This is a genomic window from Neobacillus sp. BP17 (genome assembly GCF_059579525.1).
The window spans coordinates 753,700-811,370 of sequence record NZ_CM184198.1 but is presented as its reverse complement, the minus strand read 5'-3'; the positions used below and the strand labels follow the sequence as shown (position 1 = coordinate 811,370).

The 57,671-nt window shown below is 37.4% G+C and carries 50 protein-coding genes and 2 pseudogenes (1 of these 52 running past the window's edge); 25 read left to right on the top strand and 27 right to left on the bottom strand.

What is annotated here, in order from left to right:
• Nucleotides 1-115 precede the first annotated feature (115 nt).
• Nucleotides 116-685 carry a GNAT family N-acetyltransferase gene (locus AC4QJR_RS03855; protein WP_496525353.1) on the top strand — a complete coding sequence of 190 codons (570 nt, stop codon included), beginning with the start codon at nt 116-118 and terminating at the stop codon, nt 683-685.
• 202 nt (nt 686-887) lie between these two features.
• Nucleotides 888-1,040 (top strand): annotated as a pseudogene (locus tag AC4QJR_RS03850) (IS3 family transposase); the annotation flags it as partial.
• Nucleotides 1,041-1,155: 115 nt separating this feature from the next.
• On the opposite strand, the gene AC4QJR_RS03845 reads toward AC4QJR_RS03850, so the two are convergent.
• Nucleotides 1,156-2,241 (bottom strand): zinc-dependent alcohol dehydrogenase, encoded by a 1,086-nt coding sequence (locus tag AC4QJR_RS03845; protein ID WP_496525352.1) that lies wholly within the window; start codon nt 2,239-2,241, stop codon nt 1,156-1,158.
• Nucleotides 2,242-2,258: 17 nt separating this feature from the next.
• Nucleotides 2,259-3,251, bottom strand: a complete 993-nt coding sequence (locus AC4QJR_RS03840; RefSeq protein ID WP_496525351.1) for an ABC transporter substrate-binding protein — start codon at nt 3,249-3,251, stop codon at nt 2,259-2,261.
• 190 nt (nt 3,252-3,441) lie between these two features.
• Between AC4QJR_RS03840 and AC4QJR_RS03835 the strand changes: the two genes are divergently transcribed.
• The 7 genes from AC4QJR_RS03835 to AC4QJR_RS03805 all read left to right on the top strand — a co-directional run bounded on the left by AC4QJR_RS03835 (nt 3,442) and on the right by AC4QJR_RS03805 (nt 10,884).
• On the top strand, nt 3,442-4,194 hold the full coding sequence (locus AC4QJR_RS03835) for an IclR family transcriptional regulator (RefSeq protein ID WP_496525350.1): 753 nt from the start codon (nt 3,442-3,444) through the stop codon (nt 4,192-4,194).
• 423 nt (nt 4,195-4,617) lie between these two features.
• Nucleotides 4,618-5,643, top strand: coding sequence for an ABC transporter substrate-binding protein (locus AC4QJR_RS03830; protein WP_496525349.1), 1,026 nt, complete (start codon nt 4,618-4,620; stop codon nt 5,641-5,643).
• A 44-nt stretch (nt 5,644-5,687) separates the two neighbouring features.
• Nucleotides 5,688-6,503: an ABC transporter ATP-binding protein gene (locus AC4QJR_RS03825; RefSeq protein ID WP_098575956.1), complete on the top strand. Its 816-nt coding sequence runs from the start codon at nt 5,688-5,690 to the stop codon at nt 6,501-6,503.
• Nucleotides 6,504-7,310 (top strand): ABC transporter permease, encoded by an 807-nt coding sequence (locus AC4QJR_RS03820; protein ID WP_496525348.1) that lies wholly within the window; start codon nt 6,504-6,506, stop codon nt 7,308-7,310.
• A 395-nt stretch (nt 7,311-7,705) separates the two neighbouring features.
• Nucleotides 7,706-9,190 carry an aldehyde dehydrogenase gene (locus AC4QJR_RS03815; protein ID WP_098575958.1) on the top strand — a complete coding sequence of 495 codons (1,485 nt, stop codon included), beginning with the start codon at nt 7,706-7,708 and terminating at the stop codon, nt 9,188-9,190.
• An 84-nt stretch (nt 9,191-9,274) separates the two neighbouring features.
• Complete coding sequence (locus tag AC4QJR_RS03810; RefSeq protein WP_496525347.1) at nt 9,275-10,054, top strand: 2-keto-4-pentenoate hydratase; 780 nt, start codon at nt 9,275-9,277, stop codon at nt 10,052-10,054.
• Between the two features lie 41 nt (nt 10,055-10,095).
• Nucleotides 10,096-10,884, top strand: a complete 789-nt coding sequence (locus AC4QJR_RS03805; RefSeq protein WP_496525346.1) for a 2-keto-4-pentenoate hydratase — start codon at nt 10,096-10,098, stop codon at nt 10,882-10,884.
• A 131-nt stretch (nt 10,885-11,015) separates the two neighbouring features.
• Here the strand turns inward: AC4QJR_RS03805 and AC4QJR_RS03800 are convergent, their stop codons facing one another.
• From AC4QJR_RS03800 to AC4QJR_RS03770, 7 genes are all read right to left on the bottom strand, one after another.
• On the bottom strand, nt 11,016-11,837 hold the full coding sequence (locus AC4QJR_RS03800; protein WP_496525345.1) for a DODA-type extradiol aromatic ring-opening family dioxygenase: 822 nt from the start codon (nt 11,835-11,837) through the stop codon (nt 11,016-11,018).
• Nucleotides 11,838-12,137: 300 nt separating this feature from the next.
• Complete coding sequence (locus tag AC4QJR_RS03795; RefSeq protein WP_496525344.1) at nt 12,138-12,380, bottom strand: Rossmann-fold NAD(P)-binding domain-containing protein; 243 nt, start codon at nt 12,378-12,380, stop codon at nt 12,138-12,140.
• Nucleotides 12,381-12,576: 196 nt separating this feature from the next.
• Nucleotides 12,577-13,671: a zinc-dependent alcohol dehydrogenase gene (locus AC4QJR_RS03790; protein ID WP_496525343.1), complete on the bottom strand. Its 1,095-nt coding sequence runs from the start codon at nt 13,669-13,671 to the stop codon at nt 12,577-12,579.
• A gap of 148 nt (nt 13,672-13,819) precedes the next feature.
• The gene (locus AC4QJR_RS03785) at nt 13,820-15,100 is read right to left on the bottom strand and encodes a Rieske 2Fe-2S domain-containing protein (protein WP_496525342.1); all 1,281 of its coding nucleotides are present in this window, start codon (nt 15,098-15,100) and stop codon (nt 13,820-13,822) included.
• Nucleotides 15,101-15,407: 307 nt separating this feature from the next.
• Nucleotides 15,408-16,658 carry an MFS transporter gene (locus AC4QJR_RS03780; protein ID WP_496525341.1) on the bottom strand — a complete coding sequence of 417 codons (1,251 nt, stop codon included), beginning with the start codon at nt 16,656-16,658 and terminating at the stop codon, nt 15,408-15,410.
• Between the two features lie 265 nt (nt 16,659-16,923).
• Nucleotides 16,924-18,348: a hypothetical protein gene (locus tag AC4QJR_RS03775; RefSeq protein WP_496525340.1), complete on the bottom strand. Its 1,425-nt coding sequence runs from the start codon at nt 18,346-18,348 to the stop codon at nt 16,924-16,926.
• 236 nt (nt 18,349-18,584) lie between these two features.
• The gene (locus AC4QJR_RS03770) at nt 18,585-19,478 is read right to left on the bottom strand and encodes a LysR family transcriptional regulator (protein WP_496525339.1); all 894 of its coding nucleotides are present in this window, start codon (nt 19,476-19,478) and stop codon (nt 18,585-18,587) included.
• Between the two features lie 525 nt (nt 19,479-20,003).
• Between AC4QJR_RS03770 and pyc the strand changes: the two genes are divergently transcribed.
• Both pyc and AC4QJR_RS03760 read left to right on the top strand, forming a co-directional pair.
• The gene (gene pyc, locus AC4QJR_RS03765; protein ID WP_496526613.1) at nt 20,004-23,489 is read left to right on the top strand and encodes a pyruvate carboxylase; all 3,486 of its coding nucleotides are present in this window, start codon (nt 20,004-20,006) and stop codon (nt 23,487-23,489) included.
• A 58-nt stretch (nt 23,490-23,547) separates the two neighbouring features.
• Nucleotides 23,548-23,790: a ferredoxin gene (locus AC4QJR_RS03760; RefSeq protein WP_496525338.1), complete on the top strand. Its 243-nt coding sequence runs from the start codon at nt 23,548-23,550 to the stop codon at nt 23,788-23,790.
• Between the two features lie 102 nt (nt 23,791-23,892).
• On the opposite strand, the gene AC4QJR_RS03755 is transcribed toward AC4QJR_RS03760, so the two are convergent.
• The 4 genes from AC4QJR_RS03755 to AC4QJR_RS03740 all read right to left on the bottom strand — a co-directional run bounded on the left by AC4QJR_RS03755 (nt 23,893) and on the right by AC4QJR_RS03740 (nt 27,225).
• Nucleotides 23,893-24,579, bottom strand: coding sequence for a class II aldolase/adducin family protein (locus AC4QJR_RS03755; RefSeq protein ID WP_496525337.1), 687 nt, complete (start codon nt 24,577-24,579; stop codon nt 23,893-23,895).
• Between the two features lie 30 nt (nt 24,580-24,609).
• Nucleotides 24,610-25,587, bottom strand: coding sequence for a DMT family transporter (locus AC4QJR_RS03750; RefSeq protein WP_496525336.1), 978 nt, complete (start codon nt 25,585-25,587; stop codon nt 24,610-24,612).
• A 7-nt stretch (nt 25,588-25,594) separates the two neighbouring features.
• The gene (locus AC4QJR_RS03745; protein WP_375374379.1) at nt 25,595-25,831 is read right to left on the bottom strand and encodes a ketol-acid reductoisomerase; all 237 of its coding nucleotides are present in this window, start codon (nt 25,829-25,831) and stop codon (nt 25,595-25,597) included.
• A 101-nt stretch (nt 25,832-25,932) separates the two neighbouring features.
• On the bottom strand, nt 25,933-27,225 hold the full coding sequence (locus AC4QJR_RS03740; RefSeq protein ID WP_375374378.1) for a Rieske 2Fe-2S domain-containing protein: 1,293 nt from the start codon (nt 27,223-27,225) through the stop codon (nt 25,933-25,935).
• A gap of 238 nt (nt 27,226-27,463) precedes the next feature.
• Here AC4QJR_RS03740 and AC4QJR_RS03735 point away from each other — a divergent pair.
• A pseudogene (locus AC4QJR_RS03735) lies at nt 27,464-27,580 on the top strand (IS6 family transposase); the annotation flags it as partial.
• Between the two features lie 74 nt (nt 27,581-27,654).
• Here the strand turns inward: AC4QJR_RS03735 and AC4QJR_RS03730 are convergent.
• Nucleotides 27,655-28,506, bottom strand: coding sequence for a DODA-type extradiol aromatic ring-opening family dioxygenase (locus AC4QJR_RS03730; RefSeq protein WP_496525335.1), 852 nt, complete (start codon nt 28,504-28,506; stop codon nt 27,655-27,657).
• Nucleotides 28,507-28,533: 27 nt separating this feature from the next.
• Complete coding sequence (locus AC4QJR_RS03725; RefSeq protein WP_375374376.1) at nt 28,534-28,728, bottom strand: 4-oxalocrotonate tautomerase; 195 nt, start codon at nt 28,726-28,728, stop codon at nt 28,534-28,536.
• A 318-nt stretch (nt 28,729-29,046) separates the two neighbouring features.
• Between AC4QJR_RS03725 and AC4QJR_RS03720 the strand changes: the two genes are divergently transcribed.
• Nucleotides 29,047-29,829 carry an IclR family transcriptional regulator gene (locus AC4QJR_RS03720; protein WP_375374375.1) on the top strand — a complete coding sequence of 261 codons (783 nt, stop codon included), beginning with the start codon at nt 29,047-29,049 and terminating at the stop codon, nt 29,827-29,829.
• 33 nt (nt 29,830-29,862) lie between these two features.
• A complete protein-coding gene (locus AC4QJR_RS03715; protein WP_496525334.1) occupies nt 29,863-30,801 on the top strand; it encodes an amidohydrolase family protein in 939 nt (312 codons plus the stop codon).
• 78 nt (nt 30,802-30,879) lie between these two features.
• Here the strand turns inward: AC4QJR_RS03715 and AC4QJR_RS03710 are convergent, their stop codons facing one another.
• Together AC4QJR_RS03710 and AC4QJR_RS03705 are read right to left on the bottom strand one after the other, a co-directional pair.
• On the bottom strand, nt 30,880-31,155 hold the full coding sequence (locus AC4QJR_RS03710) for a hypothetical protein (protein WP_496525333.1): 276 nt from the start codon (nt 31,153-31,155) through the stop codon (nt 30,880-30,882).
• 472 nt (nt 31,156-31,627) lie between these two features.
• Entirely contained in the window at nt 31,628-32,260 is a 633-nt protein-coding gene (locus tag AC4QJR_RS03705; protein WP_496525332.1) for an MOSC domain-containing protein, read from the bottom strand.
• A gap of 570 nt (nt 32,261-32,830) precedes the next feature.
• On the opposite strand from AC4QJR_RS03705, the gene AC4QJR_RS03700 reads away from it, so the two are divergent.
• Complete coding sequence (locus AC4QJR_RS03700) at nt 32,831-32,965, top strand: BA3454 family stress response protein (protein WP_098575974.1); 135 nt, start codon at nt 32,831-32,833, stop codon at nt 32,963-32,965.
• 327 nt (nt 32,966-33,292) lie between these two features.
• Here the strand turns inward: AC4QJR_RS03700 and AC4QJR_RS03695 are convergent, their stop codons facing one another.
• Nucleotides 33,293-34,411 (bottom strand): ROK family transcriptional regulator, encoded by a 1,119-nt coding sequence (locus tag AC4QJR_RS03695; protein ID WP_496525331.1) that lies wholly within the window; start codon nt 34,409-34,411, stop codon nt 33,293-33,295.
• Nucleotides 34,412-34,632: 221 nt separating this feature from the next.
• On the opposite strand from AC4QJR_RS03695, the gene AC4QJR_RS03690 reads away from it, so the two are divergent.
• The 4 genes from AC4QJR_RS03690 to AC4QJR_RS03675 all read left to right on the top strand — a co-directional run bounded on the left by AC4QJR_RS03690 (nt 34,633) and on the right by AC4QJR_RS03675 (nt 39,044).
• Complete coding sequence (locus tag AC4QJR_RS03690; protein WP_496525330.1) at nt 34,633-35,409, top strand: SDR family oxidoreductase; 777 nt, start codon at nt 34,633-34,635, stop codon at nt 35,407-35,409.
• Between the two features lie 30 nt (nt 35,410-35,439).
• The gene (locus AC4QJR_RS03685) at nt 35,440-36,969 is read left to right on the top strand and encodes an FGGY-family carbohydrate kinase (protein WP_496525329.1); all 1,530 of its coding nucleotides are present in this window, start codon (nt 35,440-35,442) and stop codon (nt 36,967-36,969) included.
• 36 nt (nt 36,970-37,005) lie between these two features.
• On the top strand, nt 37,006-38,367 hold the full coding sequence (locus AC4QJR_RS03680) for an MFS transporter (RefSeq protein ID WP_496525328.1): 1,362 nt from the start codon (nt 37,006-37,008) through the stop codon (nt 38,365-38,367).
• Nucleotides 38,368-38,540: 173 nt separating this feature from the next.
• Nucleotides 38,541-39,044, top strand: a complete 504-nt coding sequence (locus tag AC4QJR_RS03675) for an RrF2 family transcriptional regulator (RefSeq protein WP_098575979.1) — start codon at nt 38,541-38,543, stop codon at nt 39,042-39,044.
• 216 nt (nt 39,045-39,260) lie between these two features.
• On the opposite strand, the gene AC4QJR_RS03670 is transcribed toward AC4QJR_RS03675, so the two are convergent.
• Nucleotides 39,261-39,707 (bottom strand): carboxymuconolactone decarboxylase family protein, encoded by a 447-nt coding sequence (locus AC4QJR_RS03670; RefSeq protein WP_496525327.1) that lies wholly within the window; start codon nt 39,705-39,707, stop codon nt 39,261-39,263.
• A 282-nt stretch (nt 39,708-39,989) separates the two neighbouring features.
• Here AC4QJR_RS03670 and lspA point away from each other — a divergent pair, with 282 nt between their 5' ends.
• The 3 genes from lspA to ytfJ all read left to right on the top strand — a co-directional run bounded on the left by lspA (nt 39,990) and on the right by ytfJ (nt 42,535).
• Nucleotides 39,990-40,427 carry a signal peptidase II gene (gene lspA, locus AC4QJR_RS03665; RefSeq protein WP_496525326.1) on the top strand — a complete coding sequence of 146 codons (438 nt, stop codon included), beginning with the start codon at nt 39,990-39,992 and terminating at the stop codon, nt 40,425-40,427.
• Nucleotides 40,428-41,269: 842 nt separating this feature from the next.
• A complete protein-coding gene (locus tag AC4QJR_RS03660; RefSeq protein ID WP_496526612.1) occupies nt 41,270-41,587 on the top strand; it encodes a hypothetical protein in 318 nt (105 codons plus the stop codon).
• Between the two features lie 471 nt (nt 41,588-42,058).
• A complete protein-coding gene (ytfJ, locus tag AC4QJR_RS03655) occupies nt 42,059-42,535 on the top strand; it encodes a GerW family sporulation protein (RefSeq protein ID WP_496525325.1) in 477 nt (158 codons plus the stop codon).
• A gap of 205 nt (nt 42,536-42,740) precedes the next feature.
• On the opposite strand, the gene AC4QJR_RS03650 is transcribed toward ytfJ, so the two are convergent.
• A complete protein-coding gene (locus tag AC4QJR_RS03650; protein ID WP_496525324.1) occupies nt 42,741-44,039 on the bottom strand; it encodes a DNA cytosine methyltransferase in 1,299 nt (432 codons plus the stop codon).
• A 145-nt stretch (nt 44,040-44,184) separates the two neighbouring features.
• A complete protein-coding gene (locus AC4QJR_RS03645; protein ID WP_496525323.1) occupies nt 44,185-45,498 on the bottom strand; it encodes a DNA cytosine methyltransferase in 1,314 nt (437 codons plus the stop codon).
• Nucleotides 45,499-45,905: 407 nt separating this feature from the next.
• On the opposite strand from AC4QJR_RS03645, the gene AC4QJR_RS03640 reads away from it, so the two are divergent.
• The gene (locus tag AC4QJR_RS03640; protein WP_496525322.1) at nt 45,906-46,070 is read left to right on the top strand and encodes a hypothetical protein; all 165 of its coding nucleotides are present in this window, start codon (nt 45,906-45,908) and stop codon (nt 46,068-46,070) included.
• Between the two features lie 270 nt (nt 46,071-46,340).
• Here AC4QJR_RS03640 and AC4QJR_RS03635 read toward each other — a convergent pair whose 3' ends face one another.
• Nucleotides 46,341-47,306, bottom strand: coding sequence for a hypothetical protein (locus tag AC4QJR_RS03635; protein ID WP_496525321.1), 966 nt, complete (start codon nt 47,304-47,306; stop codon nt 46,341-46,343).
• Between the two features lie 577 nt (nt 47,307-47,883).
• A complete protein-coding gene (locus AC4QJR_RS03630) occupies nt 47,884-48,681 on the bottom strand; it encodes a PDDEXK family nuclease (protein WP_496525320.1) in 798 nt (265 codons plus the stop codon).
• Nucleotides 48,682-50,053: 1,372 nt separating this feature from the next.
• Here AC4QJR_RS03630 and AC4QJR_RS03625 point away from each other — a divergent pair.
• Both AC4QJR_RS03625 and AC4QJR_RS03620 read left to right on the top strand, forming a co-directional pair.
• On the top strand, nt 50,054-51,424 hold the full coding sequence (locus AC4QJR_RS03625; protein ID WP_496525319.1) for a M28 family peptidase: 1,371 nt from the start codon (nt 50,054-50,056) through the stop codon (nt 51,422-51,424).
• A gap of 128 nt (nt 51,425-51,552) precedes the next feature.
• Nucleotides 51,553-51,810, top strand: coding sequence for a hypothetical protein (locus tag AC4QJR_RS03620; protein ID WP_496525318.1), 258 nt, complete (start codon nt 51,553-51,555; stop codon nt 51,808-51,810).
• Between the two features lie 323 nt (nt 51,811-52,133).
• Here the strand turns inward: AC4QJR_RS03620 and AC4QJR_RS03615 are convergent, their stop codons facing one another.
• The 4 genes from AC4QJR_RS03615 to AC4QJR_RS03600 all read right to left on the bottom strand — a co-directional run.
• On the bottom strand, nt 52,134-53,072 hold the full coding sequence (locus tag AC4QJR_RS03615; protein ID WP_496525317.1) for a dihydrodipicolinate synthase family protein: 939 nt from the start codon (nt 53,070-53,072) through the stop codon (nt 52,134-52,136).
• A gap of 86 nt (nt 53,073-53,158) precedes the next feature.
• On the bottom strand, nt 53,159-54,505 hold the full coding sequence (locus tag AC4QJR_RS03610) for a GntP family permease (RefSeq protein WP_496525316.1): 1,347 nt from the start codon (nt 54,503-54,505) through the stop codon (nt 53,159-53,161).
• A 142-nt stretch (nt 54,506-54,647) separates the two neighbouring features.
• On the bottom strand, nt 54,648-56,642 hold the full coding sequence (locus AC4QJR_RS03605; RefSeq protein ID WP_496525315.1) for a YjhG/YagF family D-xylonate dehydratase: 1,995 nt from the start codon (nt 56,640-56,642) through the stop codon (nt 54,648-54,650).
• A 68-nt stretch (nt 56,643-56,710) separates the two neighbouring features.
• On the bottom strand, nt 56,711-57,671 hold the 3' portion of the coding sequence (locus tag AC4QJR_RS03600; protein WP_496525314.1) for an iron-containing alcohol dehydrogenase. Its footprint extends 227 nt past the window's final position; 961 of the gene's 1,188 nt are visible here — the last part of the coding sequence; the start codon falls outside the window, past its right edge; its stop codon occupies nt 56,711-56,713.

Genomic DNA, 57,671 nt, shown 5'->3' with positions numbered 1-57,671 from the left:
AAAAGAATAGATAGGGATACATTTTGGGCAGTAAAAAAGGCATTATTTTAAATTTGTTGGACTAACCTTTATTGAAGTAGTGTTCATTGAGAAGTCCATTGTGGAGGGGATTTTCATGGAGATTGAAAAAATATATGGTGATCTACCAATCTTAGAAACTGAACGTCTTATCCTAAGAAAAGTTACTTTAGAAGATGTTGCAGATATGTATTTATACGGATCTAGTGAAAAGGTATCAAGGTATGTTACTTGGAATACTCACAACACATTATCAGATACTAAAGATTTTATTGAGTTTGTCTTGAACAAATATGAAAACAAACAGGTGGCACCGTGGGGTATCGAATATAGGGAAAATAGAAAATTAATCGGAACGATCGATTTTGTGTGGTGGCAAACACATCACAAAATTGCTGAAATCGGATATGTTCTTTCTCAAGACTATTGGGGAAAAGGCTTAACTACGGAAGCAGCAAAGGAAGTAGTAAAATTCGGTTTTGAAAAAATGGATTTAGTGCGTATTCAAGCCAGATGTTTTGTAGAAAACCTTGGTTCTCAAAGAGTAATGGAGAAAATGGGAATGAGCTTCGAGGGGATTCTAAGGAAAGGAATCTTCATAAAAGGGAAACATCGAGATTTAAAAATGTACTCTATATTAAAAGAAGAACTTCAATCAACTCCTTAAACAATCGTTTGATTAGTTTTTAAAGTGGTGCCTGACCCACTGGACTTGTACGATAGTAATTAAATTCAATTAACTCAAAATTTTTACATTGATTGTTCGGTCTCAGTAGGAAAAAGGAGAATAGGGCATTAAAATCTTTTTGGTACATACTTTACTCGTTCGGCAACTAAAGATTTTTATTCAGATGATTCAATCTAACAATTTTAATAGTGTGGAACACTTTAAGCAAGAACTAGAAAAGTATATAAAATACTATAATAACAAACGAATCAAGGCAAAATTAAAAGGCATGAGTCCAGTTCAATACCAGCTCATGCCCAACAAGCTGCTCAACGAAATATTGTGTCTAATTTAAGGAGATCACTTCAAAAGAAAGATCAAAGGCACAACTAGCTAAAAATCCACTAGTTGTGCCTTTTTGCGTGCAAGACTTCCGATTGCCCCCTGTAAGAACCGATTCCGTGTTTCATTTATGGTGTGACAGTAACCAATAAAGGTGCTGGCTCTCCTTCGCCCCCGGCAGTTTTTAAGGCTAAGTCCACCTGATCTAACCCATAATTATGGGAATTTAGTTTGCTGAGCGGAAACTTCCCTGCTGAGATGAGCTCAGTAGCCATTTGAACAGATTCATAGCTATGGCCTCTTACACCTTTCAGGGTCAGGGTTTTTTTGATAACTGTATCGATATCCACTTCCGGAATAGCTTGATATTTGTAGGCTCCAAGCAGTACAGTTCCACCTTTTTTTGCAATTTGAATAGAGTTTGTTATTGGAGCTGCCCCGCCGGATGTTACATCCAGCACAACATCTGCCATCTGGCCGTCCGTTATTTGTACAATACTAGAATATAAATCATCTGTAGTCGTATTAATAATGTAATCCATTCCTAATTCGCGGGCTAATGTTAAGCGGTGCAGGCTGGAGCTTCGCCCAATCATAATCACAGTTGCTCCTGCAGCCTTAGCCGCCAGCCCGCAGGCTAATCCCTGCTGCCCTGGTCCGTAAATGGCAACTACCTGACCTGTTCTCACTTTTCCCTCCATACTCATCCATTCAAATCCGTTAGCTAGCGGTAACGTCAGTGCTGCTTCTACAGCAGGTACATGGTCCGCCATTTTATGTAGCACGGAATTGGGATGGAGATACATATATTGGCAGAATCCTCCCCATAAAGAAGGCTTCTTCGAAACGGGAACAGTTCCATAGCGGATTCCTCCCGAACGCGGGTCGGTAAAGGTACATGAACGGTAGGAGCCAGTCCGGCAGGCTTTGCACTGACCGCATGGAATGTACTCCTCCATCGCAACGCGATCGCCCTCTTTTACTCCCCATTTCTTAGCAGCAAGTTCACCGATTTTTTCAATATAGCCCACAACATGATGACCTAAAATTTTAGGCTCCTGAAAGTGACTGTAATAAGAAACATCGGTTCCACAGATTCCCACAATTTCGATGCGGAGTATTCCTTCCTCAGCTGAGATATCCGGTATATCAAATTCATGAAGAGCTGTTTCCTTTTGACCTACTGCTACCGCTGCTAAAACTTTTTTAGCCATTTGTTTGCCTCCTTTTGTTATAATGTGTATTTTTCTAAAGTAGATTTGGCAAACAAATCTTCTATCTTTAATTGGTTCTTGATCATTCCCTGTTCATAGGAATAGGCTACAGCCGCTTCTAAGGTCTTGCGGTTATTTTCTAATCCGTATGGCCAGAAATCCTCTCCCATTAATTCTCTCGTATTCTCCCATTCGGAAGTGAACCATGGAAGTGTTACTTTTAATGCGGCCGTTTGCTTGAAACCCTCATATACCTTTTGTTTTGCCTGCTCAAAAGCCTTGTATAAATTTTGAGCAACCCATGGATGTTCTGCTAAAATTTCATCTTTTATCGCTACTACATGCATAATAGGAAAAATCCCGGTACGCTTGTAATATTCCTTTTCAACAGCTGGATAATCAGGAAAAAGACGCTGAACATTTGGCGACCCTTCAAGAAAACAAGACGGTGCACGTGGTGCGATAAAAGCATCTATTTCTCCAGATTCGAGCATTTGATTTAAAGTTTGGTTATCATCGATTTGCCTGATGTTAATATTCCAAGGTAGGTCAAGCTTAATCTTCTCGATTCGGCCTGCTGTTTCTTGTCCTCCAATATACCAATTCATGTCGGCTGGATGAACTCCGTAATCATGTTGGAGTATACCACGAATCCAAAGGCAGGCGGTTAACTGATATTCTGGAATCCCAACTCGTTTTCCTTTTAGATCTTCCGGTTTTTTTATACCAGAATTCTTATTGATATAAATGCCGGAATGGCGGAAGAATCGGGACATAAAAACGGGAATCGCCGTGAAATTAGGATAACCGCGATCCTTAGCAACTAAATAAGATGATAAGGATAATTCTGCTACATCAAATTCTTGGTGACGCATCATTCTCCAAAAGGTTTCCTCAACCGGCATATTCAGCCAATTAAGATCAATTCCTTCTACTTGAACGGAACCATTAGTTAGAGCATGGATCCGATCGTAATCCCAGCAGGCAAAGCTTAATGATAGTTTAGACATATAGCAACTTCCTCTCTCAATTACTTTATAAAAAATTATATCTTTCATAATGCCTTATGGATGCATGTGTTGGAAACAGGCTGTCCCTTTATACGGCACACTGTTTGCGGAATTATTTGAAAAAATAGTTATTTATCGTTAAAATAATAATAATAAAAATATTATGAAAATAAAAAGTGAGGGACGAAAAATGTTGTCTTCAGTACATAATGCAATCAGAATTTTACAGACGTTTTCGAAGACAGAGACGGAATTAGGAATAACTGAATTGAGTATTCGATTAGGGCTGGCAAAGAGTACAGTTTTCCGGCTTATGAAAACATTAAATGAATCAAATTTAGTCGAAAAAAATCAGGAAACCCAAAAATATCAATTAGGTATCGCTGCATTCGAGCTCGGCTTCACCGTCTATCATTCAATGGAACTACGCAGAGTTTCAGTCACTATCCTTGAAAAGCTAGCAAAGTCTATTAACCGCGTTGTACGGCTTGGTGTATATGATAATGGTGGAGTGGTATACCTTGTTAAGCGAAGTCCCGATGGGGATAATGGAACGAAATCGAAGATCGGTGACCGGATTCCTACACACTGCACTGCAATTGGTAAAATGCTGTTAGCTCACCAAAATGACAAAGAAGTTGAAAGGGTAATTGAAGATGGTTTGACTCAATATACAAATAAAACAATTGTTTCTGCAAACGAATTGAGAGAAAATTTAAACGAAATTAGAAAGAAAGATTTTGCTTTAACAATGGAAGAGTTGAGGAATGGAATCTCCTCTGTAGCAGTACCTGTAAAAAATGACTTAGGAAAAGTGGTAGGCGCGATAAGCATTACCGGTTCTAGATCATTTTTTTATTTAAATCAGATCGAGCAATACGTGCGTGAACTCAGACATTGCAGCAGCCTGATTACAGAACGAATGGGAATGGACTACTATTAATTAATAATAGAATGATAGAAATAATTACATACTTAATTTTCGAGAAATGATTAGTCTAACTAATCATTCTTTCTTTTTATATAGGGTTAATTGCAAGTTTTCATTTTTATTTTAGTAAAATGTGTAGGAGTAAATTGATGAAAAACGTTCATTATTAATATTTACAAGTTAACAATAGTGAAAATTTTTTTAGGCTCGTTCCATATACGAGAACATAGCAAATTACATGCTTATTTTTTTATGAGAATATATTTAATGTAATATTTAGAATATTATTTAAAAGATAACGTAGACATTCCGAATTTTTTTCATCCGGAGTGAAAGCGTTTCCTTGATGAGGAGGAGATAAGTGTTAGAAGGAATCGTTCAATAAAACTGTAAATATTATTTCTTGTACTAATAAAACAAATCTAGGGGGGCTAAATGATGAAAAAATCAGTAAATGGATTTTCACCAAAACTATTCGTCGTACCAATCTTGATACTAGCTTTGATACTTAGTGCTTGTGGAAAAACGGAGAATACTCAATCAAATGTAAAAGCTGGAGACGGTACAAGTAAAGATGGAAAAACGAGCATTAGCATGGCATTTCCTTCCTATAATGCTAGCTATCTGCCAGTATTCGTTGCTGAAAAGAATAAGCTGTTTGAGAAGAACAATCTTGAAGTTTCTATTACAAAGGTACAGGGCGGAGTCATTGCGCTTAGAGGACTTCAGACAAATGAGTTTCAGATTATTTCCAGTCTTCCAGAATCAGTCATAAATGGCATCGCATCTGGCGCGAATATCAAGGTAATTGGGACATTTGACGATCAATCCATGTATAGTATTTACGCAACATCAGATATCAAAAAACCGGAAGATCTTAAAGGACAAGCTGTGGCAACGAATCGGACAGGAAATGGCACAGACATTCAGCTCCGCTGGTGGTTACAGCACAATGGATTGGTGCCAGATAAGGATGTCCGTATTGTAGAAGCCGGTGAAAACTCAACTCGTCTTCAAGCATTAGTAACCGGTCAAGCGAAGTTAACCATTCTAAGTCAGCCAACAGATTTAAAAGCAGAAGCTGCCGGAATGCATAAATTATCTCTTATGAGGGATGACCTGAAAACGTATAATCACAACATGTTAATTGCCAATGGCGAGTTTTTAAAGAACAATCCGGAAGCAGCAAAAGGCTTTATGGCTGCTATTGCTGAAGCAACCGAGTATGCAAAAAAGCCAGAAAATAAAGAGGAAATGGTTCAAATCATAATGGAAAAATTAGAAATGAGTAAGGGAGACGCTGAAAAATCGGTTGATTTCGTGTTGCCTGCTTTAGCAGATAAAGGTAAAGCTAACATTGACGGGCTTGAATGGGCTGTTAAAACGGCGAAAGAAGCCGGGATGTTAACAGGTGATATAACAATCGAGCAATTATATGATGATTCTTATATTGGAGATTAAACAAGTACATTCTTAAGTAAAATCTATCTAAAGAGGTGATCGCCATGACTAAAACATTCGTAAAAACAAAGACCCCTATTTTAAAATTTGATAATCTGAACGTTATTTATAATGAAGGTCAGCCGAATCAAGTACATGCATTAAAAGATGTGTCCGGAGAAATACATGAGGGAGAATTTATTTCGATCATTGGACCGAGCGGATGTGGAAAAAGTACCCTTCTTCACACATTAGATGGGCTGCTTAAGCCTACCTCTGGTACTATTTTGATAAATGGATCAGAAGTTCATGGACCTGATGAAAATAGAGCAATGGTATTCCAGGATTTTGCCTTAATGCCATGGCAAACAGTCTATGATAATGTTGCTTTTGGATTACGGATGGCAGGAAAGAAAAACAAGGAGATTCGTGATAAAGTCTTGCATTATATCAAAATGGTTGGCTTGGAAGGTTTTGAACATAAATACCCTCATCAGCTATCCGGAGGAATGAAACAAAGGGTTGGAATCGCCCGTGGTTTTGCAGTAGAGCCAAAGGTTTTACTGATGGACGAGCCATTCTCTGCGATAGATGAACAAACACGGGAAATCATGCAGGAAGAAGTCTTGAAAATCATGTTAAATGAGAAGAAAACGGTCATTTTCATCACCCACTCGATTGATGAAGCGGTTTTTCTCTCCAGCAGAATTATCTTAATGTCCGTGCGGCCCGGACAAATAGTGGATGAAATTAAAATAGATATCCCTTATCCTAGAACGCTTGAAACGAAGGTGTTACCCGAATACCAGGAATATAAGCAGTCGATTTGGGATCATCTAAAAGGGGAAGTAAGAAGGCAATATAAGAAGGGGGAAGCATAAATGCAAGAAGTAGGAGTTACTAAAAGTCTCCCATCTACTTTGAAAAAGAGTACATGGAAGATACCTAAAGGTGTCCTCTATCCTTCTGTGACACTGCTCATTATTTTAATTATTTGGGAGTCATGCGGTCGCTTAAATCTCATAGATCCGTTTATGTTTAGCTGGCCAAGCAAAATTTTCACCGAAGCCATTGTCTTTTTCGTCTCTGCAGAGGTTTTTACACATCTTGCTGTCAGCGGGATGGAGGTTGGCATTGGATTTGCTATGGCGTTAATCGGGATTCCAATCGGATTAGCAATGGGATATTGGAAAAATCTTGAATTAGCTTTTGATCCCTTTGTAACAGCACTCTATACAACACCAATGATCGCATTGACACCATTATTTGTGTTATGGTTCGGTTTAGATACCCTTTCCAAGGTTATGATGGTGTTTGCCCTATCCATTTTCCCAATTTTGATTAACACAATGTCAGGTGTCAAAATGACGGACCCGTCTTTAATTAAGGCTGCCCGCTCCTATGGGGCAAGCAAAGGACAAATGTTTAAAGAGGTTATTTTGCCTTCAGCCTTCCCATTTATTATTACTGGAATCCGCTTAGCACTTGGGCGAGCATTAATTGCAGTAGTTGTTGCAGAAATGCTCGCAGGTAATAAGGGAATTGGGTATGCGATCAGGCATGCATCAGAGCTGTTCCAAACTGCCCAATATTTAGCCTATGTGGCAGTATTAATGGTAGTAGCTGTTTTACTAACAGAGCTTTTAAAGATATTTGAAAAGAAAATTGCTCCTTGGCGGAATTTATAGGGAGAAAAAATTATAGTTTGAGCTGTTTTAAGGTTAAAAACGGAAAAACTCACCGAAATCGGTGAGTTTTTCCCTTCCTTCTCCTTATTATTGGATGGAGTTAAGAGTTACTAAAGGATTATTTAGGTTTTATCTTTTGATTTTGATTTAATATAAATGATGTCCTGCTCTCCCGTAGATTCACCTTTTTTGACGAGTTTCTTCTATTTTAAAGAATGTAATCCCGAGGTTTTTTTTTGTGTGTTTGTTATATTATTTAAAATAGTGGAAAATTTTAAAAAAAGTGAAATCTGTTGCGTATATAGCAACAACATAGTTGTATGCGGAACAATTAGTCGATAAAATGATATTAGAAAATATTAAAGATTGCCATTTCAAAGGAGGGTTTTTTAACGATGCAAGTCGAAACGAAAACGGTAGTAGAACCTATTGTAAAACCATTTGATTGTTTAAATTATATTGACGGGAAATTTGTTGAATCTGTAGATGGAAAAACATTTAAAAACGTGAACCCTGTTACCGAAGAAGTTTACGGTACAGTTGCAGAAGGAAGCGCTGCAGATATTGATTTAGCTGTTAAAGCTGCTAAACGTGCTTTTGAAGAAGGACCTTGGGGAAAAATGAGTGTTCAAGCGCGTTCAAAAATTATCCGCAAAGTTGGGGATATTCTTGAAGCAAGACAAGAAGAAATCGCTCAATTAGAATCATTAGATACTGGTAAACATCTTAAATTCTCACGTCACGTTGATGCTCCTCGTGCAGCAGCAAACTTCCATTTCTTTGCTGACTATATGCTTTCCGTCGGGACAGAGGCATACCAGGATGAAGTTCATCATGCACTTAACTATGGTTACCGCCGCCCCATCGGAGTAGTTGGATTAATCCAGCCATGGAACCTTCCATTATTCTTATTAACTTGGAAATTAGCTCCAGCTTTAGCTGCAGGCTGTACAGTCGTTATTAAACCATCTGAATTAACTCCAATGACAGCAACAAAATTAATGGAAATTCTTAAAGAAGCTGGCGTGCCAGACGGAGTTGTAAACTTGGTTCACGGTTTTGGACCTGGCGCGGGCAGTGCAATCAACAAACACCCTGACATTGCAGGTATTGGCTTTATCGGACAAGTAAGTACAGGTGCTCGGATCATGGCGGAAGCTGCCCCAACATTGAAAAAACTCTCTTTCGAATTAGGAGGTAAAAACCCGAACATCATCTTTGCAGATGTGGATATTGATGAAGTAGTCGCAACAACTGTTAGATCAAGTTTCACAAACCAAGGGGAAGTTTGCGTTTGCGGTTCAAGAATTTATGTTGAACGCCCAATTTTTGACGAATTCGTAGAAAAATTTGCAGCAAAAACAAGAGAATTAAAAGTTGGCGATCCATTTGATCTGTCCAACGATCAAGGCGCATTAGTTGCTAAGGTACACTATGATAAAGTAATGAGTTACCTGAAAATTGCTGAAGAAGAAGGCGGTACTTTCGTTACAGGAGGTAAGCGTCCTGAAGGTTTGGATAAAGGATATTTCATCGAACCAACTATTATTACTGGTTTAGATGACAGCTCTCGATGTGTTCGTGAAGAAATCTTTGGACCAGTTGTTACCGTTATTCCATTCGACTCTGAAGAAGAAGTGATTGCGGCAGCAAACGATACTCGGATGGGCTTAAGTAACACAATCTGGACAAACGATATCCGTCGTGCCCACCGTGTAGCACAAAAAATTGAATCAGGTTTATCTTATATCAACTGCTGGTTTGTACGTGATTTAAGAACTCCATTCGGCGGAACGAAGGATAGTGGAATAGGTCGTGTTGGTGGAGTTCACAGCTGGGAATTCTACACTGAACTAACTAATATTTGTGTTAAACTATAATTCTTTTTAGGCTGTGTCAGATGTCATTGTTGATTTGAGCAGAATACGTGAGACTCTTTAAATAAATAGAAAGGATGTATTCAATTGACTAGTAAAATTGAAAAGTTTTCAGCTCAATTATTAGAAGCTGAAAGGAAACACGTTGGAATTGACCCTATAACAACAGTTGATCCAGAAATTACGGTTGATGAAGCCTACTATATTCAATTGGAAAATATCAAAAAGAAATTAAATGAAGGACAAAAAATTGTCGGCAAAAAAATCGGTCTAACCTCCGTTGCAGTTCAAAAAATGTTGGGAGTTGACGAGCCTGACTATGGACATCTATTAGATAGCATGGTGGTTGAAAATGGAGGTACGATTTTTTGCGAAAAAATGCTCCAGCCAAAAATTGAAGGTGAAATCGCCTTTGTTTTGAAAAAAGATTTAAAAGGTCCAAATGTTACTGCTCTTGATGTATTACAAGCAACAGATTATGTTGTTCCTGCCCTAGAAATTGTTGACAGTCGGGTGCAAGATTGGAAAATTAAACTGCAGGACACAGTTGCTGATAATGCTTCTTCTGGATTGTTTGTTTTAGGAGGCACGCCGACAAAAATTGAAGATATTAATCTTGAATTAATTGGTATGGTTTTATACCAAAATGGTGAAGTGGTGAATACCGGGGTAGGTGCAGCTGCACTTGGAAATCCTGCGACTTGTGTCGCATGGCTTGCCAACCGTTTAGCCGAATACGATATTACCCTAAAAGCCGGTGAAGTCATCCTGTCAGGGGCATTATCTGGCATGGTAGTTGCAAATCCTGGAGACAATTTTACAGCAAGGTTTGCTCATCTTGGACAAGTAAGTGTTAACTTTAAATAATAACTTAATAGACTAATTAAAGTGACGAAAGAGGAGAAAAAATGGCTAGTGAGATTATTAGGCAAATTGCTGATTACTTAATTGCTGCAGAAGTAGATAAACGTGAGGTTGTAAAGGTTACTTCAAAAATTAAACCAGATTTAACAGTCGAAGAGGCTTATGAAGCACAAGAATTACTTGTTCAGAAAAAATTGGATGAGGGCAAGAGAATTGTTGGGCCTAAAATGGGATTAACAAGTAAAGCAAAATGGGATCAAATGGGTGTTTCGGAACCAATTTACGGATATGTGTTCGATTATATGCTGATTGATAACGGAGGTGCACTTCCTTATTCTGAACTAATTCACCCAAAAGTAGAAGCAGAAATTGCTTTCGTAATCGGCGAGGATATTGAAGGACCTGGGATTACAAGCGCTCAGGTACTGGCAAAAACAGAGTATGTTTTACCTGCACTTGAAATTATCGACAGCCGCTATGAAAATTTTAACTTTACACATACAGATGTTATTGCCGATAATACGTCTGCTTCCAGAGTAGTATTTGGAAATACGCTTAAAAAACCTAGTGAGTTTGACTTGGAATTAGTAGGCTCAACATTATCGATTAATGGAAAAATTAGAGAACTAGGTACGGGTGCAGCCGTTTTAGGACATCCTGCCAATGCAATTGCTGTATTAGCCAATATGCTTGCAAGAAAAGGTGAAAAAATTTTGAAAGGTGACATCATTTTATCCGGAGCGATAACAAGTGCAGTACTGTTAAACGTAGGGGATTTTGTTTCTGCTAAATTTGATGGTCTCGGGGAAGTTACTTTCACTGTTACAGAATAATTTAATATATCTTAATTTCATACTTGAAAGTATAATAAAAAAACAGATGTTTCAAGAAGAACGATTCTTCAAACATCTGTTTTTTTGTAATTTTGATAGATTCTATTACTATTCATATACTTGGAAACATACTACTTTAAACTTGAAACCTTGTTTTTCGAAAACGTAATAAGGGGATTCCAGCTTCCCGATGATTGTCCGTCTGCATAATAAACTGGAGTACAATCTATGTCGATGACTCCCAAAAGCATCGCTACATGTCGGCCGCCTGATTCTACTTTAGCTATACTTGAAAATTGTGGCAGCATTTGATAGGCAGCATTATAATTTTTATTCATAATTAAATCTAAAAACTCTTTATTAAGGGCATGTTCAGAAAGAGTTGGCATATTGTGTCTTCCACGTACTAAGTTATGGGATAAAGCACCGCTTGAAACGAAAACAACCTTCTCCTTCGTATCTTCTAAAACCTTAGCGATGACTTGGCCCCATTTATAGGTTTCTTCGATATTAGCAGCTAGCGTAACAGATAGGTTGATAACAGGTATATCTTCTTTTGGGACGAGATACCGTAAAGGTACAACCGTACCATAATCCCACTCGAAATGCCCCCCGTATACCCCTTCGACTGGAATATTGGCCGCTTTTCCGGCTTCTACTAATTTTTTTCCCAAGTTTTCGTCACCAGAGTAATTATATGGAACGTCTGTAATCATATCTGGAGCTTCCTGTGCAGTCAGCAGCCCTTTATGAACTGGATTACAGTCAACATAATGTGCAAAAGTAGATGGCCAGTGACAAGAAACTAAAACAATCACATCCGGTTTGATTTGGGCAATTTCCTTTGCAACTTCTTTCAAACCTGCAACTATGTTTTGCTGAAAATCCGGTGCTTTATCCTCGTGGCAAAGACTTGGAGCGTGTGGTACAAGCATGCTTAACTCAATTGACATGAATAATTCCTCCTAGATTATTTTTTGTATATAGTTTGAATTATTTTTATATTAAAAAAATTTAACCACTATGTTAATAGTGGCGTATTCCTTTTTCTCCTACAAGGATGTTATTCTTCTATATGGAACAAAATGGAGATTTTCGTAAGTTTATTTAATTCGCATAGTCTAGTAAAGAATAAAGCCCCTTTATCACTCATTTTTGTTGGAGGCCTTACTGCAGTTTTATTTTCTTTATGCCAGTCCAATACATCAACAGGAATGAAATGTGTGTGAAAGTCATACATGGATGTTCACCTCTTACCAGACCTGGGCAACTTGGGAAATTTCTGTTGCCTCCCAAACTGGCAGCACTATAAATCCATCTTGTTCTGCTAACTCCCAATTTTCATCTCCGATCCTAAGGCCAATAACAACGTCTATTCCATGATCTCTTAGAAAAAAAGCACGTTCTTGTCCTCCGTTTTCTTGATATCCAAGAATGGCAACAGTTTTGCCTCTGTAACACTTTAGAATCATTTGTTTAAGTTCATGGTCAGTCATAATATTCCCTCTTTTAAAAAATTTAGATTTTTATGCTATTATAAATATTAAGCTATTAATTCAATTTAATTATTTTAATTAAAAGGTTTAAAAAAGTTGATAGGAGAATAATGTTTTAAAAGTTTATTTGTGGTTCTTTTCAAGCTTCAAAAAGCCCCTTTGCAAAAAGGAGCTTTATGAAGTTTTGTTTTAAATTTTACATCCACGGTGAGACGGTAACTAATAACCGGGATGAGTCAATCTCTCCTGCAGCTGTTCTTAAAGCCAGGTCGGTCTCACTTAATTTATAATTATGTGAATTCATGATACCGAGTGGAAATTTACCGGAAGATATAAGCTCTACAGCCATTTGTACCGATTTATAACTATGTCCGCGAACTCCTTTAATTGTTAACGATTTGTTATAGATGATATCAAGATCAAAATCATTGAAGCGTTGGTGTTTTAATGCTCCTAATAACACAGTACCTCTTGTTTTTACCACTTCTAATGATGAGATGACAGGGTCCGTTCCTCCACTCGTTACATCAATAACCAAATCAGCCATTTTTCCATTCGTTATTTCAGAAACCTTTTCGATCAAATCCTCTGAACTTACATTAACCGTATAATCAGCACCAAGTTCCAGAGCCAGCTTCAGACGTTCAGCACTACTATTTCGTCCAGTCATAATTACCGTTTCAGCTCCGGCTGCTTTTGCAGCTAAAGCACATGCCAGTCCTTGCTGGCCTGGACCTTGAATAACTACAACATCCCCGGGGCCGACTTGCCCGATGATTCGCATCCATTCAAATCCGTTAGATAATGGTAATGTCAATGCTGCCTCATCAGCTGGAACATGAGCTGGAATTTTGTGGATTACAGCATTGGGATGCAGGTATAAATATTGACTGAAACCTCCGTAAAGCGATGGTTCAATAGCCATTGGTGTAGCTCCATATCTTATTCCATTCGCTTTTGGATTCGTGCTTACACATAAACGATATAAACCGGTTCGACAAAATTCACATTGACCGCAAGGAATATACTCTTCCATGACAATCCGGTCGCCTTCTTTAACTCCCCAGCGCTTCGAAGCTAATTCACCAATTTTGTAAATATGACCTACTACATGGTGCCCTAAAATCATAGGTTCTTTTAAATTATTATAATAAGAAACATCCGTACCACAGACCCCTACAATTTCTACTTTTAAAATACCTGTATCTTTATCTATATCTGGTAATTGAACTTCTTTAATCTCTGTATGTTTGGTACTCGTTGCTACTGCAGATAATGCTGTTTCTCCCATGAATACCCTCCTCTAAGAATCCTTATTTAGGTCCCTTACCCCGTTTTATTTTCAATATTAAATATGTTTTTATTACCCCTGTTTAAAACCATGAAAACTATTGTAGGATTAAGATATTGTCCAAATAAATTCAAATTCCAGTAATCTATTATACAGCCTCAAAATCCTTTTCTCTTAGTTCCAAAGCTTCCTTTGCTCCTTCCTGGAATGGAACACCTTTTGGAAGTAAAACAGATGCAGAACGGATTCTATGTGTACTCGGATCAAGAGCTGGCAGCTTTTCTCCATTTTCTAAAGCCTTGACGGCTTTTAACAAACATTGGCGTGCCTTTATAATCGCTGTATCACTCGTTCCCAACTTTTCTTGGGATCGATCAACAACCGGACCCGCACTTACTTGAACGGCATGGTCTTCCATTCCTACCCCAAATATTCCCGCAAAAGATTCTCCTCGTTTTTGCATTTCTCGGTCAATCAGATAATTATTGTCTTTATTCGCTACCGGCCGGAATGTACCAGGGATCAATAACGGGTGAATTCCTGCTCCAGACTTCATCTGCTCAATTTCTTCCTCCGTAAGTTCACGGCCCGGCGTCCAGCTCCAGCTCCAAACCCAGCAATTTTCATCATCCATTGGCACCCATGCATGACCTCCACGCGGTGCTCCTCCAAATGGTGGAATCATCGTAAAGAAAGGCATTAGAAATTGGGTAATCCTCCAATAGAAGTTGTCCTCATCAGCCTTTCTTCTTGCACCGATTAATAATCCATATTCGGCTTCGGCAACTTCAAAGCGGGGCGATGTATCCTTCGTTAATAAGGTAGGACTGTTACTATTTTTCGAAACTCCCAAGCCTCCAACAGAACCGGAATGAAGAATAGATACATGACTGGAATCAATTCCGCCCTCTAATGCTTGGAAATAATTGCATTCTTCTATTTTCTTAGAAATATATCTCTGCTTATCAGAAACGAGCATCCATTCTTGTTCTGGTAATGGGGGCATCGATTCAGGATCTCCCATATAGGTCCAAATCACTCCCCCGCGTTCTTCACAAGGATATGACTTTATTGTTATTTTATCCTTAAACTTACTTTCCGGCGGTTCGGAAGGTAAGTCTACACATTTTCCGTTTGTGTCGAATTTCCAGCCATGATAGGCGCATCTTAGCCCACATTCCTCATTTCGGCCATAGAATAAAGATACTTTACGGTGTGGACAATATTCATCCACCATCCCCAGCTTTCCGTTTGTATCGCGAAATGCGATTAGTTCTTCCCCTAAAAGCTTTACTCTCACAGGTGGACAATCAGGATGTGGAAGTTCCTCCGTCATTAGTGCCGGAATCCAATAACTTCTTAGTACCTTTCCCATTTTTGTTTCAGGACCAGTTCTTGTTAATAGCTCATTATCTTTGCGAGATAGCATTTTTCATTTCCCCTTTTATTTATTTTCTAGTTTTATTTTCTTACAAAAAAATAGCGTTTTCAAATTGATTCTTTTTATTCTAAATATAGAAAACATTAATAGCTTGTTAATAAGAGCAACTGTATTTCGGTATTAATAGCCAAATCGCCTTAGAGTGATGCAACCTTGTTACAGGTCTTTTAAGAGATCAAATTCTATTTTTTCCTATTCGTAATTTTCAGAAATTAAAACAGACAGTTTAATATTTCTCGTTTATATCACTAATAAGGAAAGTAGCTTTTTAATACTCCTGCCCCTGCCTAGCAATTCAGATCAACTGTTGCTTTTCGATCAATGTATCTTCATCAGTAATTTGCTTATGGACAGCTGCCTTTTTCTCTAATTTAATAAATAAGAATACTAGTCCTCCTATGAATGGTGCAACAGCCATTGCAGCGAAACAATAAAAGTAACTGCCTGTCTTATCAATGACGGCACCTACAGCCAATGGCGAGATCATCGCACCTAGTTGCCAAATCATATTAACTAAACCGGATGCCGTTCCCAATAGTCTTTTTTCTACCGATTGGCCAATTACCGTATTCAAAACAGGGTAAAATGCATAACCTAAAATACCCATCAATGGAATTAACAAATAGACTAATGGAAGATTTTTGTTTAGTCCGAACAAGATTAACACTGGACCTAATAAAACCAAAATCCAAATCGTAAGAGCTTTTCGATTAACGTAATCTGATAAAATCCCTGTAATTGGTTTACCCAACAATGCTGCAAATCCAAAGATCGACATGAGAAAACCAGCTTGGACTAAACTAAGATGCAACGATTTATTTAAATACGAATTAGTCCACGTTGCAATTGCCGTTGTAGCCCATTGCCCGCCAAAACCTGCAATCCCTACTAACATTAGATTCTTATTTTTAAGCAGTGACAGCATATCACTGCCAGAAACTTTATTAATTTGACCTTCTTTTTTCTTTTGAGAAACCGGAGTGAATTCTTTAAGAACAAAGAATCCGATCACTAACGCGATTAACGGAAGAATACCCCCAATGTAAAACGCATATCTCCAACCAAGACCATTAGCAACGGTAGGGACATAAAGGTTTACCAAGGAAACGGCTAATGAAGTAGATGTCATAAAAAGTCCATTCGCCAGTCCGCGCTTATTTTCAGGAAACCAATCATTAATTAACACAATACCTGCTGAAAAAATAGCCCCTGCACCCATTCCGGTTAATACCCTTGTGACCATTCCCAATTCAAAATTTGGTGCAATTCCAGTAAGTAAAGTAAATATACCCAGCATTGAAAAACATGAAAGGAAGACCTTACGATAACCATATTTATCAACAAGAAAACCGCCAGGAATCTGTGTAATAACATAGCCAATGTAAAAAGCTGTCATATAGCTTCCAGCTTGAGCAGCGTTAATACCCAAGTCTTTTGAAGCCACAGGAATAATTGGAGACCAGGACATTCTACTTACATATGAAAGTAAATAGGCTAACCAAGCAATGGATAAGGCTACAAAAGCCAATTTCAACTTATTGTTCATTTTTTCTTATTCCCCCTATAAATTTTTTTAAGAATCGAATAACTTCTTAGTACCTTTCCAATTGGTGTTTCAGGGACAGTTCTCGTAAGTACAAAATTATCTTTCTTAGATAGTATTTTTTATTCCCCCTTTGTTTTTTAAACTTTTCAAGTTGTATTTTCTTACAGAAATAAAGCGTTTTCAAATTGATTCTTTTTATCAGGTATATTAAAAAGTTTAATACCTTATTAATAGTGTTAATATATTAATATATTTTATAGGATCATTACGGAAAATACATCTGCAAATATAAGGATAACGAGGAAGTTACAAATAAAAGTAACAAAGCAAATATTAAATTATGTTTAACAACATTCATTGGGCTTTCATTAATTGTTACGGCTATGATGTTTGCATTCATTGTGAATGGACTTGACGCTGATCCTGCTAAAGCACCACCAAGAATTGCTAACGCTAACCATTCGGGAGATACATTCATAACATGTAAATTTAGTGTCTCGGTTATTAAATAAACAACTAATTGAGGAATGATCCCCATCCACGTTAAAATGAAAACAATTAAACTAATAAACAATAAAAAAAATGGTCCTATTGATAAACTTATTAACCTCACACCATGATTTATCGATTGACTAACATAAGAATGATCAATAATATTGATTAATATAGAAATGGCGATAAAAATGGCTACCTGAGGGTAAACCCGCGGAACATGATCAAGCATTCGAACTTTAAGTTCTTTAAAATATTGTTTTCCTTTTTTTAATGTCAATGACCAAATAAAGGAGTATGGAATAATGGTCATAATCACCGCATCGAGGATGGAATAAGCCATCCAATGACTTAGAAACATAATTAATCCAATAAAAATGGAAAAACTGAAAAGAAAGTAAAGTAAATTTATTTTTTCTTTCTTTGTAATGAAAAGATTTCGATCGGACTCATCAACGATAAATTGTTTATGAGCCTCCCCTTTTAATCGGAAATAACAGGTTGAAATATCAACAAACATAAATAGAACGGCTAAGACAAAAGTAATTGGCAAAATAACTGAAGCCTTTGCTCCTGTTCCCGATATTGCAATTGCAGGCGCCGCCGCAATTGGGGTCCAAAATAAGGTCATAATAAATGGCCTGACAAACGTAATAGATTGAAATTTATTTGCAAATGAAGGAGAGAGTCTTTGTAAAAAATTAGATAATGTTGTCTGAATAGTAGGGATAGCCGACGCAGACATAACGGAACATACAATAAAAGTAACGACAGAAAATGTTGCATACATCCCTTTAAATGAAGTTACTTTTGTTTTGCAAAGATTATAAATATTTTGTGGATATCCACCCAATAGAACAGGGATGGCAAACAGCGGAGCATACGCTAAGAGAACCAGGATATTTGTCATCCCCGAAAAATAAGTAATTGCCTTCCATGAAAACATGTGATTTAAATACATTAAACTTAAAGAAAAAGAAACTGCAATAACGATGATTAATTGATAAAAAAATTGGAGGCCTGGTAATGAAATTAATAAAGCAAAAAAACTGCAAATGCTTAAAATAAATCCAGATTGATGAAAAGGCAAAAATAGATGAACAATATAAACTAAAAATAGTAGATTAAAAATAATCGACCTTGCTAGTCTTAATAATTTTGCGCGATTCTTCCTTTCTTCGTATTCCTTTCCCGCCAAAACAATAACCCCCTTATCGCAATGAATGATCTATTTTGCATATTTAATAATCATTCTCAATTATCACTAGTGTATTGATAAATTTTTCCTTTATCAAATTGAAATTATTGATAATCGTCATTTAACTTTTCTATACAAACAAATATTTCAAAAACTTTGATCTTCTGGTTTTACATAAACGAAAAATAGCCCCCATCTATATACAGATGAAGACTATCTGACGTTAACTTTATTTTTTAATGTTGCATAAAAATATTTTTAGAAGTTTTTATAATCGTATCCTTTATTTTTTGAGGGATTTTAGAATGTATAAACAAGTAAATAGAGGTCGATGGCAGGGATTTTTTAAGAGGAATTTTTTTAAGAGTTCCGTTCTTTAGTTCTTCCTTTACAATCGTTTCTTGGAGAAAAGCAATCCCTAATCCCTTACGAACCATCATTTTCAACCATCCTATATTACTTATTTCCACGTCTTTATATTCCCTTAAATGATTTTTCTCTAAAAACTCACTAATAAATTTTGTCGTAATAAACTCGCGATTGTATACAATAATTCGTTCTTTCTCCAAATCCGCTGGGACAACCTTATCTAAATTTGTTAGCCGATGTTCCGGTGCACACACCAGAATATTTTTCTCATTTGAAATCTTAATGAACGAAAGATCCTGATGTTTTTCTTTCGGATTTAAGTAAGCAAATCCTATATCAATTTTCCCAGTTTCAATATCCTCTGTGATTTGCTCGGTAGATCTAATGTCGATGGGGAAATCAATACCAGGAAAGGATTCATATAACATTTTTAATATTTCCGGCAGGATCTCTACTCCCATATGATGGGTACAAAAAATTTTTATTTGCTTAGGTGTATCCATCTTTTCCTCTAGACTGGCTTCCCCCTTTTTAATAAGTTGAAAAGCCTCATAGAAAAACGGATAAACAATTTTACCAGAAGATGTTAATTCTGTTTTTTTTCCATTTTCTCTTACAAATAATGTAGTATTTAAGTCTTTTTCGATTTGTTGAATTCGAACGCTAATAGTAGGCTGGCTAATATAAAGTGCATTGGCGGCAGCAGAAAAACTGCCCTTTTCTACTACCTGAAGAAAAGCTTCAATATTCTTTAATTCCATCTCCTTTTTCCCCCTCTATATTTTTCAGTTTATATTATTTCAGACTGTAGTCATTTAATGTAATTAATTACAAACTGATTAAAATTAATCGCGGCGGTTGATAGAAAATGACCATTTCCCCTTATCATTAATTTCAATAAATGAATTTATATTAAATTATTATACTTTTATTTTTATTATATTAATAGAATTAAAATTTAATCAATTATAAATAATTTAATTATTTCTAGCTTTATCAATTTCAAGGTTAATAAAATAATATCAGGTTGATAATGTTTCCACTTAAATAAATTTTCCTTTCCATACTGACCACATCCATTTTTAACATGCAATTTCTTAAAGTTTTTGCACCAGAACCAATTTTTTATATCATTTTTTGTTTTTTGTTGCTCATAAAAGAACGCTGGTCTTGTATAAGGTTTTTTTATACTCTATCATTAACTCAAACAAGAGAATAGTGTGAAAATTCGATAAAGTATTTCTTTTGACGTAATTTCATGTTGTTTTAAAGAGGAGTAAAAGATGATGAACAAAACAATCACGCCTTTTAAGAAAATATTAGTCGCGAATCGAGGGGAAATTGCCATCCGCATTTTTCGGGCTTGCACAGAGCTGGGAATTCGTACCGTTGCAGTTTACTCTGAGGAAGATAACATTTCTTTACACCGTTTCAAAGCTGATGAATCTTATCTAATTGGCAAAGAAAAAGGACCAATTGAAGCTTATCTTGACATCGAAAGTATTTTAGAAGTTGCTCATCGTAATCATGTGGATGCCATTCATCCAGGATATGGATTTCTGGCCGAAAATGCAGAGTTTGCTCAAAGGTGTGAAGAGGAAGGGATTGTATTTATCGGTCCGTCACCCGAACATATTAAGATGTTCGGAGATAAAGTAGATGCTAGAGAAATTGCGTTAAAGGCTGAAATTCCTGTTATTCCAGGTACACCCAAGCCGATTGAAACGTTGCAAGATGCCCTGCACTTTGTTCAAGAACACGGTTATCCTATTATCATCAAAGCGTCATCAGGGGGTGGCGGCCGTGGGATGCGTATTGTTCGAAGTGACGAGGAATTACAAGAATCACTAGAGAGGGCACGCTCAGAAGCCCAATCTTCATTTGGTAATGCATCCGTATATATTGAAAAATATCTTGAAAATCCAAAACATATTGAAGTTCAAATTTTAGCGGATCGTTATGGGAAGATCGTTCATTTATTTGAACGAGACTGTTCGATCCAAAGACGTCATCAGAAAGTGGTAGAAGTGGCACCAAGTGTTTCTTTACCCTCTCATGTATGTCATCAAATCCATGCTGCTGCTTTAAATTTAATGAAAGCATCGGAGTATGTTAATGCAGGCACAGTTGAATTTCTTGTGACCGAAGATCACAAGTTTTATTTCATTGAGGTAAATCCTCGTGTTCAAGTAGAACACACGATCACTGAGATGATTACCGGGATTGACATCGTACAGTCCCAAATTCGAATTGCTGAAGGATTTGCTCTTGAAGATCCGGAAATTTCGATACCTGATCAGAACGAAATAATGACTCGTGGATATGCTATCCAATGTCGTGTAACAACCGAAGATCCAGAGCAAAACTTTCTTCCGGATACAGGTCGATTACTTGCTTACCGATCGGGTGGTGGTTTTGGAATTCGTTTAGATTCTGGAAACGGAAGCCCAGGAGCCATCATTAGCCCACACTATGATTCTTTATTAGTGAAAGTTTCGTCTTACTCAATGAAATATGAACAAGCTGCTGCTAAAATGTTGCGAGCCTTAAAAGAGTTCCGAATACGTGGAGTAAAAACCAATATTCCGTTTCTCGAGAATGTCATCCAGCATCCAAATTTTTTAAATGGCGAATACAATACATCTTTTATTGAAAGCACGCCTGAATTATTTGAATTTCCCAAGCGCAAAGACCGAGGTACTAAGTTATTGAACTATATTGGTCAAACTATTGTGAATGGTCACCCAGGTTTGCCATCTGGAAAGAAGCCGACCTTCGAGTCACCGAGAATTCCGTTCACGCTGTTTAAACAGGAATATCCAGCAGGTACAAAACAAATTTTAGATGAACGAGGTATAAACGGGCTACAGGAATGGATTCTATCTAATAAACAATTGTTAGTAACAGATACGACCTTTCGAGATGCCCATCAATCCTTGTTTGCAACAAGAGTTCGTACGCATGATTTACTAAATATTTCTGAAGCAATAGGCAAGTTAGCTCCTAATCTATTTTCATTAGAGATGTGGGGAGGAGCAACGTTTGATACCAGTATGCGGTTCCTGAATGAAGACCCATGGGAAAGACTTCGTCTCCTTAGAGAACGCATTCCCAACATCTTATTTCAAATGCTTTTTAGAGGCGCCAATGCTGTAGGATACACCAATTATTCAGATAATGTCATCCAAAAATTTATTAAACTTGCAGCAGAATCGGGAATTGATATCTTTAGAATATTTGACAGTTTAAATTGGGCAGAAAATATGAAGTATGCGATTTATCATGTTCGGGAATCGGATAAAGTGGCTGAAGCAGCCATCTGTTATACAGGAGATATCTTGGATCCCAATCGGGATAAATATTCTTTGAAATATTACGTTGATTTAGCGAAGGATTTAGAAAAGTCGGGAGCAAATATTCTTGCGATAAAAGATATGGCAGGGATTCTTAAACCTTTTGCTGCTTATAAATTAATCAAAGCTTTGAAAGAGGAAATTGGTATACCTATTCATCTTCATACCCATGATACAAGCGGAAATCAAATGGCAACGTTAATCAAAGCCTGTGAAGCAGGAGTAGATATCGTGGACACAGCCATAAGCTCCATGTCGGGATTCACTTCCCAGCCAAGCTTAAATGGGTTGGTCGCTTCCCTCCGAGGTCAAGAATGGGAAACAGGCCTCGAACCAGTAAATCTACAAAAGCTTTCCGATTATTGGGGGGATATTCGTCCATACTATGCTCCTTTTGAAAGTGGAATGAATGCTCCTAATTCTGAAATTTATACTCATGAAATGCCAGGGGGTCAATATACCAATCTCCATCAACAAGCTAAGGCATTAGGATTGTTAGATCGCTGGGAGGAAGTGAAAGAAACTTATTCTATTGTTAATCACATGCTTGGGGATATTGTGAAAGTAACTCCATCCTCTAAGGTTGTCGGGGACATGGCTTTATTTATGGTACAAAACCATTTATCCGAGTCAGATATTTATGAAAGGGGTCACCGCCTTGATTTTCCAGAATCCGTAATAAATTTCTTCCAGGGTTATCTTGGACAACCTTCGGGCGGATTTCCAGAAAAACTCCGCGACATTATTCTAAGAGAACGTGAGTATTTTACCTGCCGACCAGGAGAATTACTTCCACCCGTAGATTTTGATAAAGTTCAGACTGAACTGGAAGAGAAAATTGGTCGTCCAGTAAGTGAATATGATGTCATATCTTATATCATGTACCCAAAGGTATTTTTGGATAGAGAGAAATTAGTAGTTGAATTTGGTGAATTATCTGTTCTTGATACTCCAACCTTTTTCTATGGTCTTCGCCTTGGGGAGGAAATATCTGTCGAGATTGAACAAGGTAAAACATTAATCATAAAGCTCTGCGCAATTGGTCCTTTGTCACCAAATGGTACTAAAACCATTTATTTTGAGCTCAATGGTTATCCTCGTGAACTAGTGATCCGTGATCAATCTGCTAAAGTTACAGCAGATATACGACGCAAAGTAGACGTAGCGAACCCAAGTGAAATTGGGGCATCTATGCGGGGGAATGTACTTAAAGTGATTGTCGAACCAGGAGATAAGGTAAAAAAAGGAGAACACCTCATCGTAACTGAGGCGATGAAAATGGAAACAACCATACAGGCCCCAGTGGATGCCGTTGTGAAAGCGATCCACGTAAAAGCAGGAGATCTTATTGATACGGGTGATCTCTTGATTGAACTTGACATACTAAATAAAGGAGCTAAAAAACAGGGAGTTTTTTGAATGAGTTATTGTGATGAAGAAAAAAAACTTCATTAAATAATATTAGGAGGTATTTGATATGTCAAAGTACACAATCGTAGATAAAGAAACTTGTATTGCATGCGGAGCATGTGGGGCTGCAGCACCTGACATTTATGACTATGATGATGAAGGGATTGCTTTTGTCACATTAGATAACAATCAGGGAATCGTAGAAATTCCCAGCGCATTGCTCGATGAGGCAGAGGATGCCTGCGAAGGTTGCCCTACTGAATCTATAAAAATAGCTAATGAACCCTTCAATAGTTATGTAACCAAATAAATTTAAATCAAAAATCATTTTGCTGCTGTCAGTGATTGACGGCAAAGCAAGGGGACGTTTCTTCTGCTTCCATGGAAGAAAGAAGAAACGTCCCCCTTGCTTTTAATTTTTAAGTTTACTAAGGTGGTAATCCCATACCTTTTGAATATTTTTTGGCTGCCAAATAAATTTTGACATACTAACGATTTCCTCATCCTCTAATGAATGAGCATAGCCTAATTGACTTCCCATATATTGTCGCTGTGCGTTCTCTTCTAAAAACACACTACGCACAAATGTTTCGATAATGGATTGACCGGTGATGACGGCACCATGTGCCTTTAAAAGAGCAATATGATGATCTTCTATTTTTTTTGCCAATTCATCGGCAATTTCAACGTTACTTATTGAATGAGATTTAGAGAAAACTGGAATCGTTCCCAGCACTGCTCCTTGTATAATGACTGGACGCAGCGGCATCTTCGCTATTGTAAAGAGCGTTGACCACCTTGGATGGGTATGACAGATCGCCTGAACATCTGGTCTACGCTTGTAAATTTGTGTATGAAGAGGATATTCATTTGGCGGCATACCCCTTCCTTCAACAAGGTTTCCCGTCATATCAATGGTAATGATATTATCTACAGTTAAAGAACTTCTGCTTACTTCAGCCGAGTTTATCAAAATCAATTCGGTTTTAGGAATCCGAACACTGGAATGACCATTAAAATCGATATGTCCGATATTCTCCAACATCCGAATCCCCTCTACCAGCTGTTTTTTTAACTCTTCAAGATGATAAACGTTCAAATAGTTACCTCCCACCACTAACATAATCGCCTAACCAATTACGATAAAACCTGCTCCGATCATAGCAATAATAGCTGACAAATAAACAGTTTTAGTTGTTCCCTCATGAGTTTTAAAAATAAAAGCTGACAATATAAGTGTAAAAATAACATCGGTTGACGTAATAATCGCTACTCTGGATACATCACTAAACATTAATGCTGAAAAATATAGAATTTGCCCTAATGAAGTGGCTATTCCTGCGGCAAATAACCAAGGTTGAAAATATGTAAAAGTCGGCACGATCGATTGTTGGAATGTCTTTTTTAGCAAAGAGATAATGAGGAATATCAGGATCCCTACAAGCGCTCCGATCATGGTGCCGAAAAATGGATCAGGAATTTCGGACAACCCCTCTTTTCTCACCACATAACCGATCGAATACGCTAAGGCAGATACCACGCCATACATATATCCTAAACTAGTAATTAATTTAAATCGTTTGATCCAAAGCATACTTTTATTCACATTTTTTTTTGAGTTTACTACTGTAGTTTCGTTCGCTGCAGCAGTCTCATTTTTTTGTAATCTTCTATTTGAAATAATCGTTTCATACATCAAGAACGATGAACTAGCAAAGATCATGATCATTCCACTGAAAACCATAAGGTTCATCGATTCATGAAGGAACATCACACCAATCAGGACAGTAAAAAGTGAATTTAAACGTTTAAGTGTAGAAGCCCGTACTGAACCTAAGTGCTGGATAGATGTAAATAGAAAACTTCTCCCGATGTAAGCTGTTAAGATACCAGCTAAAACATACCATGCTATCCCTTTTGTTGTATATTGCGGCCAATCCTGAAATAGCCCCTTGGCCAGGGTGATGATGCCCGCAAGTCCGAAGGTTATCAGGACAGAGAGAAAAGCTCCGTTATTTTTTGAAATAGGGGATACCCCTTTTTTCACCATGACATTGGCACAGCCAAAAGAAAAGGCAGCCACTAAAGCTAAAATTTCTCCTATCATTCCACAGCTACCAAACTTGAATGATATCCGCTGATTCTACTGCATCCCAAAGGTTTTTCACATGAAACCCATCCCGTTCTGCTTCTGTCCATAAATCATCAACTGGTCTAAGCCCAATCACGACTGAGATATCATGATCCCGTAACATTTTTGCAAAATCCATTCCTTCTCGGCTATATCCTAGTATCGCAATGGATTTACCATATAAATAATCTGGTATAACCAATTGTTCTGCTAATGCCATACGATTCACCCCTTAAAGTAAAAGCCTGTACGATAGAAAAATTCACAACTATTCTATCGTACATGGATTTCATCTAAATCTGAAATTCTAGTTAATTGCTATTAATTTGTTTTAATAAGCTGATATTTTGCTGTCATATTTTCCTTCAAACCTTTTCTCCAATCAACTCCCTTAGGAAGGAAGGCATCACAAGCCCTTACATCACGGTAGGTTTCTGGATGAATCCCTTTTGGAGCCTTACCACTTTCCACCTCTCTTACCGCTTCTAACAATAGCTGTCTTGCTGCAATAATTGCTAAATCGGCAGTTCCAAGACGTTCTTTTGTACGGTCAGGAAACGGTTTTTCCATGGTTTCCTGCAAAGCATAGTCCTGAGTGTTAATTCCCTCTATTCCAGTAAATGTTTTCGTGCGCTGAACTTCTCGATCAATGAGATAATCATTGGAAGGATTTCGTTTTAATCGATAACCTGGCAGTACATCATCAGGACCTCTTCCAAAGGCAATCTCCTGCTGTAAGGAAAATTCCGGATCTAAAGGAATGGAAGGTTCAGAAGTATATTTAAAATTCCAGACCCACACACTTTCATCATCAATTGGTACCCATATGTGACCGCGAATGGTTGGATATTCCTCTTGGCTGCCATCGTGCCACTTCAACATCTGACCACGCATTTGCTGGGACGGCATGATAAACTGATAGGCACGAATATAGTTGCCATCATCTTTTAAATCGCGGATCCCCGCATAACGAAAACCGTAATCCGTTTTATCCACTTCGAGCTTTGGATTTGTTGCACGGTTGCGTAAGGAATTTTTATCTTGGATATTGTTGTTATGAGCAAACGATGAATGGGATGTATCAATTCCGCCTTCAAGAGCTTGCAGCCAATTGCAGCCTTCATAGGTTTTCGACACTTGGAAATGAGTTTCAGGTGCCCTCAACCATTCATAATCCGGAAAGCTTGGCTGTTTTTCTTTAGGTCCCATATAGGTCCAAACGATCCCGTTTTTCTCCCAAGTCGGATAAGATGTCAGATGAACCTTTTGCTTAAAGTTGCTTTCACTCGGTTCATTTGGCATATCTACACATTCACCGTCTCGATTAAACTTCCATCCGTGATATGTGCAGCGAATCCCGCATTCTTCATTCCTACCCCAGAATAAATGCGCCCGGCGATGTGGACAATACGCGTCTAAAATCGCTACCTTCCCCTCTGAATCACGGAAAGCAACCAAATCTTCCCCTAATATTCTCAATCTAATTTGCGGACTATCTGGTTTAGGTACTTCTTCTGAAAGAATTGCCGGGACCCAGTATCTTCTGAATACCTCCCCCATTGGGGTTCCTTTGTTCGTTAGACATAATTTTTCATTATCCTCTTTTTTTAACATAAAGCTCTCTCCTTTTTAAGATTATTTTGAATTTATTGATCATTTATAAGAAAATTATACGATGATAAAAGGGAGTATTATAGGGAGGGTTCTTGCATATGAAACAAAATGAAAAAAATAATCAACCTTTTTAATAATTATTTATCTGCAACCATAAAAGAAACAGGTTGTTGCGATAGTTTATTTTCTTTTTCAGCGAAAAGGGACAGGTTACTACTGTAATCATACGAGGTAGAGATTACTTGCAGGGATAGAGGCTATGCACATGATCAAAAAAGGACAGACTCTCCAAAGGGAGAAGTCTGTCCAAAATCAAAAAGAATTCATCCATCAACTGTTTAGACTAGTTGCTTAAGACCAGGGGTCACTAGAAATCTTTTGCTTTTTTATATTTTCTTCAAGTATTTGCATCAGAACATGATTCCTATTTTATTTCGCCTCTACGATATATGAGGGATTCTGATGATTAAGGTTTGAATGTTGAGGCTCAAAAGTCATGAGCACATTTCCACTGCCCGAAGATTGACCATAGCCATAATAATCACTTTTCTTACTCTCTTCCAGCACACCTAGCAGCGCTGCCAGGTGACGGCCACCTGATTCTACACCCGCATTTCTCGCATACTGAGAAAGCATGTTCCTCGCAGATGAAAGGTCATTGTTTTGCAAATATTCTAGGAATTGACGGTCAAGAGCCTGCTCAGACAAGGATGGCATTGCCTCCGGTCCCCTTACAAGGTTATGGGAAAGAGCACCGCTACTGATAAACATGACATGTTTATCGCTTTCCCGTAACACTTTTCCTATTTGTTGTCCCCAAGCATACGTTTCTTCTAAACTAGCAGCCCATGTCACTGAAAGATCAATGACAGGGATATCCTCTTTTGGAACAAGATAGCGAAGAGGGACGATTGTACCGTAATCCCATACATATGTTGGATCGTCTACCGCTATGACAGGAAAACCTGCCTCTATCCCTGCCGCTACTAATTGGTTGGCTAGCTCTGTATCTCCGGGATAGTAGTAGGGAACATCGGAAATAAGTTCAGGACACTCGAATGCCGTTAAAATCCCCCTGTGTTCAGGCGTAACATCCACAAAATGCTTAAAACTGGACAACCAATGACAAGAAATCATCACGAGCACATCAGGCTTTGCTTCTTCAATAACCTTTGCCACTTGATGCATTCCCTCCACGATCTCGTTCAAAAATTCCGGAGCTTGATCCTCATGACACATGCGAGGTGTATGAGGTGTAAGTATTCCTAGTTCAAGCGTCATTTGCACTTCTCTCCCTTCCATTTACGTTTATCTATTTGGCATGTCTGATACAGATATACCCCCGATTCCCCAGTGAGTTTTTGGCACTTCTGATACAAGAATACGAACGTTTTCTTTCGGAGCACCAAGCGTAGTGCTCACGGTTTCTGTCACATTATGAATGAGTTCCTTCACTTTCTCTTCGGGTCTTCCTTCCAAAATCTGAATGTTTACAATCGGCATAGCCTAATCACCTCCTCTAACATGAAGAAATGTTCTATTCTGCCATCTTAAAAGACATTTCTCCTAAACCGTCAAGTTTAGCTAAAACCTTATTTCCAGACGCTCAGCGAATGCATCCGTTTTTCAACCTTTGACTTCTTGTTATTTATAGTAACGGGATGTTGTTCATTATACAACAAACTCATTCTTCTATATGGAACTAAAAAGAAAGATTTTTAAATTTTTTAGAATATTGCACTTGTTATGAGGTTTAAGTTAAAATAAGTTGTACATCATAAGAGATTAATGTTCTTATATAAGCATCAATTAGAAAGGAGAATGTTTATGGAGACTAAGAACAATCAAGATTACCTGCTTTCTTCAGTAAAAAATGCTCTTCGTCTATTACGAAGCTTTTCGATAGATGAACCTGAGAAAAAGGTAACTGACTTGGCTTCTTCATTGGGACTGGGCAAAAGCACAGTTAGTCGTTTATTAGCGACTCTCGCAAGTGAAGGGTTTGTGTATAAAGACCCTGAGACGCAAAAATATCGTTTAGGTCTCACCATTCTTAATTTAAATACCATAGTCACTTCAAACCTTGAAATTAACCGTGAATCACAACCTGTTCTCCAAAAGCTGGTCAATGAGGTTGGAGAAACAGCTCATATTGCTGTATTGGAAAATATGGGTGTTGTTTATTTAAATAGGGTAGAGTGCAAACATCCCGTACAAATTTTATCTCATATCGGAAGAAGAAACCCTCTTCACTGTACGAGTTCAGGAAAAGTGATCCTTGCCCACCAGAAGGAGGAAATAATTGAACAATTCTTCGAAGAAGGCCTTCAAAAATATACGATGAATACAATAGCCGATCCTGATGACCTTCGCAACATATTAAAAACTGTCAAGGAACAAAGATATGCGGTAAGTGTTGAAGAACTTCGCGAAGGAGTTGCATCGGTTGCAGCCCCAATATGGGATTACACCGGAAAAGTCATGTATGCTGTAAGTGTTGTTGGACCGGTCCACCGTATGAATCCTCATAACCCTGCACTCATTAATAAAGTGAAAAGTGCAGCTAAAGAAATATCTGAGAGGCTGGGTTACTGGAAACATTAATTTATTCAAAATAGAAAAAGGAGCGTGATTACTTTGTTTGATATGCATACTCACTTCATTCCGCCAGATGTCTTGCTTTGGCTTAAGGATAACCAGAATTTGGTTCAAGCAAGATGGGAGAAAAAATCACCAGATCAAGCTGACTTTCTTACAGTAAATAATAAATGGGGATTTGAGCTCAAAGAGTCATTTATCAATCCTGGATTATATCTGCAGGAACAAGAAAAAGCTGGCGTTTCTCATTCCCTTGTCTCACCTATTCCCCAGCTTTTTATGTATGATTTTCCTGAATATATTACAAGTGAGCTTTCAACAGTCTACAATCGTTCACTAGGTAATTGGATTCATGACAACAATGAGCGATTATCGGCACTAGCTACCATTCCATTAAACAATCCTGTTCATGCAGCAAACGAATTAAAGCATGCGATGAATTTAGGATTAAAAGGAGCCATAATTGGGCCCGGGCTATCAAATGTCATGTTAACAGACGAATTTTTCACTCCTTTTTGGGAGGAAGCCAATTATCAAAAAGCCATCATTTTTATTCATCCTCTGCTTTGTGAGGATCCGCGACTTCAGAAAAGGATGATGCCTAATCTAATTGGGGTACCGTGGGAAACAACCATTTGTGCTGCAGATTTATTGTTAAGTGGTATGCTGGACAAATATCCAAATGTAAGAATTTTGCTAGCTCATGGCGGCGGCTTACTTCCCTACCAGATTGGGCGTTTAAATAAAGGATATCAAAAATGGATAGGGGTTTCCTCTTCATTGCAAGCTCCTCCAGAAGAGTACTTGCGTCGCTTTTGGTTTGATAACGTACTTTGGAACAATACAAGCTTGAATTTTCTCGTAGAAATGGTTGGATCCGATAGAGTAGTTCCTGGATCGGATTTTCCTTTCGACCTATGTGCTTGGCCTCCTATAGCAAATAATGAGAGTGGAGTTAAATCTCTCCTATCTATCTAAAGGAGTTATAGTAGAACGACAAGTAGTCAAGGCTTTATGAAAGCGCTTGACTGCTTGTGTATCACTTCTATAAATTAATTACCTCTGCCACACAAAGTTGACAGAGGCGGTTATTGCCCTTGAAGATTTCATCTTTCCAAAAATGGGAATTAAAATGCCCAGTTCCCATTTCGGATCATAAGCTCTTTTTGTTATTAATTTTACAAACTCATAACTTTCAATTGAAGCCGATATAAATAAAATTTGTCCCTTTTGAACATTTGCTCCGATTTCAAATTTTCTTGCAAATACAGATGGATAATTACCTACTATTCTTAGACGGAATAATATGAATTTGGTTTCTTGTTTCATCAAAAGAGTTCACACATCTATTATTCAAGGGGTCTAATGAAAATAACCCCTCTCATCATTTGAGAGGGGTTTCAGACTGTCGACAAATCCGAAGGTTTTCGGGTTTTAAATTGACAGTCTTTTTTGTTTGGCTACATTAAACTAGTCTGTTGATTTCCGTTCCAGGCGGCTTCGCTTTCCGCGGGCGGTTCGGGGAGCCTCCTCAACGCTTTCAGCGTCTGCGAGGTCTCCCCTGTCCCGTACTCCCGCAGGAGTCTTCGCCGCCTGGAACGAAGGTCAACAGGGTTATAAAATCATTAATGACCTTTACATCTTCCCTTTGTATAATTAAGATACCGCCATATGATGAAATGCTAATTACGAGCAAAAAAACCATAAGAAGGTATTCGATTAAGCTCATCGAATGCCTTTTGTCTACAATCTGAGCCTAGTTTTTTAAGCTAGGTTATTTATGTACCTGCAGTATTTATTAAAATCATATCAATTTTAAAAATCTATTTCTCCAGTCCTCTGCAAGAGCATCAACCGTCAATATTTTTTCAACGGATGTTTTATCTTGTTGTTGATGAAAAAGAATTTGTGTAGCAAAGGAAACGGAAATTTCTTTTGAGTGTTTTTCAATAAGAGTGATTTCCGAATCGAAATTAATCGTCCCCTCTTCCAATACCCGAAAAAAGTAACCAGTTAGGGTTGTTTCAACCACTTTCTTTAAAAATTGGTTCTCCTGATTATATTTGGAGATAGTTGCACAAGGTACTCTCCCTTGTGTTACTTGAACAATGGTTTCCCCTATTTTAAATATATCGCCAATACAAACTTGTTCTTCCACCATTCCTGTTGCAGTAATATTTTCCCCAAAAGCAGGTAGAATTAGTTTTTTTTGAAATATCTCTTCCCAATAAGAGTAATGCTCAAATGCATATAAACATACTGCACGATCTGGGCCACCGTGAAACTTATGGTTTTGAACATCATCACCAACAAAGCCAGATTTCTTCAACTCAACAGCTTGTACAGATGACTTTCCGATTGCGGAAAGTTCTTTTTTATTGTTCCAATTAAATTCCTTCGGTTTTCCAACAGCTAAATTAATAATTTTTCGATTCAATTTGAATTTACCTCACTTTTACAAAACTCTTTATTCAATATGCAAATCCGCACCCTGGCCAAATGAAGGAGGAGCTAATCATGTATATTCCTAAACATTTTAACAAAAAAGGCAGTACCTACTTGGAATTATGTGTCTATTCATATAAAGATAATATACAAGTGCATCCCTTATGAAGAAAAATCTACAAAAATAATAGTTTTTTTCATCTGTTTTGTAGCGCTAACGTGCCTTATTTAGCAGGATTGTCATAACGAATTTTGTTTTTATCTTTCGACATTTTTCCGCAATCTAGGAAGGGTAAAAAAATACATTTGAGAGTAGAATCATATAAAGTTTATTGATTTTATTGACTTTTATTGTCATTACCTTTACTAGAAGGGATAGAAATTTTTGGTAAGTCGAGATTTTGTCAAATCTTGACCTTTTTTTTAGCTTTATTCAATTTCATTTTATTTGTAAAATATAAAAAAGTTAGAAAACATTTATAGAAATACCTAAATGCAATTGGATTTATTAGAGAAGTGCACGAACCAAAAAGTTAGAATTAAATAAAGGAGATAGAACAAAATGTACAAGTATACAATCTATGTAACGCATAATGGCAAAGTCTATCAAACTAACGTAATAGCTACCAAAAACCAAACAGAAGAAGAAGTTTATCGTATAGCACAAGAACAAGTTCTTAAACAATGGGCAAATTAAATACGGGATCTTGGGATTAAAATGGAACTTCCACTTGAAAAGTAGATTTTGGATTGCTTCCTTTACTAGAAATCTAGCTGCCAATGGTGGCTTTTTTTGTTTAACAAAAGGACGGGTTAGTGAAAGGGAAGAGAAAAAGAGCCTTCTTGCAAATACAAATAAATAAAGGTCATTTAAGATGGATAAATACCTACTATTCTTAGACGGAATAATATGAATTTGGTTTCTTCTTTCATCAAAAGAGTTCACACATCTTTTATTCAAGGGGTCTAATGAAAATAGCCCCTCTCATCATTTGAGAGGGGTTTTATCTATGGTAAAAAAACATTAAATAGAATTCAAAAAGGATTGAATAAATGGGATAGCAGCACCTACAGGTACCCCATTAACGGATGAACGGCTTATGTGAATAAAAGGCTCGCTGCTCGGAAATGCAGATTTTTCATTAATTTTTTCATGAAGAATGTCAATGTCTTCTTCTATTAAGTATGGAGATAGATGTCCACCTAGTATAAATTCTCTGTTAAGGACAAGATTGATATTGTTGATTGAAAATGCCAGTTGATCTAAAAAGGAATTCCACCTCTCAGCATACGAAGGGATACCCATACGAACCTGTTGGAAGAAAAAATCTAATGACTCATCTTCATCCAGAAGGGCATTAATAGAGCTATACGTTTCCATGCATCCTTTTTTTCCGCAGTAGCAGGAAGGCCCGTTAGGATCAATCGTCATATGCTCGATTGTTCCGCTATGTCCGTGTTTTCCCATATAAATTTGATCATTGATAATAATGGCTCCGCCAAGATGGGGACCAATCGAGAGATATACAGCATCTCCAATATCATTTCTTACCCACAACTCCGTTGTTGCTGCACACTTTGCATCATGTAAAAACCTACATGGATAATGGAGAAATTGTGAAAAAACCCCAATCTCTAATCCTGTTGGGATTAATATTTTTCCATACGTTATTTTTTCACCGTCATTTGATGTCAATCCTTGTACAGCAAAACCAATCCCGAGAATCTCTTCCACATGAAGAGATGTGATGAAAGACTGTACAGCATAGCTTAGCTCTTTATAATACCTCTCCACATTGGAGTAATCCATCGCAAGTCTCTGTTGCTGAAAAGCATAGCCGCGTAAATCAATGGCTATAATTTGGACGGTCCTTTTCTGAATTTCTATTCCAATGCTGATACGAGCCTTAGGACATATTGCATAAGCGGTGGCACGCCTGCCTACCGAAGATTCAAACTGCCCACTCTTTTCAATCAATTTTTCTTTTTCCAAGCGAACGAGATTTTGGGTCACAGTTGGTAAACTTAAATTTAGTTGGTTCGCAATTTCTTGTTTAGAAAGTTTCTGATTTTGATATATGAGATGATAAATCGAGGAGTAATTACCTCTTTTTATATCTTTAAATGTGATGCCATTTTCCATGTTATACCTCATTTTGAAAACTAATTTTATAAAAATCCTTTTTTAAATTTAGCATAAATATACCACACAAATTCATACAATCACAACTTTGTCATGAAGTGTCTGCCATTTTAATATTTTGTCCTTATTGACTTCGTTAAGAAAACGTTTTATTATGTAAATACATTTTATAAAATGATTTTACAAAATTAATTTCATAAAAAGTGAATGGGGGAAAAAACATGGGTATTATTGAAAAAATGAGACTAGACGGAAAGAAAATTTTTGTCACTGGTGGTGCAAGGGGAATTGGGAAAAGTGTTGCGACCGCTTTTGCTGAAGCAGGAGCAGATATAGCCATCGTTGACCTGGATATCGAGGAAGCAAGCAAGACAGCAAAAGAACTAGCAGAAAATAATGGGATTCAATCCATTGCCATCAAGGCAGATGTTACAAACCCAGAAGATGTAAATGCCATGATTGAAGAAGTACTGGATGCTTTCGGCCGTTTAGATGTTGCCTTCTGTAATGCCGGAATCTGTATGAATGTTCCCGCAGAGGAAATGACGTATGAACAGTGGAAGAAAGTAATTGATATTAATCTCTCCGGCGTATTTCTAACAGCGCAGGCAGCTGGTAAAGTCATGTTAAAACAAGGCGGCGGTTCTATTATAAATACGGCATCGATGTCAGGGCATATTGTGAATGTGCCACAACCGCAAAGCTCCTACAATGCCTCAAAAGCCGGGGTCATCCAATTGACTAAATCCCTCGCGGTGGAATGGGCGACAAGAAATGTCCGCGTCAATTCTATTAGTCCTGGATATATTGGAACCGAACTGACATTAAATTCTCCAAGCTTACAGCCATTGATTCAACAGTGGAATGAAATGGCACCGCTTCACAGAATGGGAAGACCAGAAGAACTTCAGTCCATCTGTGTCTATCTTGCAGGAGATACCAGCAGCTTCACTACGGGATCTGACTTTGTCATCGATGGTGCCTTTACTTGTATTTAATAGACTAAAAGATTCTTAGGAGGAGTAACTATGAAGTACTTACTTGGTACAGATATCGGAACATCCGGCACCAAAACCATCCTAATGGACACAGAAGGCAATTTAATTGCTCAAGATTTACAAGAATACGATGTTTTGACCCCAAAGCCTTTATGGGCAGAGCAGTGGCCAGATGTATGGCTTGATGCAGCAAGAACATCCATTAGAAACACGGTACATAAGTCAGGAATTCCAGCGGAGAACATAAAGGGTATCGCTATTAGCGGTCTATACGGGGGTTCAGGAATTCCCTTGGACGAAAACATGGAACCGGTTAGGCCATGCATGATTTGGATGGATCGAAGAGCAGAAGCCGAAACAAAATGGGTAATCGATACGATCGGAGAAGAAAAACTACTCGACATTACCCATAATGGGGCCGACCCTTATTATGGCTTTACCAAAATGTTATGGATGAAAAATCATGAACCGGAAAATTGGAATAAAACCAAGCTTTTTCTCCCGCCAAATGATTATGTCATTTATAAGCTGACTGGAGAAATTGCTATTGATTATTCTTCTGCAGGAAATATCGGAGGGATTTTTGATATGAATAACAGGACCTGGTCCAAAGAGTTGATGAATACGATGGGAATTCCGCTGTCGATGATGCCAGAAAAGATCGTGGAATCAACTGATATTGTAGGTGGATTGACAAAAGAAGCCGCAGCCGAGTTGGGACTTTCTGAAGGAATGCCAGTGATCGCCAGTGGCATTGACTGTGGCGCTGCCAATATCGGTCTCGGTGTATTTGAATCTGGGATTTATGCTGCAGCCATTGGAACTTCTATGTGCGCGGCCTTCATTTCCGATAAACCAGTGAAAGGAAAAGATTTGATTGTCTGGCCGTACTTATTTGATGCCAAAAGGCTTTCCTATAATTTTGCTGGTGGAGCGACAGCTGGAGCGATCGTGAAATGGTTCCGTCAAACGATGTGCCAATATGAATTGGAAGCAGAGAAAGCAGGCGGGAAAAATGCCTATGATCTATTGAACGAACAAGCTGCAGGAATTCCAGTTGGAAGCGATGGGTTGATTGTCCTTCCATACTTTATGGGAGAAAGAAGTCCAATTTGGGATTCCGATGCAAAAGGGACAATCGTGGGACTCTCATTGGCGCATACCAAAGCGCATATTTATCGTGCCTTTCTGGAAGCGGTTGCGTTCTCTTTACGGGATGCAATGGAAGCGACAGGAGAAAACCTTGGAGAATATATCCTGCTTGCCGGCGGAGTCACCAAATCAAAATTATGGAGACAAATCTTTGCTGATGTCACGGGTTATCCAGTGGTCTGTCCTATTCATGATGTAGAAGCGAATATGGGTGATGTCATGCTGGCTGGAATTGGCACAGGTCTTCTCTCTTATGAAGATGTGAAGAAATGGCAGGTTCTAGACCAGAAGATCATGCCTAATAAAGGGAATCATCAGAAATATACTGAGTATTACCAAGTTTATAAATCTATCTATCAAAATTTAAAAGCTGATATGAAAACGTTGACAAGGCTTTCTGCAAGATAATTTGAGCATAAGCAAAATAAAGGATGGTTGATGCAGATGAATAGATGGAAGAAAAGAATTGGATACGGGGCTGGCGACTTCGCCTGCAACCTCGTATTTAGTACGATGGCGTCTTATTTGTTGTTTTTTTATACCGATGTCTTTGGAATCACCGCAACCGTTGCCGGTACTTTAATGTTAGTAACCAAAATCATCGATGCTTTTGCCGATACGGGGATGGGATTATTGGTCGATCGGACTCGTACAAGATGGGGACAAGGAAGACCTTACTTCATAATCGGGGCGATTCCGTTTGCTGTTTTTACCATCATGACCTTTATTGTTCCGGATTTCAGTATGTCTGGAAAGATTCTCTGGGCTTATATCACTTATTGCTTGTTAAACATTGCTTATACAGTGGTCAATATCCCATTAAATACGATTGTACCAAGGTTAACGTCTGATAACCATGAGCGGAACTGGTTAGTATCGACAAGGATGATTTGTGCATTAATTGGAACCGCTTTAGTTATGACGATTACATCGCCGCTTGTCACTTTCTTTGGTCAAGGTGATACCCAAAAAGGCTATTTGATTACAATGACCATTTATGGCATCGCCGCCGTGTTCGTGTTTGTGTTTACCTTTATGAACACAAAAGAGGTGGTTCCGCCTACTGTTCAACCTGGGAAGTCCTCTTTTAAAGACGATTTTAAGGGATTAACAGGCCCGGCTGTTATTTTCTTTATCTTGAACTTTCTTTATTTTGGTCTTTTTGTCATACGAAATACAACCGTGATCTACTATTTCACCTATAATCTAGGACGTACGGATTGGCTGACGTTTGTCGGACTATTCGGCATTCTTTCTGGGCTGCCAATGCTGCTGCTCTTGCCTTGGCTTCAAAAGAAAATGCCGAAGAAAAATGTATTGCTTTTAAGTACGGTCATTTATATTGTCGGAGATTTAGTGATTTATTTCGGAAAGTCATCACCTGTCTTACTGATTGCCGGTTTGACGATTACCGGCCTGGGGATTTATGGAATCTTCGGAACTACCTTTGCGATTCAGCCAGATGTTATTGATTATTCAGAGTACAAAAACAACAGAAGTATTGCAGGAATGATTGCAGCCTTTCAAGGTTTTTCTGTTAAAGTAAGCTTGGGGCTTGGGAGTGCACTCGTTGGTGTTATTTTGAAAATGGGCGGCTATGTTCCGAATAGCACACAAACTGCCAAAGCTTTATCCTATATTGAAATCAGTTTTATCTGGGTGCCACTCGCCATTTGTTTACTGATTGGAATTACGATATGGTTCTATAAACTTGACGATAAACGGGCCGAAATGGATGTAGAACTCGACCGCCGACGTGCATTGGTAAACCAAAAGGTTGAAAGCCAAAATATTGTAAACCTCTAATAAATTGGAGCCTTTCTGAATAGAGAGGCTCTTTTCTTCTGTTCCATCTATGTTTTATTCTTCCTCTATATGCCTGAACACCACAGGAGGCAGATGAACAAGTTTGACAAAAAAATTAAATATACCTAATATAATTATTAATCTCTTAATTCAAATAGGAAGCAGGTGTTTGCATGCAGTATAGTATTGGTGTTGAATATGGCCTGCATTGCCTTGTTTATTTAATTGATATTCCTCCAGATTCAAGCATAGGAATAAAGGATCTTTCTGCCTTTCAAGGCATTTCAGAGACATATCTCTCAAAAATTTTTGCCAAATTAGCCAAGGCAGGTATCGTAAATTCAGTACCTGGGGTTAAGGGCGGCTATAGATTAGCGAGGTCCCCAGAAGAAATTTCTTTTTGGGATGTAATCGAAGCAATTGAAGGGAAAAAGCCCATTTTTCAATGCAAAAACATAAAAGATAATGGCCTTCTGGTTCGAGATAATCAAAACTCCAGCTGCTGCTCCGAAACTTCCGCTTGCACCATTAACCTAGTTATGCTTGAGGCAGAAGAAAATATGCGAAATTTTTTACGTAAAAAGACCCTATCATGGCTGAATGAAGAGCTGGATCATGTTTTATCGAAACAAACACGTCAAGATACACGTGAATATTTTGAGAAGAGCAACAGTTAATCAAGACACCCCTTTCCCCTCTATCCCGCAAGTTAAGGGGGTCTTTACCCGTTCACCCATAGATTTCAGAAAAACGGCTCCAAAAACAAACATTCTATCCCGATTCATTTCCCCTACAAAACCAAATTCTCTTATCTTTTGATAATCCCTATATTACAAATCAAGCGCTAATCCCTTTTGAGGTTAGCGCTCGATTAATGTATAGAGATAAAAATTCTATTTTGCCGCAGTGGCGAAATTTCCCATTGAAATCGAGATTCGATTCCAACTATTAATTTGATTGATCAAAATAACAAGATCTACATAATCCTTTTCACTAAAATGAGCACGGACTCGATCATAAAGCTCATCGGGCACTCGCTTAGTTGGTATTAATGTCACATGTTCAGTTAATTCTAATGCTGCTTTTTCAGCATCCGTGTAGAAGTCACAATCTTCCCATGCGCTAACGCAGTATAAACGCTGTTCCGTTTCACCCATTTTTCGAGCATCAGCGGTATGCATATTAATACAATAAGCACAGCCATTAATTTGAGAAGCACGGATTTTAATTAGTTCACGGAGCTTACGGTCAATTCCAGTAGTTTTCGTATACTTCTCCATTTCCATCATTATTTTAAGTGCTTCAGGTGCTATATCATAGTAATTAATACGTAGTTCCATTTTTATTCCCCCCACAATTATAGATACAGTTAATCGACGATTAACTGTATCTATAATTTACACCTTTAATTAGCTTTTGTCAAACCAAGATTATGGTTCTACTTAAAATAGGACTTTAAAAACTAAGCCTAGATAAATGGTCCACAGGGACGATTCCTTAAAGTGAAAATCGGAAGCTTCTACGTTTAAAAAATGGCGAGCTTCATAATAGAATAGAAAAAAAGCATCAATTATAATGATGATTAGGCTACAAAATATTCTGAAAGAGAGTAGGCTTATTATATGTTATTTTATGTAATCGCTATCCTCGTTATTGTGATGGACCAGCTTTCTAAATATCTCATTCGGGCCAACATTCATATCAATGAAACATTTACATTGTGGGGAATACCACTCACACATATCGAGAATAGCGGGATGGCAGGAGGTTTATTTCAAGGCTATGCATGGCTCTTCGGCGTTTTGGCTGTGGTTTTCGTAATATGTGTTTTATATTTTCGCAGGACTGGAGAAATGAAGGGGGCTCTCATCGATTGTAGTTTTGGATTCCTAGTCGGAGGAGCCATTGGAAATGGTATCGATCGACTCTTGTTTGGACAGGTGACAGATTTTATCATTCGCTCTGGCGGAATTCTTAACCTAGCCGACCATGCTATCGAGATTGGCGGGTTATTGCTTATTATTTTTGGCGTTGTTAGATGGTTGAAAAATAAGCACTAGATTCTCCTTTAAATACTTTGGCGATGATACAATCTATAAAAGGCATATAATTAGCGTTCCCTATTCAATCCTAATAAAAATAACCCGGAGTTTTCTCCGAGTAATCAGTACTTGGGTAATATTACTAATCAGATTCCAAAATCATCTGGAAAATAACCGATAGGTCCCTGGCGAAACCCTTTCCAAAACACGATATTCATCACTCACATTAGAGGAATTATTCCCTCCTAACGACTTCGGGGCCATATCAGCAAGTGCCGTGCACACACTTTTTCAAGTATTAGGATACTTGACCTTGATCCAATCATCCACTTCCTTGATTGTCCCTTCCCCTCCTAATTCATCCAATGCTAAAATGATCGCTTCGTAATGATTCATTTATTTTACTTCCTTTCCTTTGTAAAATTTCCTCCGACCTTTTACCCGGTCCAATCTGCTTTTAATTCTGTGGTTTTTACTATCCGTCTTGATTTCAGATTAACAATATTAGTTATTTGTACGATACAAGCATTTGCCAACACATCTGAAAGTATATTAGCCGTTCTCAATAATACTTAAATCCAACCCTTCAGGGGTATTGCTTCTCATAGCATTCCAACTATTTTGAGGCAACGTTTTGAGAGGTGCTTCGTTTAAGCTTTCTATCATAGCCTGAATTAATTTTTCCGTAATTTTAATTCCACGACAATAGTTAAATATTTTAAAATAATTCATGAAATGATTGAAGCACATCTTGGAGAAATTTTAGCCCAAATAAATAGTCATAAAAATTTAGTAAGAACTGCTGCACCTTTAAGCAGGACAAATGTATTTGAAAAAAAGTAGAAAATGTCTTAGAATCAATAATAAGTCGTCAACTAGGCTGGTATGTTTCCTCTACAACAATGTCTTCAGATAGCTGTTATGAATGTGGAGATGCTATTATTCATATTGACGCAAAAACTAGGACAACCGCACCTCGTTCAAATGGTGACGCAATTCAAAACAAAATTACTGTGGAAAAAAATGAAACAACATATGACTCTGATACTACTTTAACTTACGATGGGGCCACATGGAATGCCAACTTAGAACATTATGTTAGGCATAATATCTGCGGAAAGATTCCTAATTTAACGTATTTTTTTGTAATGGATTACAATATAAACTTTGATATTTAAAGACTTGCTTTTATATGTTTACCACATGAACAGTTACGTCCTAATTTTCCTTCACCTAATGACCCAAATACCATATTAGGTGCTTGAAGAGGTATATCTGCCGGAGCAAGAAAGAATATTAGATTTCTTATAGATAGAATTACAAATGTTCCAGACCATGATTGGCGAGAAAAAATCAGTTTTATTAGACATTAATGTAATTAAAAGTAAGTTTTTTCCAAGCAAAAAGTAATAACAATTCATTTTTAGCAATTATAACAATAAGTGGAACACTGTATTTGCATCATGAATATTTTAATGTAGATTTAATACACATCAGTTATGTTTAGTTTGGGTGGGCTAGTCATTTAAAAAGCATTGTTGAAAATACAATGCTTTTTTTATACAAAAAATTAATTATTGTCTTATATTTGGATTAATTTCATATATATGGAAACCATATAAATAAAATATAAAAAGGTGGTACATAATATGGAACATCCAATACAAGGTCTAATGCAAACAGCAATGGAAAATTTAACATCCATGATTGACGTCAATACAATAGTTGGTGATCCTATAGAGACTCCCGATGGAAGTGTTATTATGACGGTCTCCCGATTAGGATTCGGATTTGCTGCTGGAGGCAGTGAATTTAATACGGACTCAGCACCTAAAGATCAAGGACTCCCCTTTGGAGGAGGTAGTGGCGGAGGTGTTTCCATTACACCAATAGCTTTCTTAATTGTAAATTCTTCAGGTGTAAAGTTGGTACATCTCGATGAAAAGACATCTCTTATAGAACGACTAATAGAATTTGCTCCACAAGGAATTGATAAAATCCAATCAATGTTCAACCAAAAAAGCAATAACAAACAACAAAATTCAGAGAGCCCAAATATTCAGCCGCATTATAAACCAAAGGAAAGAAGCGATAGTCAAGGTGAGGCATCTGACATTTTACCTTAATAAAAAGAGTATGACTTCATGGTCATACTCTTTTAAACCGTTAATTTTAAGACTCCTTCTTTTACTGTTTGTTGCTAATAAATTTTTCTGCCAAAAGAAATATTATTTTCCAAATTCACCCCAATAAAACTTCAATTCTCTTTTAAGATTATCTCCCATTAAATTATACTAAATAAACAGTGTCATATAAAAAAAAGCATTAGTTCTAAGCTAAGGCTTTTACTTGATGAGAGTCATAATCTGTAACTTTTATACTCTGCTGTAATGATTTTCTTATGCACTCAGCTACCTTAGTTGCCAATAATACTGGAACTGCATTTCCAACTTGTGTATACATAGCATTTAAGCTGCCTTTAAAGACAAAATCATCAGGAAAAGTTTGAAGTATTGCACATTCCCTAACTGAAAGTCTTCTTTTTTTATTTACATGAATCTCCGGCTGCGAAGCAGTAATTGTGTCACTTGGCCTATCCCAGTTTGTAATCCTTAAGGACTGTTCAAACTTTATCTCTTTCTCGACAAACTCCGTCACGTGTTTATCATACTTACTATCAAAATTTAATAGCTTCTTAAGTTCCCACCAATCTTCAGGTTTTGGAATACTACCAGAATTATTATCCTTCCTAAACCAATGACCAGCTGTATGGCGATATCCAAAATGTTTATCAATATTTTTAACAGAGATCCCAGCTTTTTTCCTCCACTCTTTTAAATAGTCACAAATATCTGCTTGGTTTACATCATGTTTCCTACCCCAAAATTTGTCACTGACATTTTCAGCTGCAACATGATTGTAAATATTCTTATCATTTATTTTAAATGATTCATCACGTGTTCTCACATCACAAAGATATCCGATTGATTCCTCAACTGTAATATATGGATGCAAACCAATTTCTTTGCCATTTACCTCATCAGTAAATTCAAATATTTCCATTTGTTTCTCTATATCATTATTTATTGGACCATGAGTGACTTTAGGAAAAATATTTTCTATTCCTAATCGATTTCCAATTATTATTATCCTCTCTCTGGATTGAGGAACACCATAATCAGCTGCGTTTAAGACCTTATAGTCTACTTTATAACCTATTTTTTCAAAATCAGATTTTATCATTTCGATTACTTTACCTTTATTCATAGATAATAAACCTTTTACGTTCTCAGCTATGAAAAATTTTGGTTTTTTATCCTGTACTACTCGAAGCAACTCCAAATAAAGAAAGTTCCTTTCATCTTCCATATTTCTTTTTGTATTTGCTACCGAAAATCCCTGGCATGGAAAACCCCCAATTACTACATCAATATTATCTGGCATGTTTTGACTGGGTATCTGAGTAATATCCCCTAAAATTATATGATTTCCAATATTATGTCTATAAGTCTCCACTGCATCCTTATTAAAATCATTTGCCCAAACGATTTCAAAATTCTCATTCTTAAACCCTAGATCCATTCCACCAGCGCCAGAAAATAGAGAAATAACTCGGAATTTGCTAGACATAATTAGCCACCTCATTCACATAATTTCTTTAGTTACATTATATACGAACATAAGCTCTTGTTGCAAGAATTTTAAATTTATTATTTCTCATATAAATAGTATAAATAACAAAAAGAGTCTTAAGGATAGGCCTTAAGACTCTTTTTTATTTACTTCCAATAAGTTCTTTATTTTCTTTATTCTCTTTTCCCTCTTTTTGAACGGATGCTGCATGATTAATAGAAGTTTTTATACAGTGTGCGATTTTCTCTGCGAGCATTACTGGAACTGCATTACCCACTTGGGTATACATAGCATTCAGGCTACCCATAAATACAAAATCATCTGGAAATGTTTGTAGAATTGCACATTCTCTGACAGAAAGTCTTCTTTTTCTATTTACATGAATTTCTGGTTGAGATGCTGTAATAGTGTCACTTGGTCTATCCCAATTTGTAATTCTTAGAGATTGCTCAAATTTTATTTCTTTTTCAACGAATTCTGTTACTTGTTTATCATATTTATCATCAAAACCTAATAGTTTTTTTAACTCCCACCAATCTTCAGGCTTTGGAATACTTCCAGAATTATTATCTTTCCTAAACCAGTGCCCAGCGGTGTGACGATATCCAAAATGCTTATCAATACTTGGAACTGATATACCTGCTTTTTTTCTCCATTCCCTTAAATAATCACAGATATCTTCTTGATTTACATCATGTTTTCTTCCCCAAAATTTATCACTGACATTTTCTGACGCGACATGATTATAAATAGTTTTATTCTCAAAAACAAATGGCTCATTTCTTGTTCTAACTTCACTTAAATACCCAATTGCTTCTTCAGCAGTTACATATGGAATTTTATCTAATTTTTCTTTTTGATCTTCAGATAATTCAAATATATCCAATTGATCATCTATTTCTTCATTAACTTTAGGACCATGTGTTCTTTCTGGGTATTTATTTTCTAAGCCTAAGCGATTACCTATAATTATGACTCTTTCTCTAGCTTGTGGAACTCCATAATCTGCTGCATTTAATACTTTATAATCTACTTTGTACCCGATTTTTTCAAAATCATTTTTAATCATCTCGATGACTTTTCCCCTACTCATCGAAAGTAATCCTTTTACATTTTCAGCTATAAAGAATTTTGGCTCTTTATCCCTAACAACTCGTAATAACTCAAGGTAAAGAAAATTTCTTTTATCTTCCATATTTCTTTTGGTGTTAGCTACAGAAAATCCCTGACATGGGAATCCACCTATTACCACATCTATATCGTCAGGAATCTCTGAACTAGGTATTTTTGTTATGTCACCTAGTATGATGTGATCACCAAGATTATATTTATATGTTTCAAAAGCGTATTTATTAAAGTCATTTGCCCATACAATATCAAAGCCAGCTTTTCTAAAACCTAAGTCCATTCCGCCAGCTCCACCAAAAAGCGAAACTACACGCAGAGGTTTTGTCAATTTACATCACCTTCATCGTTGCAAGTTTTATCTAAAAAAAAATATTTCCTGAAAGAATTAGTAGATTTAATTATTATACTTTATTTCTGCCATTATAGTAAATGGATTAAAGACTGTTAAAAAATAGGATAAAGATATCGATATAAAGGATTATTGTGAAATGCTTTAGATTCTTCAAGTTGGTTTTAGGAATATCTATTAGAGTTTAAGATTATTTTATATATTTGATAATAAACCAGTTTTTATCACTGTTTAATTTAACTAATTAATGGGTAATTATATTAATAATTAGCAAATCATTAGAGGGCGAAGTAAAAAATGACTGATAAATTTTCAAAAGATCAGAGAAGCAAGATTATGAAAGCTTTAAATTCACAATCCTCACTTGAAAATCAAGTATCAAAGTATTGTGGAAAGAAGGTTTCCGTTTCAGAAAAAATGTTCTCGGAAAGCCAGATATTGCTTTCAAGAAATATAAAATTGCCATTTTCATTGACTCTTTTTTTTGCACTTTTGCCCAATTCACGGAAATGTCCCCCAATCCAACATTGAATATTGGCAAAAGAAACTGAAAAGAAACATTAGCAGAGACTAGAAGCAAACAAATATTATGAAGCAAATGATTGGAATATTCTAAGAGTTTGGGAACATGAATTCAAAAATAGCTTGGATGAAGCAATAGAAAAGATCGTTGAATTTGTATGTAATAATATATTTGATCCACGTAAATAGTTACCGATTAAGTATACGTTGCCTGAAAACAGTCTAAGGTGATACCAATCAATTTACCATAATTGTAAACACATAAGTGAAAAATAACCTGGTATAATCCAGGTTATTTTTTATAGAGGTTTCGGCAATTGTATTTCAGCATACCCATTCCAAGAAGTTCCTTTTGAATCATATCTATCTTTCAAAATAGCATTACTAAATCGAACACTCGAACCTGATTTAACAGCCCTGATTACCGGCTTATTATTTTGAGATGTTTTCCACCAAATTGTACGGGTCTCCGGATCATAATACGCTGTTTTTAACCCAGCAACCCTTGTTTTGTGAAAGTTTCTTTCCGTAATACAGACTCTATCCATAAATTGTTCAATATCTGTACTGGTTTTCAGTGATGTTGGGATAGGCATTGATTCAAATTTAGTCCCATCTTTTTTTGAATAATAATCATAGGTTTTAAAATTATCAATAATATTATAATCAAATAACTTGGATATCTCACCGTTCGGAATACAGACAAGTACTATAGACGGATACTTATCTCTAGATAATTTAAAACTATAATTATCGTCAGTGTATATTATTTTTACTGCAAACGTTAACACCGGCAATCGAGAATAATGATCTATTGAATTTAAATTAGATACTGTTGGGATATATGGATAATTTTTGTTTGAAAATGAAGTTTGATTCTTTTCAACACTGGTGGACCTGATATCCCCACTATTTCCAACAGTGTCTAATGTTTTTACGTCAACACATATTACAGCATCTTCCATTCGTATTCCTACATCAGAACTAACAGGCGATGGATATATTCCCTTGATATCATCATGCCACTGAGTGTATATATGATGTCGAACAATTCTTTCAGCCGGCACTTTAATTTTATTCTTTAAGTCCCAAATATCCCTAAATACAGGATAATTGTCCTTAATTTCTTTTTCTATTAGCAGCAAATCATTAGTAAATCCCTCTGAATGAATAACTTTATTAAGTTTTTCAAAATATTTCTTTTCCATGTCTAAAATTTTATTTTCAAAAGTATTCCTTGTGACACTATTATTTTGATGTCCCATTACAATTTTCTCCTTTCTGACCGTTCAATAGAAAAGAAAAACTTTAAATGTTTTTAATTTCCTACAATAATTAATGCAAGTTAAACAACATATTCTTATTGATTTGACTTTAATACTTATGGGATGATGTATATAGATATTTTCAGGATGGATTATCTTTGAAATTACATACGTAATTATAATTATTAACATTAATATTATATTCGAAGCTATAAAGTACATAATTTATTTTAACCAAAAATTGATATGGTATGTATTTTCAAGTTATTAACCAACAATAATTGATAATAATCTTCAATAAACATCATTTAAACTTCATTTTAACCTGATAAGATTGCGCTTTTCTTCTAAACTCTAAAAAAGAGATACACTTGTTTTCAACTTCTTTGTAACGTTTTGGTAAATGTAGCATGCAAAACCTCTTCCGATTTGAAATTCTTTTCTTACATAAAATGATTCCTACAAAAACTAAGCCCAGCGATTTTCATCACTGGCCCTATGTATTTTTGATAATTACCTTGATTTCATCCATAGAGGATAGGAATAGTTAATATTCATACTTCTAAAGAATTTATTATTAATTTTGATTGTCAAAAATATTTTTGAAATAATCTAATTTCCTTCTATATCTAATATCCATATCATTCTTAAAGTAAATTACTTTAACCCTTCTTTGTTGAGGGTCCAATAGTTCAAAATTGGTAACATTTGAAAATCGAAATCTTGTTTTATCGATATTTTTCCCTGCAGAAAGTACTTTTTCTTTATAATGACTTTCTAGCTCCCCATTCGGCATACATACAATACACATTACAAGAGTATCTAGCGTATCCTTGTCATAAAGTATTGTAATAAAGTATGTTAAGCAAATCTTCTGATTTTCTTTTCCTTTGTTATAAAAAGTTGGCAATGAGGCGAAATAGTCTCTACTTGTTTCGTTTCTTCTTCCTACATTCACCAACATTTTACCGGTATAACTATTTTGATTTCTCCCAACGAAAATTGTTGATTTATAGTCACCAATATTATTTGCCCAAGCTCCTTGTGGGTGATTTTTACTTCTTGGGTTCAAAGTAGCACCGACTGTTTTTAAATCAATATTAATAAAAGCATCACCTACTTCAAAAAATAAATCTGATCCAACTGGGCTTGAATTAGGTTGACCAATTCCTTTCCCATTAAGCATTGAATATACAATTCTTTCAGCTCCAACAGCAAAATCTGAAATTCCAGATTTATATTTATCAAGCCAGTCATCTTTTATAATTTCTTTTGTCTTAAACCCTTCTAATATCTCGTCTTCTGCAAACTTTAAGAAATAATAATATTTTTCTAGGTACTTCAATTCTACTCTTTCAATATCCGCTAAGTTCATAAATACCTCCAGTTGTTAAAGTGGTCTATTTTTTCTTAAAGAAATTTCTTTAATTGTATACATATTTCGTCATCAATATTATCGTTAAAGAGTTGGTTGAGATACTGGTAATTACTGCCCGTTTTAAACATAATACAAAGTATACCCTACAAGCATTTATGACTGGCTGACTAAACTTTGATGATAAAAGAGAAACATCCCTTCTGTTATTTGTCTAGGTTGATTAAAACTTTATTCTCCGTTTCCGGAGTCCAGTATATTTTTAATTTTTCCTTCGCCCTAGATATAGCAGTGGAAAATATATTGTGTGTAATCATTCCTTCAATTTCATCTGTAATAACGATTTAACCGAATTATATTCCAGCCCCTGTGCTTTAAGCATAAGCAACCTGGAATGGTAGCACAGCATTAGAGGATAAGTCTTCATCTTCATCAGTGCTATTATACTTGTTGACAAAAAAGCAAATTATTAAATTTCCATTATCAGAATTACCCCGCAATTGAAAATCATATTCCTCAGAATCCAACTGATTTTATCACCATTTCAAGTTCAATATCGAATTGTATTTTATCTTTAAACGTTTCTATTCCAACTATTTTTCCTTTTATATTTTTATAAATTAAGGGAGTGAACTTTTCTGATTCATTAAACAATAAAGTATCAGCGACCTAATAAGTCTGGATTTCCCATTGAACAACCTTATTTTTATTGCTACTTTGTAAAAATCTATTAATATTGTTTATTCCATAAAGCCCATAATAATTTAAGCATAGAATTATTTCCATTATCTACAGAATGATCAAAAATTGACTCGTTCAACTTATTAGATAATTTTACCAGGACTTTATGAATTCCCCCACCTTCAGCACTTCTACGATATCCGGGTTTGCCGGCTTAAAGCGAACTTCCTTTTTTCAATTTTGAGGGCATTTTTAGAACAAAACATCAAAAAACGCTTCCAAAAATATTTTTGAAGGTTATGTGAAGGTGAAATTACTTTATGTGCTTAAAAAGCCTCTAAAATCTCCGAAATTAATTGTAATTTTTTATCTTTTTTTAAAGAAAAATGAAATATTATAGTGATTTCGCAAGGAATGTCCTTTTTACTCGAATGTGATAATAGAAGATAGAATTAATCCTAGAATCTAACTTTTTGATAGGAAATTATTTGTTATTGTTAATTTTTGAGATACTATAGATTATCCTACTTATTAAGTTAAATATGGCAGCAATTTCATAATAATAAATAGGTTCGATAGTATTTAGCGAATTTTACTGGAATTTCTAAGATTTTGTAGAATGATTTTTATTTACTATAATTACCAAAATTGGAATAATAGTAGAGTATCACTTTTTCAAAGGGGGAGTTTCATGTTTCGTCGTAAATCGATTATCTCAGTTCTCGCAGCAAGCATGCTTCTATCATCAGGGGTGGTGTATGCCCAGGCAAATAGTGCCCAAAATGGACAATCAGACACAGCTTTTGACAACAAGGTTATCAAAAAAATCAGTTCAGAGAATATGTACAATACGATAAAGTATCTATCGGCAGTGCCTAGGGAAGCGGGCACCGAGGGAGAGGTTCGCGGGGTTGAGTACATAGAAAGCCAGTTTAAGAGCTTAGGACTCGAAACTAGAAGAATACCTTTCCCAATTTATGATTATAAGACACACAAACAACAGGCTATTACAAATGGAGTCGATTTAAATGGGCGGGCATTTAGCGGAAGTGGAAGCGGGAAGGTGACAGCAGACCTTGTCAATGTAGGTTTAGCAAAGGATGTACAAGTTGATTTGACTGGTAAAATAGCCTTGGTGGAACGGGGCGATATTACATTTGTTGAAAAGGTACAAAATGTGGTAGCTAAAGGCGCGGTTGGGGTACTTATGTACAACACTGGTTCCGGAAATAACTTCGGCCAAGCAGAGGGACAAGTTCCTGCTGTAGCCATTACACGTACACAAGGTCTTGAATTGGTAGAAAAATTAAAGAACGGTCCTGTAACGGTCACTCTAGATGTTGATATCGAAAAAATCGAGAAAACCTCCTATGTGGTAGAGGCTAAATTAAAGCCTAAAAAGAACAAAGATACCGGTCAAATTGTCACAATAGGTTCACACCATGACTCCGTCCCTAATGGACCTGGTGCAAATGACGATGCTTCCGGGGTATCCGCCGTACTCGAGCTGGCAAGAATTTTTGTGAATACTCCGATTGATACAGAAGTCCGCTTCCTTACATTCGGTTCTGAAGAAAGAGGGATGGTGGGCTCGTCATTCTACGTTTCGCAGCTACAACAAAGTGATATAGACCGCATGGTTGCCCACTTCCAAATGGATATGATTGGCGGGGCGGAAGCAGGTGAAGATCATCCATTAGGCGGGCTGATCATGTATACCATTGATGGTAAGAAGAATCTTGTTACCGACTTAGGAGCGTCATCCACATCGAGATTGTATGATGTTGCAATACCGTATGGACAGTTAGGAAGAAGTGACCATCAGCCATTCCATGACGTTGGCATTCCTTCTGCTTTATTTATTCATTCACCTGTTGAACCTCAGTATCACAAGCCAACAGATACGATTGAGCATATCAGCAAGGAAAAGCTGCAACAAGCTGCATCAATCGTTGGTGCATCAGCCTATCAAATTGTTCGCCCGGATACACCAGCCCTCGATCGAGCGCATGTGGCTCCTGCAACAGTAGACTATGATTTCGAAAACCGACCAGTAGATTAATAAAAAAATAGAAAAAATGCTTGAATCAAAAAGGATTCAAGCATTTTTTCTATAGACACTATTATTAAAGAGCTTCTAATTTTCGTGAAAGTATTCTAGTAACAAAGGCTGGATGAGCTGTTGAAAGAGTGATACCGGAAATCGGTATTATAGAGGTTGCATTCTCAAATCCAACTTTTCTTACAAATGTAAAACAAGATACAAATATTCAATCAGCTGGAAGGGAACTTCAGGCATACCTAGAAACTGATCCAGATGACAAGCTTAATTTTACACCTGGAACTCCTAATGGAGGGAAAGTTACTTTGGATCCAACTGGCGGTGCACAACATTCATGGATTACTAATTCCATTGTTGCAGCAGCAAATGATGTTCTTGAAGGCTAATTTGCGTTTCACTCGGTTTTCTGTACGTGGGAAATCGAAAGTTGATAACGAAATGGGACTAGTGTTAATGGCCGTGAATTTACGAAAATCCACGGCTAACAGCTAAGAATAACCTACAATTATACGTAAAAACAGAGAAAGGTGAAATTGAGTACGCTCAATTTCACCTTTCTCACTATTTGAAGCTAGTTATGTCCCAGCCTCTTTTATTATGCAAATCCCTCATCCGTACTCAATCAACGATAAAAATAGAACTCAATAAATCACCGATTGAACCCGAAGATTGTACACATGTAAATAATATGTCCCTATTACCAGGAACTCTAAAATACGGTTGAAAGTTTAGCAGCAGGCAGAGCATTAGCGATCAATCCCTCTATTTCTTCCAAAAGAGCTTGTATAGCTTCAATTTGTTCAGGGTTAGGCTGGACAAAAGGTTTTTGGCAGAATCCCTGTAATTGAATACCTCTGAGGACCATGGCCTTTTTCGTAATTGGAATAAATGGAGTGCCAATATCATATAGCTCCATCATTTTATCAACAACCCTCTGGATATCAGAAACTTTTTCAAGTTCATTAGCGTTGATCGCCTTCACCCACTCCGAAAACACTTCAGGATACAAGTTGGAAAGTCCTCCGATACAGCCATTTCCCCCGCTAAGTACATTATGGGCAAAATTTTCATCAAATCCGGAGTAGACAATAAAGTCTGGAAATTCATTCTGTACCGTTTTAAGTAATTTTCTAGTATGAGCCATTTCCGTGACCGTGTCTTTATATCCTTTAATATTTTTATGCCTTCTTAAAAGGTTAAGGGTTACTTCTGGAGACAAGTCGTGACCGGTACGGGCAGGGAAATTATATAAGTAAATATTGCCTTTCACCGATTCTGCTACTCTATCATAGTAGAATTCAATGCTTTCATCCGATAGCGCAAAATAATAAGGACTAATAATCATTACACCATCCGCACCAGCATGAACGGCATAGTTGGAAAGTTCAATGGTATCTTCGACTGTCATACACGCAGTTCCAATATACACTTTCGTTCTATGATTCACATGCTTGACGACAAGGTCGATTAATTCTTTCTTTTGGGCAACCTGCATAGCAAAGAATTCTCCGGTACTGCCCATAATGACTAAACCGTCTACTCCACCATTAATTAAAAAATCATAAATATTTTTGTTAGCTTGTTGATCCACATTGCCCTCAGCGTCGAAAGCTGTGACAACAGGTGTTAAAAATTGTGCCTTTTTCATCAAACTCTCTCCTCAAAATTGAATTATAGGGCAGCTTCCTGGCTTAGCGAGCCTGCTCCTCTATATATAAGTTTTTTTATACTCTATTAAACTACTAAGCTTAATAATAGAATAAGTGTTAATCCTACTACGGAGGTAATCGTTGATAGGACGGTCCATGTACCAAAGGTTTCTTTCATGCTCAGTCCAAAATATTCTTTGATCATCCAGAAACCTGCATCATTTACATGGGAGCATATTGAACTTCCTGCTCCAGTTGCCAAAACCACGAGAGCCAAATTTACGTCATATTGACCTAGCAATGGAATGACCAAGCCCGCCGTTGATAGCGCTGCCACAGTTGCTGACCCTAAAGAGACACGCAAGATTGCAGCCACAATCCATGCCAAGATTAACGGTGACATATGTGATCCTTTGAAGATATCCGCTACATAACTACCGACACCGCCATCAATCAGCACCTGTTTGAAAGCACCGCCTCCGCCAATGATGAGCAGCATCATACCGATATGACTTATCGATACAGCACAGGAGTTCATGATTGTTTTAACCGAGATCTTTCTAGCAATACCCATGGTATAGAATGCAAGCACTAACGAAATGATCATCGCTGGGGAAGCACTACCTAAAAAACGAACAACTGAGAAGAAAGTGTTATCTTTCATCCCTGAAGACGTTTGAATCATGTTAATAATGGTAGCAATCGACATTAAAATAACAGGAAACATAGAGGTTAAAACACTAATTCCAAAACCAGGTGTTTCTTCAAGTTTAAATGTTTTTTGCTCTCCTAAAGAATCAATATTACCTGTCTTCTTAAAAGCGCTAGGTACTATTTTTTTAGCCAGTTTTGTATACAACGGACCAGCGATAATAACGGTTGGAATAGCGACAATAATTCCGTAAAGTAAAACCATACCAATATCGGCACCATATTCCCCAGCAATCGCCGTCGGACCAGGGTGAGGAGGCAAGAAGCCGTGTGTTGCTAATAAGGCAGCTGCCATCGGGATTCCTAAATAGACAATGGAAACTTTTAATTGTTTAGCAATCGTAAAGACGATAGGAATTAGAAGAACGACTCCAACTTCAAAAAATAACGCAATTCCGACGATAAAAGAAGCGAGCATAACAGCCCATTGAATTCTCTTTTCACCGAACCTTTCGATTAATGTCATCGCAATCCGCTGTGCACCGCCGGCATCAGCAATCAATTTACCCAGCATAGCACCAAGTCCAAAGATTAACGCGATATGACCAAGTGTACCGCCTAATCCACCTTCGATGGTAGCAACTATTTTATCAAGAGGCATCCCAAGAGCTAACGCTACCCCAAAGGAGACAATGATTAACGATACAAACGTGTTTAATTTAAAGCCAGTAATTAAAATGAGTAATACGATAATTCCGAGTGCGACAATTAACAGTGGCATAATAATCCTCCAAAAATACAATTTTAGTTATCTTAATGAGTTCCTCGGATAATGCATACTTTTTGACTTATAATCTGACTGACTAGGTGAAGACAGCTTGTGATGTATCTATTGAAAACGAATGCCACAAGCTGCCTTTTTTTTATAATGTGATTAATTCTGCTTCTTTCTCTTTCGCTAATGCTTTTACCCCTGCATTTAATACCTCAATAATGCGATCGACATCATAAACGCTTCCCCGCCATGTGCCGCCGCTGACGGATTGAAGCGCAGCCCATAAACGTGTATCATCCGGTAACCCAGGCTCTGGCTTAAGGTCTGGATGTGCTTCACGCTCTTCTAATACTCTAGTTGCCTCGTCTATTGGTAATCTATTATTGCTTGTTCCAATGAAGTTTACGGAACCAATTAAATGGTTGCGGTCAACTTCGATTTCAATTAAATCCCCATCACGCAATTTACCAATCGGTCCCCCTGCTAACGCTTCCGGTCCGACATGGCCAATACATGCCCCTGTCGATACACCTGAAAAGCGCGCGTCCGTGATCAGCGATACATGTTTTCCATAAGATAAATGTTTTAAGGAAGAGGTTAATTGATAGGTTTCTTCCATACCTGTTCCTAACGGTCCTCCGCCCATGACAACCATAATGTCGCCCGCTTGGATACCACCTGTTTTGATTGCCTTAATCGCAAGCTTTTCAGATGTAAAGACTTTGGCAGCACCGGTATGACGATAAACGCCATCTTCGCCGACTACAGACGGATCAATGGAAGTTGATTTGATGACTGAACCCTCAGGTGCTAGGTTTCCTTTCGGGAACGTAACCGTTGAAGTTAAGCCGCGTTCTTGTGCTTGAGTTGGGCTCATGATTACCTCGTCTGGTTGGATTCCATCCCTTTCCACCAATAGCTGTCTGAACTTTGCACGACGTTCTGATTTTTCCCACCAGTCAAGGTTTTCGCCAAGCGTTTCCCCTGTCACGGTAAGAACATCCTCATGCAGCAGCCCCAACTTTCTAAGGTGAAGCATGGCTTCAGGGACTCCTCCGGCTAAAAAAGCACGAACAGTTGGATGGTTAACCGGCCCGTTTGGAAGCACGCTGACTAAACGAGGGACTAATTTGTTAATTCTTTCCCAATCATCCACTGTTGGTACTTTACAGCCAGCTGCATGAGCCACAGCAGGAAGATGTAGCAGCAAGTTGGTTGATCCGCCAAATGCAGCATGTACGACCATCGCATTTTCAATCGCTTTATCCGTAATAATATCCTTCGTAGTAACGCCTTTCTTCTCAAGCTCTAATGCAGCACGAGCAGACTGTTTAGCGATTTCTTCCCAAACTGGCTGCCCGGATGGTGCCAAAGAGGAATGCGGCAGTGCCAATCCCAGAGCTTCCACTACGACTTGGGAGGTTCCGGCTGTTCCTAAAAACTGACATCCCCCGCCGGCAGAGGCACATGCCACGCAGCCAAGTCTTGCGGCATCCTCTAATGCCAGTTCGTTATTAGCAAATCTAGCTCCAATCGTTTGCACCTTACCTGCGTCTTCCCCTTCGGTTGGCGGCAGTGTAGAACCACCTGGAATAAGAACTGTTGTATGATTATGCATTGAAGCCAGTGCAATCATCGTAGCCGGCAAACCTTTATCACAAGTCGCTACTCCGATCACGGCTTTTCCATTTGGAAGCGAGCGAATTAAACGTCTCATAACCAAAGCTGCATCGTTTCGATATGGAAGCGAATCAAACATCCCTGGTGTTCCTTGAGAGCGTCCATCACATGGATCGCTCACATAGGATGCATAAGGAACTCCGCCTAACTTGGCCACTTCTTCAGCTGCCGCTTTGATTTGCAATCCTAGTTCATAATTTCCGGTATGGTAGCCTAATGCAATCGGGGTTCCGTCTTGGCCACGCATACCGGCCAAAGTACCAAGGATTAGTACTTCTTTTCCCAATAGTTTGGATGGCTCCCAGCCCATACCAGCATTTAGCGTCATCCCAAAAATATCGCCGCTTGGCTGTTCTCTTAACATCTCTGTAGTCAATGGAAGTGAACCTTCTGGTCCGGCGGCATGTGTCTGTATATTGTAGATCGTTTCGTTTTCTTCACCAAAGATTGAGTTGATGGACATAGTGAAAACCTCCTAGGTTTATTAGATATTGTGAAGTCTATTGCTGCTCCTTCATCAACATTGCCTTATTATTGAACCACTGCCGCAACTGGTGAATCCTCGTACGCCTTCATGTAAATTGCCATAATGTCTTCCTTCGTAACAGGTTTTGGGTTTGCTCCTGTACAAGCATCATTTAAAGCCTGCTGGGCTAATTTTTCTACATCCTCTACTCGGAATGCGGATTCACGAAGCGGCGGGATACCAACAGCTTTTGAAATCCGACGGACTTCTTCAATCGCCATTTTGGCTGCTTCTTCTATTGATGCAGCCGCTGATGTATCTACGTTTAAAGCACGGGCGATATCAGCAAATTTTTGCGGACAAGCATCCATATTAAACTCCATGATGTATGGGAGAAGCATTGCATTGGCAACACCGTGAGGCAGGTCATACTCACCGCCTAATTGATGGGCCATGCTATGGACAATTCCGAGTCCGGCATTGGAGTAGCAAAGACCGGCGATAAAGGAGCCCCAGCCCATACCTGAACGGGCTTCTAAATCGGAACCATTTTCTACTGCTTTTTCTATGTACCTTCCGATTAATTCTATTGATTTGCATGCAATCGCATCTGAAAGCTCAAACGCTCCGTTTGCGGTATAACCCTCAATCGCATGAGTAAGTGCATCTAAACCAGTAGCCGCCGTTAATCCTTTGGGCTTTTTGATCATTAACTCAGGATCGTTAACCGCAATAGTCGGCAGTGCGTTCGGGTCGACCATAATCATTTTCAATTTACGTGCTTCATCCGTAATTACATAGTTGATGGTCACTTCCGCTGCAGTTCCCGCCGTTGTACTAATCGCAACAATCGGAACAGCTTTGTTTTTGGACTTGCCGATGCCTTCATAATCGGCAATATTACCACCGTTTGTCGCCAAAATTCCGATTGCTGAACCAGTGTCTTGCGGAGAGCCGCCGCCAACGGTAATGATAAAATTACATTCTTCTTTTTGGAAAACAGCCAAGCCATCATGGACATTGGCA

Excerpts from the sequence above, each read along its gene's own strand:
- AC4QJR_RS03855 (WP_496525353.1), top strand. The coding sequence starts at position 116 with ATGGAGATTGAAAAAATATATGGTGATCTACCAATCTTAGAAACTGAA.
- AC4QJR_RS03845 (WP_496525352.1), bottom strand. The coding sequence starts at position 2,241 with ATGGCTAAAAAAGTTTTAGCAGCGGTAGCAGTAGGTCAAAAGGAAACA.
- AC4QJR_RS03840 (WP_496525351.1), bottom strand. The coding sequence starts at position 3,251 with ATGTCTAAACTATCATTAAGCTTTGCCTGCTGGGATTACGATCGGATC.
- AC4QJR_RS03835 (WP_496525350.1), top strand. The coding sequence starts at position 3,442 with ATGTTGTCTTCAGTACATAATGCAATCAGAATTTTACAGACGTTTTCG.
- AC4QJR_RS03830 (WP_496525349.1), top strand. The coding sequence starts at position 4,618 with ATGATGAAAAAATCAGTAAATGGATTTTCACCAAAACTATTCGTCGTA.
- AC4QJR_RS03825 (WP_098575956.1), top strand. The coding sequence starts at position 5,688 with ATGACTAAAACATTCGTAAAAACAAAGACCCCTATTTTAAAATTTGAT.
- AC4QJR_RS03820 (WP_496525348.1), top strand. The coding sequence starts at position 6,504 with ATGCAAGAAGTAGGAGTTACTAAAAGTCTCCCATCTACTTTGAAAAAG.
- AC4QJR_RS03815 (WP_098575958.1), top strand. The coding sequence starts at position 7,706 with ATGCAAGTCGAAACGAAAACGGTAGTAGAACCTATTGTAAAACCATTT.
- AC4QJR_RS03805 (WP_496525346.1), top strand. The coding sequence starts at position 10,096 with ATGGCTAGTGAGATTATTAGGCAAATTGCTGATTACTTAATTGCTGCA.
- AC4QJR_RS03800 (WP_496525345.1), bottom strand. The coding sequence starts at position 11,837 with ATGTCAATTGAGTTAAGCATGCTTGTACCACACGCTCCAAGTCTTTGC.
- AC4QJR_RS03795 (WP_496525344.1), bottom strand. The coding sequence starts at position 12,380 with ATGACTGACCATGAACTTAAACAAATGATTCTAAAGTGTTACAGAGGC.
- AC4QJR_RS03790 (WP_496525343.1), bottom strand. The coding sequence starts at position 13,671 with ATGGGAGAAACAGCATTATCTGCAGTAGCAACGAGTACCAAACATACA.
- AC4QJR_RS03785 (WP_496525342.1), bottom strand. The coding sequence starts at position 15,100 with ATGCTATCTCGCAAAGATAATGAGCTATTAACAAGAACTGGTCCTGAA.
- AC4QJR_RS03780 (WP_496525341.1), bottom strand. The coding sequence starts at position 16,658 with ATGAACAATAAGTTGAAATTGGCTTTTGTAGCCTTATCCATTGCTTGG.
- AC4QJR_RS03770 (WP_496525339.1), bottom strand. The coding sequence starts at position 19,478 with ATGGAATTAAAGAATATTGAAGCTTTTCTTCAGGTAGTAGAAAAGGGC.
- pyc (WP_496526613.1), top strand. The coding sequence starts at position 20,004 with ATGAACAAAACAATCACGCCTTTTAAGAAAATATTAGTCGCGAATCGA.
- AC4QJR_RS03760 (WP_496525338.1), top strand. The coding sequence starts at position 23,548 with ATGTCAAAGTACACAATCGTAGATAAAGAAACTTGTATTGCATGCGGA.
- AC4QJR_RS03750 (WP_496525336.1), bottom strand. The coding sequence starts at position 25,587 with ATGATAGGAGAAATTTTAGCTTTAGTGGCTGCCTTTTCTTTTGGCTGT.
- AC4QJR_RS03745 (WP_375374379.1), bottom strand. The coding sequence starts at position 25,831 with ATGGCATTAGCAGAACAATTGGTTATACCAGATTATTTATATGGTAAA.
- AC4QJR_RS03740 (WP_375374378.1), bottom strand. The coding sequence starts at position 27,225 with ATGTTAAAAAAAGAGGATAATGAAAAATTATGTCTAACGAACAAAGGA.
- AC4QJR_RS03730 (WP_496525335.1), bottom strand. The coding sequence starts at position 28,506 with ATGACGCTTGAACTAGGAATACTTACACCTCATACACCTCGCATGTGT.
- AC4QJR_RS03725 (WP_375374376.1), bottom strand. The coding sequence starts at position 28,728 with ATGCCGATTGTAAACATTCAGATTTTGGAAGGAAGACCCGAAGAGAAA.
- AC4QJR_RS03720 (WP_375374375.1), top strand. The coding sequence starts at position 29,047 with ATGTTTATGGAGACTAAGAACAATCAAGATTACCTGCTTTCTTCAGTA.
- AC4QJR_RS03700 (WP_098575974.1), top strand. The coding sequence starts at position 32,831 with ATGTACAAGTATACAATCTATGTAACGCATAATGGCAAAGTCTATCAA.
- AC4QJR_RS03695 (WP_496525331.1), bottom strand. The coding sequence starts at position 34,411 with ATGGAAAATGGCATCACATTTAAAGATATAAAAAGAGGTAATTACTCC.
- AC4QJR_RS03690 (WP_496525330.1), top strand. The coding sequence starts at position 34,633 with ATGGGTATTATTGAAAAAATGAGACTAGACGGAAAGAAAATTTTTGTC.
- AC4QJR_RS03685 (WP_496525329.1), top strand. The coding sequence starts at position 35,440 with ATGAAGTACTTACTTGGTACAGATATCGGAACATCCGGCACCAAAACC.
- AC4QJR_RS03680 (WP_496525328.1), top strand. The coding sequence starts at position 37,006 with ATGAATAGATGGAAGAAAAGAATTGGATACGGGGCTGGCGACTTCGCC.
- AC4QJR_RS03675 (WP_098575979.1), top strand. The coding sequence starts at position 38,541 with ATGCAGTATAGTATTGGTGTTGAATATGGCCTGCATTGCCTTGTTTAT.
- AC4QJR_RS03670 (WP_496525327.1), bottom strand. The coding sequence starts at position 39,707 with ATGGAACTACGTATTAATTACTATGATATAGCACCTGAAGCACTTAAA.
- lspA (WP_496525326.1), top strand. The coding sequence starts at position 39,990 with ATGTTATTTTATGTAATCGCTATCCTCGTTATTGTGATGGACCAGCTT.
- ytfJ (WP_496525325.1), top strand. The coding sequence starts at position 42,059 with ATGGAACATCCAATACAAGGTCTAATGCAAACAGCAATGGAAAATTTA.
- AC4QJR_RS03650 (WP_496525324.1), bottom strand. The coding sequence starts at position 44,039 with ATGTCTAGCAAATTCCGAGTTATTTCTCTATTTTCTGGCGCTGGTGGA.
- AC4QJR_RS03635 (WP_496525321.1), bottom strand. The coding sequence starts at position 47,306 with ATGGGACATCAAAATAATAGTGTCACAAGGAATACTTTTGAAAATAAA.
- AC4QJR_RS03630 (WP_496525320.1), bottom strand. The coding sequence starts at position 48,681 with ATGAACTTAGCGGATATTGAAAGAGTAGAATTGAAGTACCTAGAAAAA.
- AC4QJR_RS03625 (WP_496525319.1), top strand. The coding sequence starts at position 50,054 with ATGTTTCGTCGTAAATCGATTATCTCAGTTCTCGCAGCAAGCATGCTT.
- AC4QJR_RS03615 (WP_496525317.1), bottom strand. The coding sequence starts at position 53,072 with ATGAAAAAGGCACAATTTTTAACACCTGTTGTCACAGCTTTCGACGCT.
- AC4QJR_RS03610 (WP_496525316.1), bottom strand. The coding sequence starts at position 54,505 with ATGCCACTGTTAATTGTCGCACTCGGAATTATCGTATTACTCATTTTA.
- AC4QJR_RS03605 (WP_496525315.1), bottom strand. The coding sequence starts at position 56,642 with ATGTCCATCAACTCAATCTTTGGTGAAGAAAACGAAACGATCTACAAT.